Source organism: Pseudomonas sp., assembly GCF_049300855.1.
In the GTDB taxonomy this organism is placed as follows: Bacteria; Pseudomonadota; Gammaproteobacteria; order Pseudomonadales; family Pseudomonadaceae; genus Aquipseudomonas.
Window position 1 is genome coordinate 629,277 of the sequence record NZ_JBAQKH010000026.1, and the last position, 57,671, is coordinate 686,947.

Annotated in this window: 46 protein-coding genes and 1 pseudogene (2 of these 47 cut by a window edge); 19 read left to right on the forward strand and 28 right to left on the reverse strand. The window is 60.3% G+C overall.

The genetic code is table 11. The features are described 5' to 3' along the window. Positions 1-419, reverse strand: the 5' portion of a protein-coding gene (locus WA225_RS12490; RefSeq protein WP_422608134.1) for a DODA-type extradiol aromatic ring-opening family dioxygenase. It extends 349 nt beyond the left edge of the window; the window shows 419 of its 768 coding nt (coding positions 1-419); its start codon is at positions 417-419; its stop codon lies beyond the left edge, outside the window. A 102-nt stretch (positions 420-521) separates the two neighbouring features. On the opposite strand from WA225_RS12490, the gene WA225_RS12495 reads away from it, so the two are divergent. Continuing rightward, on the forward strand, positions 522-1,169 hold the full coding sequence (locus WA225_RS12495) for a thiopurine S-methyltransferase (RefSeq protein WP_422608135.1): 648 nt from the start codon (positions 522-524) through the stop codon (positions 1,167-1,169). 199 nt (positions 1,170-1,368) lie between these two features. Here the strand turns inward: WA225_RS12495 and htpX are convergent, their stop codons facing one another. Next, complete coding sequence (gene htpX / locus WA225_RS12500; RefSeq protein ID WP_007908619.1) at positions 1,369-2,256, reverse strand: protease HtpX; 888 nt, start codon at positions 2,254-2,256, stop codon at positions 1,369-1,371. Positions 2,257-2,559: 303 nt separating this feature from the next. Beyond that, complete coding sequence (locus WA225_RS12505) at positions 2,560-3,771, reverse strand: pyridoxal phosphate-dependent aminotransferase (RefSeq protein ID WP_322844313.1); 1,212 nt, start codon at positions 3,769-3,771, stop codon at positions 2,560-2,562. Positions 3,772-3,995: 224 nt separating this feature from the next. Here WA225_RS12505 and msrB point away from each other — a divergent pair, with 224 nt between their 5' ends. The 3 genes from msrB to WA225_RS12520 all read left to right on the forward strand — a co-directional run bounded on the left by msrB (position 3,996) and on the right by WA225_RS12520 (position 5,443). Further along, a complete protein-coding gene (gene msrB / locus WA225_RS12510; protein ID WP_422608136.1) occupies positions 3,996-4,391 on the forward strand; it encodes a peptide-methionine (R)-S-oxide reductase MsrB in 396 nt (131 codons plus the stop codon). Positions 4,392-4,499: 108 nt separating this feature from the next. Beyond that, complete coding sequence (locus WA225_RS12515) at positions 4,500-4,985, forward strand: glutathione peroxidase (protein WP_422608137.1); 486 nt, start codon at positions 4,500-4,502, stop codon at positions 4,983-4,985. Further along, complete coding sequence (locus WA225_RS12520; RefSeq protein ID WP_422608138.1) at positions 4,982-5,443, forward strand: MarR family winged helix-turn-helix transcriptional regulator; 462 nt, start codon at positions 4,982-4,984, stop codon at positions 5,441-5,443. Before WA225_RS12515 ends, WA225_RS12520 begins: the two co-directional genes overlap by 4 nt. Here WA225_RS12520 and WA225_RS12525 read toward each other — a convergent pair. Then, positions 5,427-7,748 carry a response regulator gene (locus WA225_RS12525; protein ID WP_422608139.1) on the reverse strand — a complete coding sequence of 774 codons (2,322 nt, stop codon included), beginning with the start codon at positions 7,746-7,748 and terminating at the stop codon, positions 5,427-5,429. The genes WA225_RS12520 and WA225_RS12525 overlap by 17 nt on opposite strands. A gap of 166 nt (positions 7,749-7,914) precedes the next feature. Here WA225_RS12525 and WA225_RS12530 point away from each other — a divergent pair, with 166 nt between their 5' ends. Together WA225_RS12530 and WA225_RS12535 are read left to right on the forward strand one after the other, a co-directional pair. Further along, positions 7,915-8,805, forward strand: coding sequence for an ATP-binding protein (locus WA225_RS12530; RefSeq protein ID WP_422608140.1), 891 nt, complete (start codon positions 7,915-7,917; stop codon positions 8,803-8,805). Further along, positions 8,802-9,284, forward strand: coding sequence for a GAF domain-containing protein (locus WA225_RS12535; RefSeq protein ID WP_422608141.1), 483 nt, complete (start codon positions 8,802-8,804; stop codon positions 9,282-9,284). The genes WA225_RS12530 and WA225_RS12535 overlap by 4 nt, the downstream gene beginning before the upstream one ends. Here WA225_RS12535 and WA225_RS12540 read toward each other — a convergent pair whose 3' ends face one another. The 8 genes and pseudogenes from WA225_RS12540 to WA225_RS12575 all read right to left on the reverse strand — a co-directional run bounded on the left by WA225_RS12540 (position 9,285) and on the right by WA225_RS12575 (position 20,641). Beyond that, complete coding sequence (locus WA225_RS12540; protein ID WP_422608142.1) at positions 9,285-12,230, reverse strand: HD domain-containing phosphohydrolase; 2,946 nt, start codon at positions 12,228-12,230, stop codon at positions 9,285-9,287. It abuts the gene before it with no gap. 48 nt (positions 12,231-12,278) lie between these two features. After that, positions 12,279-15,923, reverse strand: a pseudogene (locus WA225_RS12545) (transporter substrate-binding domain-containing protein). 8 nt (positions 15,924-15,931) lie between these two features. After that, positions 15,932-16,558 carry a response regulator gene (locus WA225_RS12550; protein ID WP_422608220.1) on the reverse strand — a complete coding sequence of 209 codons (627 nt, stop codon included), beginning with the start codon at positions 16,556-16,558 and terminating at the stop codon, positions 15,932-15,934. Positions 16,559-16,916: 358 nt separating this feature from the next. Continuing rightward, entirely contained in the window at positions 16,917-18,245 is a 1,329-nt protein-coding gene (locus tag WA225_RS12555) for a deoxyguanosinetriphosphate triphosphohydrolase (RefSeq protein WP_422608143.1), read from the reverse strand. A gap of 69 nt (positions 18,246-18,314) precedes the next feature. Beyond that, positions 18,315-19,478: an EAL domain-containing protein gene (locus WA225_RS12560; RefSeq protein ID WP_422608144.1), complete on the reverse strand. Its 1,164-nt coding sequence runs from the start codon at positions 19,476-19,478 to the stop codon at positions 18,315-18,317. A 124-nt stretch (positions 19,479-19,602) separates the two neighbouring features. Beyond that, positions 19,603-19,941, reverse strand: coding sequence for a hypothetical protein (locus WA225_RS12565; protein WP_422608145.1), 339 nt, complete (start codon positions 19,939-19,941; stop codon positions 19,603-19,605). After that, complete coding sequence (locus tag WA225_RS12570) at positions 19,938-20,324, reverse strand: phage holin family protein (RefSeq protein WP_422608146.1); 387 nt, start codon at positions 20,322-20,324, stop codon at positions 19,938-19,940. Before WA225_RS12570 ends, WA225_RS12565 begins: the two co-directional genes overlap by 4 nt. Positions 20,325-20,326: 2 nt before the next feature. Beyond that, a complete protein-coding gene (locus WA225_RS12575; RefSeq protein WP_016985473.1) occupies positions 20,327-20,641 on the reverse strand; it encodes a DUF883 family protein in 315 nt (104 codons plus the stop codon). 306 nt (positions 20,642-20,947) lie between these two features. Here WA225_RS12575 and WA225_RS12580 point away from each other — a divergent pair, with 306 nt between their 5' ends. Then, positions 20,948-22,156, forward strand: coding sequence for an ammonium transporter (locus tag WA225_RS12580; RefSeq protein ID WP_422608147.1), 1,209 nt, complete (start codon positions 20,948-20,950; stop codon positions 22,154-22,156). Here the strand turns inward: WA225_RS12580 and WA225_RS12585 are convergent. Then, positions 22,153-23,865 carry a cation:proton antiporter gene (locus WA225_RS12585; RefSeq protein ID WP_422608148.1) on the reverse strand — a complete coding sequence of 571 codons (1,713 nt, stop codon included), beginning with the start codon at positions 23,863-23,865 and terminating at the stop codon, positions 22,153-22,155. The genes WA225_RS12580 and WA225_RS12585 overlap by 4 nt on opposite strands. Before the next feature lie 208 nt (positions 23,866-24,073). On the opposite strand from WA225_RS12585, the gene WA225_RS12590 reads away from it, so the two are divergent. From WA225_RS12590 to WA225_RS12600, 3 genes are all read left to right on the forward strand, one after another. Beyond that, positions 24,074-24,310 carry a glutaredoxin family protein gene (locus WA225_RS12590; RefSeq protein ID WP_422608149.1) on the forward strand — a complete coding sequence of 79 codons (237 nt, stop codon included), beginning with the start codon at positions 24,074-24,076 and terminating at the stop codon, positions 24,308-24,310. Between the two features lie 113 nt (positions 24,311-24,423). Then, complete coding sequence (locus WA225_RS12595) at positions 24,424-24,741, forward strand: transcriptional regulator (RefSeq protein ID WP_422608150.1); 318 nt, start codon at positions 24,424-24,426, stop codon at positions 24,739-24,741. 71 nt (positions 24,742-24,812) lie between these two features. Then, positions 24,813-25,703 carry a pseudouridine synthase gene (locus WA225_RS12600; protein ID WP_422608151.1) on the forward strand — a complete coding sequence of 297 codons (891 nt, stop codon included), beginning with the start codon at positions 24,813-24,815 and terminating at the stop codon, positions 25,701-25,703. A gap of 78 nt (positions 25,704-25,781) precedes the next feature. Here WA225_RS12600 and WA225_RS12605 read toward each other — a convergent pair whose 3' ends face one another. Continuing rightward, positions 25,782-26,003, reverse strand: a complete 222-nt coding sequence (locus tag WA225_RS12605; RefSeq protein WP_007908660.1) for a YgdI/YgdR family lipoprotein — start codon at positions 26,001-26,003, stop codon at positions 25,782-25,784. A 78-nt stretch (positions 26,004-26,081) separates the two neighbouring features. Next, positions 26,082-26,684, reverse strand: coding sequence for a molybdenum cofactor guanylyltransferase MobA (mobA, locus tag WA225_RS12610; RefSeq protein ID WP_422608152.1), 603 nt, complete (start codon positions 26,682-26,684; stop codon positions 26,082-26,084). Positions 26,685-26,765: 81 nt separating this feature from the next. Here mobA and moaB point away from each other — a divergent pair, with 81 nt between their 5' ends. Both moaB and glp read left to right on the forward strand, forming a co-directional pair. Next, complete coding sequence (gene moaB / locus WA225_RS12615; protein WP_422608153.1) at positions 26,766-27,305, forward strand: molybdenum cofactor biosynthesis protein B; 540 nt, start codon at positions 26,766-26,768, stop codon at positions 27,303-27,305. After that, positions 27,289-28,515 (forward strand): gephyrin-like molybdotransferase Glp, encoded by a 1,227-nt coding sequence (gene glp / locus WA225_RS12620; RefSeq protein ID WP_422608154.1) that lies wholly within the window; start codon positions 27,289-27,291, stop codon positions 28,513-28,515. Before moaB ends, glp begins: the two co-directional genes overlap by 17 nt. Positions 28,516-28,575: 60 nt before the next feature. On the opposite strand, the gene WA225_RS12625 is transcribed toward glp, so the two are convergent. After that, complete coding sequence (locus WA225_RS12625; protein ID WP_422608221.1) at positions 28,576-28,884, reverse strand: hypothetical protein; 309 nt, start codon at positions 28,882-28,884, stop codon at positions 28,576-28,578. A gap of 315 nt (positions 28,885-29,199) precedes the next feature. On the opposite strand from WA225_RS12625, the gene yegS reads away from it, so the two are divergent. Then, complete coding sequence (gene yegS, locus WA225_RS12630; RefSeq protein WP_422608155.1) at positions 29,200-30,117, forward strand: lipid kinase YegS; 918 nt, start codon at positions 29,200-29,202, stop codon at positions 30,115-30,117. Here the strand turns inward: yegS and WA225_RS12635 are convergent. From WA225_RS12635 to WA225_RS12645, 3 genes are all read right to left on the reverse strand, one after another. Beyond that, complete coding sequence (locus tag WA225_RS12635) at positions 30,101-30,760, reverse strand: response regulator (RefSeq protein WP_422608156.1); 660 nt, start codon at positions 30,758-30,760, stop codon at positions 30,101-30,103. The two genes, yegS and WA225_RS12635, sit on opposite strands and share 17 nt — an antisense overlap. Further along, the gene (locus WA225_RS12640) at positions 30,757-31,650 is read right to left on the reverse strand and encodes a sensor histidine kinase (RefSeq protein WP_422608222.1); all 894 of its coding nucleotides are present in this window, start codon (positions 31,648-31,650) and stop codon (positions 30,757-30,759) included. The genes WA225_RS12635 and WA225_RS12640 overlap by 4 nt, the downstream gene beginning before the upstream one ends. Positions 31,651-32,140: 490 nt before the next feature. Then, positions 32,141-32,611 carry a hypothetical protein gene (locus WA225_RS12645; RefSeq protein ID WP_422608157.1) on the reverse strand — a complete coding sequence of 157 codons (471 nt, stop codon included), beginning with the start codon at positions 32,609-32,611 and terminating at the stop codon, positions 32,141-32,143. A 453-nt stretch (positions 32,612-33,064) separates the two neighbouring features. On the opposite strand from WA225_RS12645, the gene WA225_RS12650 reads away from it, so the two are divergent. Next, the gene (locus WA225_RS12650; protein ID WP_064391361.1) at positions 33,065-34,000 is read left to right on the forward strand and encodes a chemotaxis protein CheV; all 936 of its coding nucleotides are present in this window, start codon (positions 33,065-33,067) and stop codon (positions 33,998-34,000) included. A 112-nt stretch (positions 34,001-34,112) separates the two neighbouring features. After that, on the forward strand, positions 34,113-34,919 hold the full coding sequence (locus WA225_RS12655) for an MOSC domain-containing protein (RefSeq protein ID WP_422608158.1): 807 nt from the start codon (positions 34,113-34,115) through the stop codon (positions 34,917-34,919). A 70-nt stretch (positions 34,920-34,989) separates the two neighbouring features. On the opposite strand, the gene WA225_RS12660 is transcribed toward WA225_RS12655, so the two are convergent. The 8 genes from WA225_RS12660 to WA225_RS12695 all read right to left on the reverse strand — a co-directional run bounded on the left by WA225_RS12660 (position 34,990) and on the right by WA225_RS12695 (position 44,341). Continuing rightward, on the reverse strand, positions 34,990-35,274 hold the full coding sequence (locus tag WA225_RS12660; RefSeq protein ID WP_003226701.1) for a pyrimidine/purine nucleoside phosphorylase: 285 nt from the start codon (positions 35,272-35,274) through the stop codon (positions 34,990-34,992). 105 nt (positions 35,275-35,379) lie between these two features. After that, positions 35,380-35,922, reverse strand: a complete 543-nt coding sequence (locus tag WA225_RS12665) for an exonuclease domain-containing protein (protein ID WP_422608159.1) — start codon at positions 35,920-35,922, stop codon at positions 35,380-35,382. A gap of 70 nt (positions 35,923-35,992) precedes the next feature. Continuing rightward, positions 35,993-37,954, reverse strand: coding sequence for an acetyl-CoA carboxylase biotin carboxylase subunit (locus WA225_RS12670; protein WP_422608160.1), 1,962 nt, complete (start codon positions 37,952-37,954; stop codon positions 35,993-35,995). Between the two features lie 118 nt (positions 37,955-38,072). Beyond that, a complete protein-coding gene (locus WA225_RS12675) occupies positions 38,073-38,870 on the reverse strand; it encodes an enoyl-CoA hydratase/isomerase family protein (protein ID WP_422608161.1) in 798 nt (265 codons plus the stop codon). Then, on the reverse strand, positions 38,867-40,024 hold the full coding sequence (gene atuD / locus WA225_RS12680) for a citronellyl-CoA dehydrogenase (protein ID WP_422608162.1): 1,158 nt from the start codon (positions 40,022-40,024) through the stop codon (positions 38,867-38,869). Before atuD ends, WA225_RS12675 begins: the two co-directional genes overlap by 4 nt. 30 nt (positions 40,025-40,054) lie before the next feature. Then, the gene (gene atuC, locus WA225_RS12685) at positions 40,055-41,671 is read right to left on the reverse strand and encodes a geranyl-CoA carboxylase subunit beta (protein WP_422608163.1); all 1,617 of its coding nucleotides are present in this window, start codon (positions 41,669-41,671) and stop codon (positions 40,055-40,057) included. Positions 41,672-41,674: 3 nt separating this feature from the next. Continuing rightward, positions 41,675-42,544, reverse strand: a complete 870-nt coding sequence (locus WA225_RS12690) for an SDR family oxidoreductase (RefSeq protein ID WP_422608164.1) — start codon at positions 42,542-42,544, stop codon at positions 41,675-41,677. Positions 42,545-42,556: 12 nt separating this feature from the next. Beyond that, positions 42,557-44,341 (reverse strand): acyclic terpene utilization AtuA family protein, encoded by a 1,785-nt coding sequence (locus WA225_RS12695; protein WP_422608165.1) that lies wholly within the window; start codon positions 44,339-44,341, stop codon positions 42,557-42,559. A 184-nt stretch (positions 44,342-44,525) separates the two neighbouring features. Here WA225_RS12695 and WA225_RS12700 point away from each other — a divergent pair, with 184 nt between their 5' ends. From WA225_RS12700 to WA225_RS12710, 3 genes are all read left to right on the forward strand, one after another. Continuing rightward, positions 44,526-45,149, forward strand: a complete 624-nt coding sequence (locus tag WA225_RS12700; protein ID WP_422608166.1) for a TetR/AcrR family transcriptional regulator — start codon at positions 44,526-44,528, stop codon at positions 45,147-45,149. A gap of 92 nt (positions 45,150-45,241) precedes the next feature. Then, the gene (locus WA225_RS12705; RefSeq protein ID WP_422608167.1) at positions 45,242-46,039 is read left to right on the forward strand and encodes a substrate-binding periplasmic protein; all 798 of its coding nucleotides are present in this window, start codon (positions 45,242-45,244) and stop codon (positions 46,037-46,039) included. A gap of 86 nt (positions 46,040-46,125) precedes the next feature. Beyond that, the gene (locus WA225_RS12710) at positions 46,126-47,139 is read left to right on the forward strand and encodes a GNAT family N-acetyltransferase (RefSeq protein WP_422608168.1); all 1,014 of its coding nucleotides are present in this window, start codon (positions 46,126-46,128) and stop codon (positions 47,137-47,139) included. Between the two features lie 134 nt (positions 47,140-47,273). Here WA225_RS12710 and WA225_RS12715 read toward each other — a convergent pair whose 3' ends face one another. Next, entirely contained in the window at positions 47,274-47,828 is a 555-nt protein-coding gene (locus WA225_RS12715; protein ID WP_016985448.1) for an RNA polymerase factor sigma-70, read from the reverse strand. A gap of 367 nt (positions 47,829-48,195) precedes the next feature. Between WA225_RS12715 and WA225_RS12720 the strand changes: the two genes are divergently transcribed. Beyond that, positions 48,196-57,671 carry the 5' portion of a non-ribosomal peptide synthetase gene (locus WA225_RS12720; RefSeq protein ID WP_422608169.1) on the forward strand. It continues 3,523 nt past the right edge of the window, so 9,476 of the gene's 12,999 nt are visible here — the first part of the coding sequence; its start codon is at positions 48,196-48,198; the stop codon falls past the right edge of the window.

Consider the following 57,671-nt stretch of genomic DNA (forward strand, 5'->3'; position numbering starts at 1 on the left):
TGCAGGGCCGGGCCCGCGCGGCTCGGCAGCGAAACCTGCACCACTGGAATATCCGCCTGCGGGTACATCAGCGACAACGGCACCCAGACACCGTGATCGAATGGACGTTGCGGGTCGAGGCGGGCTGGCAGGTTGTTGGCTGTCAGCAAATCAGCCACTTCGCCAGCCAGTTGCGAATTGCCCGGCGCCGGGTATTGCACTTCAAACAGTGCGCGGGGAAAGCCGCCGAAGTCGTGCCAGGTTTCCGGTTGTGCATGGCTGCTGACCAGCAGTTCGTGGCTCTCCCAATGGGCGGAGACGATCACGATGGCTTTGGGTTTCGGCAATTCAGCGGCCAGACGCGCCAAGGCCGGGCCGCTGGCACCGGGTTCCAGCGCCAGCATGGGTGAGCCATGGGAAATAAACAGGCTGGGAAACATGATGGATTCCTGAGCGTTAAGATGGCCTCATCTTCAGTCAGGCATTGATCTAAATCTAATATAAGTTTTAAAGCTTTTTGATCGAATTATTCGGAGTGATGCATGCAACCTGAGTTTTGGCACAAGAAGTGGGCGTCCGGTCAGATCGGTTTTCACCTGCCGCAGGTGAATCCGTATTTGTCGCGGCACTGGGCGGTAGCGGCAACGGCGCGAGTGCTCGTGCCTTTGTGTGGGAAAAGTCTGGATCTGGCGTGGCTCGCCGGGCGCGGTCATCCGGTGCTTGGGATCGAACTGTCGGAAAAGGCTATCGAGGACTTTTTCCATGAGCATCAGGTGCAGCCGCAGATCAGCGAGAAGGGCGCGTTCAAGGTTTATCGTGGTGGCGCCATCGAACTGTGGTGCGGTGACTTCTTCGCGCTGACGGCGAACGATGTGGCCGATTGCACCGCTTTGTATGACCGCGCCGCGCTGATCGCCTTGCCGGCGCCGATGCGTGAGCGCTATGCGGCGCACCTTCAGCAGATCCTGGCACAGGGTGTGGAGGGGTTGCTGATCACGCTGGATTACGATCAGGCACAGATGCCCGGGCCACCGTTTGCCGTCGCGGATGATGAAGTGCAGCGCTTGCTCGGGGATGTCTGGCAGGTGCAGGTACTTGAGGAGCAGGATGTGCTGGCGGAGAGTGGAAGGTTTTTGCAGGCGGGCGTGACGCGGCTGGAGGAGCGGGTTTACCGGGTTTCCAGCCAATAGTTCTGTGCCGATAGCGCGCTGACGTCATCGCTGGCAAGCCAGCTCCCACAGGGTTGTGTTGTGTTCTCTCGATTTTCAATACACCGCAACCCACTGTGGGAGCTGGCTTGCCAGCGATGGGGCCATCAGGAACAGCCAATTAATCAAGGCAAAAAAAGGCCCGCATCACTGCGGGCCTCTTGTTTTTACGCCAATCTGATCAACCGCGACGACGCAGCGCGTCAATACGCTCTTCCAGCGGCGGGTGGCTCATGAACATACGGGCGAAGCCCTGCTTGATGCCACCGTTGATGCCGAAGGCGTTCAGGGTGTCGGGCATGTGCACCGGCAGGCCCTGTTCGGCGCGCAAGCGTTGCAGTGCGCCGATCATCGCGCTGGTGCCGGCCAGACGTGCGCCGGCTTCGTCGGCACGGAATTCGCGCTTGCGCGAGAACCACATGACGATTGCACTGGCGAGAATGCCCAGTACCAGTTCGGCGAAGATGGTCGCCACGTAGTAGGCGATGCCCTGGCCTTCTTCGTTCTTGAAGATCACCTTGTCGACGAAGTTGCCGATGATCCGCGCAAAGAACATCACGAAGGTGTTCACCACGCCCTGAATCAGCGCCAGCGTGACCATGTCACCGTTGGCGACGTGGCCGATTTCGTGGGCCAGTACGGCTTTCACTTCATCGGGCGAAAAACGCTCGAGCAAGCCCTGGCTGACCGCGACCAGCGCGTCGTTCTTGTTCCAGCCAGTGGCGAACGCGTTCGCTTCGTAGGCCGGGAAAATACCGACTTCGGGCATCTTGATCCCGGCTTCGCGGGACAGTTGCTCGACGGTTTGCAGCAGCCATTGCTCATGCCGGGTGCGTGGCTGGCTGATGATCTGGGTGCCGGTGCTCATCTTCGCCATCCACTTGGAGATGAACAGCGAGAACAACGAGCCGGCGAAACCAAAGACCGCACAGAAAACCAGCAGCTGACTGAGGTCGAGATCAACCCCGTTGGCCGCCATGAACCCGTTGAAGCCGAACAGGCTCAGGGTGATGCTGGCTATCAGCACGACCGCCAGGTTAGTGGCCAAAAACAGCAGGATGCGCATCATGGTTGTAGAAATCTCCTCAAGCTAAAGATGTAGCGTACTGCGGGGTATATAAGGTGCTGCACCGGGCTATTCAACTGAGTGACTATTTCAAACTGTGTCCTACAGCGGATTCTTCGGTGCTCGGCACATTTCCCACAACAGTTGCCGATAGGGATGACAGCCAGCCGCGACCCGTCGGCATTACCTCAGGCGCAGGTGACTGATACGAATCGCAAGTGTAGAAGGCGTGTGCAGACGCGGGACGCAGAAGTGTTGCTGAATCAGACAGTGCGCAACGTTTGGCCGTTGCGCACTGCTGGCCAGTTACTGGCGGTAGGACTTGAGGAAGTTACCGATACGGCCGATGGCCATTTCCAGATCATCGACGCGCGGCAGGGTGACGACGCGGAAGTGATCCGGCCACGGCCAGTTGAACGCCGTGCCTTGCACCACCAACAGCTTCTCGGAGAGCAGCAGGTCGAGGACGAATTTCTCGTCGTTGTGGATCGGGCAGACCTTCGGATCGATCTTCGGAAACGCGTACAGCGCACCCATCGGCTTGACGCAGCTCACGCCCGGAATGTCGTTGAGCAACTCCCAGGTGCGGTTGCGCTGCTCGAGCAGGCGGCCCTGCGGCAATACCAGATCGTTGATGCTCTGATAGCCACCCAGTGCGGTCTGGATCGCGTGCTGGCTCGGCACGTTGGCGCACAGGCGCATGTTGGCCAGCATGTCGATGCCTTCGATGTAGCTCTGGGCGTTGTGTTTCGGCCCGGAGATGGCAATCCAGCCGGAGCGGAAACCGGCCACGCGGTAGGACTTCGACAGACCGTTGAAGGTCAGGCAGAGCAGGTCCGGCGCCAGCGACGCAGTGCAAATGTGCACGGCATCGTCATACAGAATCTTGTCGTAGATCTCGTCGGAGAACACCACCAGGTTGTGCGCGCGGGCGATTTCCAGCATGCCCAGCAACACTTCCCTGGAATACACCGCGCCGGTCGGGTTGTTCGGGTTGATGATCACCATGGCCTTGGTGTTCGGGGTGATCTTGGCCTTGATGTCGGCCAGGTCCGGGAACCAGTCGGCGCCTTCGTCGCACAGATAGTGCACGGCGTTGCCACCGGCGAGGCTGACGGCGGCGGTCCACAGCGGATAATCCGGGGCCGGCACCAGTACTTCGTCACCGTTGTTGAGTAGCGCCTGCAGCGACATCACGATCAGTTCGGACACGCCGTTGCCCAGATAGATGTCTTCGATGCCGACACCTTCGACATTCTTCTGCTGGTAATACTGCATCACTGCTTTACGCGCGCTGAACAGGCCTTTGGAGTCGCTGTAGCCTTGCGCGGTCGGCAGGTTGCGGATCACATCCTGAAGGATTTCGTCCGGCGCCTCGAAACCAAACGGCGCCGGGTTGCCGATGTTCAGCTTGAGGATGCGCTGGCCTTCCTCTTCCAGTCGTTTGGCGTGCTTGAGCACCGGGCCGCGAATGTCGTAGCAGACGTTGGCGAGCTTGTTCGATTTGCTGAACTGCATGGCGATGTGATCCCGAAAATGAACGATCCAGACGGCGTGTGGACAACCGTACTGGGATTCCTGCGTCTTCGCACAGGCGGACGTCTTGAGCCGCGGCTCCCAGAATCCGTTTGAATGCGCCCGGTCTGGCTGCCAGACTGGTGCGTGACGAGGCGCAATCATACGTGCCGCCCGATCCGTGGAAAAGGTACAGATCGGGCTTTTTCAGCCGCTGAGGTGTGATGATGGAAAAGTTGGAAAAAACCCTGGAAGAATGGAAAGCCATGCTCGATCCACAGCAGTACGAGGTTTGCCGCCTCAGTGCCACCGAGCGACCGTTCTCCGGCAAATACAACGCGACCAAAACCGACGGCGTTTATCACTGTGTGTGCTGCAATGAGCCGCTGTTCGACTCCACGACCAAATTCGATTCCGGCTGCGGCTGGCCGAGCTTCTACGCGCCGATTGGCGAAAGCGCCATGACCGAAATCCGCGACATCAGCCACGGCATGATTCGCACCGAAGTGAAATGCGCCCGTTGCGATGCGCATCTGGGCCATGTGTTCCCGGACGGCCCGCCGCCGACCGGTCTGCGGTATTGCATCAATTCGGTGTGCCTGGATCTGGTACCACGCGAATAAACGAATGAAGGCGACCTGCGGGTCGCCTTGTTTTTCAATAATTAAATTGCACACAATTTAATTGCTCGCTATGTTTGGCCTTTCCCGACTATTTGCGGAGCCGTCCCCATGAGCGACAACCTGCTGAACATCCCGTGCACGACCATCACGGGTGAGCAAAAGACCCTGGCCGATTTCGCCGGCAAAGCCGTGTTGGTGGTCAACACTGCCAGCAAGTGCGGTTTTACCCCGCAATACAAAGGCCTTGAAGACCTGTGGCAGACCTACAAGGATCAAGGCCTGGTGGTGTTGGGCTTTCCGTGCAATCAGTTCGGCAAGCAGGAGCCGGGCAACGAAGGCGCGATCAGCGAGTTCTGTGAGCTGAATTTCGGCGTCAGCTTCCCGCTGTTCAAGAAGATCGAAGTCAACGGCGCGGGCGCCCATCCATTGTTCGTGCAGTTGAAAAAGCGCGCGCCGGGCATACTCGGTTCGCAAGGTATCAAGTGGAACTTCACCAAGTTCCTCATTGGCAAGGACGGCCAGTTGGTCAAGCGCTTCGCCCCGGCCACCAAGCCGCAGGACCTGAGCCGCGAGATCGAAGCCCTGCTCAAATGAACAGCGTGCCGGTCGATTCGCTGAAGCTCGACAGTCAGTTGTGCTTCAAGTTGTACGCGGCGTCGCGGGCGGTGATTCGCGCCTACAAACCGATGCTCGATCAGCTCGGCCTGACCTATCCGCAATACCTGGCGATGCTGGTGCTGTGGGAGTGGCAGGACAGCGCACCGGAGCAACCGACGGTCAAGGCACTGGGTGAACGGCTGGCGCTGGATTCGGGCACCTTGACGCCGTTGCTCAAGCGTCTGGAGCAATTGCAACTGGTGCAGCGGCAACGCTCGGCGCGTGATGAGCGCGAAGTGCACTTGAGCCTGACAGCCGCAGGTCAGGCATTACGTGGGCAGGTCGGGCCGCTGAAGGCGCGTCTGTTGTGCGACAGCGGGGTGGATCTGGACCGGCTCAATGACTTGCGCGACGGTCTCGATCATCTGCTTGGCCAGATCAACGCGCTGTCGTAGTCGGGATCCACTGATCGAGCAGCGCCGCGAGTTCTTCGCGGCGGAACGGTTTCGCCAGATAGTCGCTCATGCCCGCCGCCCGGCAGCGTTCGCGTTCTTCGGACATGGCGTTGGCAGTCAGCGCAACGATCGGCAGATGCGGCCAGCGCCCACTCTGTCGAATCTGCCGGCTCGCTTCGTAGCCGTCCATCACCGGCATGTTGCAGTCCATCAGCACCAGATCGAATTCGTGGTACTCCAACTGGTCCAGCGCTTCGGCACCATGGGCGGCAACGATGACGTCGCAGCCGAGTTTGCCGAGCATGCCTTTGGCCACCAGTTGATTGACCGGATTGTCCTCGACCAGCAGCACTCGCCCGCGCCGCTGGGTGGGCGCGGTTTCAAGCTGCGCATCGTTGATGGTGGCGATGTCCGGCTGCAGCGTGCGTCGCAGATTCTGATACAGCGCATTGCGCGCCAGCGGGCGTGCCTGTTGTTGCAAAGGGGCGAGGGCGGCCGCTTCTTCGCTGGGCAAAAAACTGCCGTAGGCGGTTACCAGCAGAATCGGCGCCACCAATGTCGGACGTAACCCGAACAGGCACTCGGGGCAGTCGGTGATCAACACGTCGGGCGTCAGGCCGAGCAGAGAATCATCGATGGTGCGCTGTTCGTATTCGAGACCCCACGCCGGCAGCAGACTCTTGAGCAACTCTGCCAGGCCACTGCTGCCTGCGGTGATGGCCAGTACTTTGCCCTGCAACGGCGCAGGCGCCAGCGCCCGCGTGTGGCAAGGCAGCGGCAGTTCGGCGCAGAACTGACTGCCAAAACCGGTCTCGGAACTGATGGTCAGGCGGCCCTGCATCGCTTCGCAGAGGTTGTAGGTCAGGGCCAGACCGAGCCCGGTGCCGCCGTATTGGCGGGTGATGCCGGCACCGGCCTGGGTGAATGGCTGGAAGATCTTCACCTGCGCGTCCTGAGCGATACCGATGCCGGTGTCGCAGACTTCGATGCGCACGCCTTCCTTGTAGGTCGACAGGCGCACGTCCACCCGACCGAAGCGGGTGAATTTCAGGGCGTTGGATAACAGGTTGCTGACGATTTGCCGGACCCGGGTCGGATCCCCCAGTACCAGCGCCGGGAAATGCGGGTCGATCAGGCAGGTCAGTTCAACGCTCGGCGCAGCGTTCTGCGACAGCAGGTTGGCCGTGTCTTCGATCAGCGAACCCAGATCGAACGGGATGTGCTCAAGCTCCAGCTGCCCGGCGTCGAATTTTGACAGGTCGAGAATATCGTTGAGCAACTCGACCAGCACCTTGCCCGAGTCATGGGCAATCGACAGTTGTTGCTGTTGTTCGGCATTCAACGGGCCGTCGAGGGACAGCGCGATCATGCCCAACAGGCCATTGAGCGGCGTGCGGATTTCATGGCTCATGTTGGCGAGGAACGCCGATCGTGCCTCGGCCATTTCCAGCGCGGTGCTGCGCGCGACTTCAAGCTCCTGATTGGACTGACTGAGTCGCGTGTTGATTGCCTTGAGTTCGGCGGTGCGGGCCGAAACGATGTTTTCCAATTGGCCAAGGTAGTCGGTCAGGCGATTTTCGGCATTGCGCCGCTGCTGGATCTCGGTGGCGATGTTCTCGAACTGCTGATTGGCGACTTTGACCAGTACGCCGATTTCATCGTTGCCATGCCCGGACGGGCATTCCAGCGTGGTCGGTTCGGCACTGCGCGGGTCGCGCCCGCTGAGTTCGCGGATGACCCGCACCAGCGGTTTGGTCAGCATCACGTAGAACAGCGCCAGCAGGATGCCGGTGAGGATCAGGCTGCGGGCGAAACCGTTGAGCAGAGTGATCTCGGCCCGGCGCAGGAAGCGGCTGCCGAACGCATAGGTATCGACTTCAAGGCTCAACACCCCCAGCGATTCATTGGGCAGATGATCGAGGTACAGGCGATCTTCGAACTGGCGTTTGGCGCCAAACAGAAAGTCGCTGATCACCCGATAGCCGCTTTGCAGCTCCGGGCGTTTGACGCTGGCGAGCACGGTATCGTTGTTGTCGGTCAGTTGCGCCGAAATGATCGCGGGCGAACGCAACAGGCCCAGGGTGAGTTCCTGCGCCAGTTCGGCGTCGATGTTGTAGGCAATGCGTGATGCCGGATTGTGGCTGATTTCCAGCAAAGACAGGATTTCACGGTTGATGGAGGCGTCTTCACTGGCATAATCGATGCCTATTTGCAGCAGACTGAGCAGCGTGCCCAGAATGAACCCGACCAGCACGGTAAGCCTGGCTTGCTTGTACGACAGCCGGTGGGTGAATTTGATATCCATGGGGTGTTGAACCACTTCCGTTTCCCTTCGCTGCTCAAGCATAGTCGATCATGTAGCGATTCCGAGGTTCCCGAATCGCCTTGTAACAAGGCGCGGCGTGGGAATATTGATCTGCTGGTTGTCGCTGGATCGTCATCATCACTGTGAACGTGCCCGAGGAGAAGACGTGGATTCCCGATTGAATGCTTTTCTTGAACGCGCCGAGTCGGTTCTGGCGCGAATCGAACCGCTGTTGCCGGCACCGCGTCCCGTTATTGACTGGAACACCTGCCTCGCCGCGCGCTGGCAGCGCGACGGGCGCAGCGGTTATCTGTTGCCACTGGAAGTCAGCCTCGACATGCGTCTGAGCGACCTGATCGGGGTTGATCGCCAGTTGGAGCAACTGGGCCGCAACACGCAGCAGTTTCTCGATGGCATGCCCGCCAACCATGCGTTGCTGTGGGGCTCGCGCGGCACCGGTAAATCGTCGCTGGTTCGCGCACTGCTCGCCGAACACGCTGGCGCAGGCCTGCGGCTGATCGAGATCGAGCGTGATCACTTGGCCGACCTGCCGCGCGTGGTCGAGCAGATCGCCAAATTGCCGCAACGCTTCGTGCTGTTCTGCGATGACTTGTCGTTCGAATCCGGTGAAGGCGATTACCGCGTGCTGAAAAGTGTCCTCGACGGCTCGCTGGAACAGGCGCCGGACAATGTCCTGTTGTACGCCACTTCGAACCGTCGCCACCTGGTGCCGGAAAAGGAAAGCGACAACGAAAACTGGAAGCGCGTCGACGGCGAATTGCACCCCAGCGAAGCGGTGGAAGACAAGATCGCGCTGTCGGACCGTTTCGGTCTGTGGCTGTCGTTTTACCCGTTTACTCAAGAACACTTCCTCAACGTCGTCGAGCACTGGATCGGCCAGTTGGCCACCAAGGCCGGGCTGAGCTGGCAACGCGACGAAGCACTGGACATCCTCGCCGTGCGCTGGGCCACCGGCCGCGGCAATCGCAACGGACGTTGCGCGTACCAATTCGCCCGTTACTGGGTGGGACTGAAATTGTTGGAGCACAAGGCATGATTGATTTGCAACAAGGCGGCCAGGGCCTCGAAGGCTATGGCATGTTGGCCGCGCAACTGGAATCGCTGCTGGCGGACGAGCGCGATTTCATCGCCAACGCCGCGCAGTTTTCGGCGTTCCTGTTCAACCAGCTCGATGATCTGAACTGGGCGGGCTTCTACCTCAATCGCAATGAAGAGTTGGTGCTCGGCCCGTTTCAGGGGCAGATCGCTTGCGTGCGCATTCCATTCGGTCGCGGTGTGTGTGGCGCCGCAGCGGCCACTCTGCAAACCCAGCGCGTCGAAGACGTTCACGCTTTTCCCGGCCATATTGCCTGCGACAGTGCGTCGAACAGTGAGTTGGTGGTGCCGTTGGTCAAGGACGGTCGCCTGATCGGTGTGCTGGATCTCGATAGCCCCAAGCTTGCGCGTTTCGGTGCTGACGACCAGGCTGGCATCGAGCAACTGGCAGCGATCTTCCTGCGCCTGACCGACTGCTGATCAGCCGCCAAGGCCAGCCTTGTGCAACAGGCTGGCCGCATCCACTGCGTCAATCTGCTGCGGATCGAGAAACCGCGTGGCGTACTGCAGGTACACGCCATCGTTGATGAACAGTGCGAACAGTTGCGCGTCAATGTGCGCTTCCCGGCACATGGTGGCCATGATCCCCAGCGCTTCACTGAGGGTCTTGGCCTTCTTGTAGGGCCGGTCGGCCGCGGTCAGCGCTTCGAAAATATCGGCAATCGCCATCATCCGTGCCGGCAGGCTCATTTGTTCGCGTTTCAGACGTTTCGGGTAACCGGTGCCGTCCATTTTCTCGTGATGGCCACCGGCGATTTCGGCGATGCTGTCGAGATGCCCGGGGAAGGGCAGGTGACTGAGCATCATGATGGTCTGCACCATGTGATGGTTGATGATGTAGCGCTCCTCACGGGTCAGCGTGCCGCGGGCGATGCTCAGGTTATAGAGTTCGCCGCGATTGTATTTGTAGCGCGGTACATCCAGTTTGAACCCCCACGGATTGTCTTCGGGGATCAACTCTTTGCGGTCTCGTTCGAGCAAGTGTTCGGGCTTGTCGGCCAGGAGTTTTTCGCTGACCGGCAAGGTCGGTGCAGGCGTTCGTGCCTGACGTTTGTTTTCTTCCCATGACACGCCCAGGCGATCATCCAGTGTGCGCAACCATGTCCGCTGTGCGAGGGCATCCAGGCGTTGCAGATCGGCTTCGGCCATCGCTTCGCCACCCAGATTGCAGCGTGCGACAAACGCAAAGTCGTCGTCCAGAGCGCCGAGCGTGGCGTCGCGCAAACGGGCCAGAGCCACTCCTTCACCGCCCAGCGCCAGTGCCTGCCAGTAGCTGATCCAGGCGTCGCGTTTGAGCACTTCGAAACGGGTGCGAATTTCGTGAATGCGGTCGTTGATGGTTTCCAGTTTGGTGGCTTTGTCGACCACGTATTCCGGCGTCGTGACCTTGCCGCAATCGTGCAGCCAGGCGGCGATGTGCAGGGCTTCCCATTCGTCCTCGGTGGGCTGATAGGCGCTGAATGCCGGCGCCTGGCTGGCCGCGGCAGCTTGCGCGAGCATCAGCGTCAGCTCGGGAACACGCTGGCAATGCCCGCCGGTGTACGGGCTCTTGGCGTCAATGGCCCCGGCAAGCAATTGAATGAAGGCATCCAGTAGCTGTTTTTGCCTGGCTTGCAAACGCTGGCTTTCGATACTCACCGCGGCGGCGCCCGACACGGCTTGCAGGAAGGCGATGCGGTCGGGCCGCAGTTTTTCCAGATCCGCCGCCGTGCCACTGTCGTTGACCAGCAGGATCAGCAGGCCGATGGTTTCGTTGTGGCGGTTGTGCAGGCGGATCCCGATCAGATGGATGCGTGGCGAGGCCATGGCCAGCAGGACTTTCTGCAGATCCCCGGCCTGCTCGAAACCCAGATCGCTGACCACACTGTCGGCGCTGATCAGTTGCTTGAACCACGCCGGACCATTGTTGTTCTGCAGGTCGTGGCCCTGAATGTCGAAGGTCTCCAGCGCCTGCGGCGTGCCGTTGACCACCAGCCCGTAAGGCGCCATGCGACTGTCATCGTTATCGCGCAGATAAATCAGCCCGGCCTGAGCCTGGGCGATCTCCACGGTTTCGAACAGCACCCGTTGCAGCAGCGGCGCGAAACGGGTTTCGGCACTCAGGCTGTCAGTGATCCGGAAGAAACTGGCGAGGGTGTTTTTCATCTGCGCCATCGACACGCTCAACTGATCGACTTCAAGTACCGGTGAACGTCGGCTCAGCGGGAAATTGAAATCGAAACTGCGGATCGCGTCGGCTTCCTTGACCAGCGCATGCAGGGGTTTGACCAGAATTCGCGAGATCAGCCAGCCCAGTGGCAAGCACAACAGCAAGGTGGCGAGGGTGACCAGCGCTCCCTGCCAGCGCATGCGATAAGCATCGACCAATAATTCGTCTTCCGGCACCAGCAGGGCCAATTGCAGACCTTTCGGCCCGCCTTCCTGCATGCTGCTGCGCGCGACGATCCATTGCCGGCCATCGGCCTGCAGGCGCCGGCCGAGGTTGTCGGTGGTGAGCAAGCCATGCAGGGCGGGGCTCAGGTCTGCCACCCGGGCCTGGCGCGCGGTTTGGTCGTCGACAATCAAACGACTGCTGTCGGGGTAAGCCACCGCATTGCCATCGGCGTCGAACAAGGCGATTTCGGTCGACGAGGTTACCCGATGTTTGTCCAGGGTTGCCGACAGCGCGGCCAGCGTCAGGTCAGCGCCGATGACTGCGTTTTCACCGCTACGCCGAGCCAGCGTAGTACCGACATTGTGGGTGGAGAAAAACACGTAGGGCTCGGTGGTGATCTGTTCCGATTGCTGGCGCGCGTCGGTAAACCAGGCGCGCGTGCGCGGGTCGTAGACGTCGTCGGGATTGTCCAGTCGACTGACAGGATTCAGCGCCAGATCGAAGAACAGCGATTGCGAGTGCGCCGCGCCATCAGCAGCGTGTTCGATGCTCCAGACCTGATAGCTCGCCGCGTCCGGGGCTTTGAGCAATGTTTTCAGCGGCGCATCGCGCAGCGGCCGGACCATGAAGAAATCGCCGTTGCTGTAGCCCAGATACAGCGAGGCCAGGTTGGGGTTGTCGCGCAGTGACTGCGCGAAAGGTTTGAGCAATGGCAGGCGTTGTTCAAGGTGCGCAGCCTGAGTGGCCGGGTTGTCCTCCAACAGGCTCAGCAGGTGGCGTATCGGCTGATACGTCGCGCGCAGGTCCAGACGAACGTCCTGTTCGATGCGGTTGAACAGTTTTTCACTGCTCGACAGGATGATCTTGGTGGTCTGGTGATAGTTGAACAGCCCCAGCACCACGCCGGTGAGCAACAGGAGAAAGGTGAACATGACGCTGATGTGCACGTGCAGCGGGAACCGGCGTTGTTCCGGGCGCAGTGGGCTGGGCATTTCAGGCTCTCCATGATGTTTAACTCACTGCTCAGCGTCCAAGCATAGTTAAGGCAAGCTCATTGTGCTTCGATCCGAGAGGGCAAGTTGCTGGCGCAAGGCTCGCTCCAGATCGAGCATGGCCTGGCTGCTCGCTTCGCAACGGCGGGCGATCTCGTCCGTTGCCAAGGTCTGCGCGCAGGCCTGCTCAAGGGCGTCGCAACATTTGATCACCTGTGATGCTTTGGCAATGCGCGCGGCGCCCTTGATCTTGTGCGCGACGATCGCCAGCGCGCCGAGGTCAACGGGCGGCAACAGCGCGAGCAATTCCTCGCGGTCAAGGCGACTGCTCTTGAGTAGCTCAACCAGGAGTCGCCGAGTCTGTGCCGGGTTGTCGCCGCAGAGCGCGTTCAGGCTTTGCAGGTTGAATGCCGGTGATTGTGCGGCCGGGGTGATGCCATCGACCCACTGACCGAGCAGGCTCAGACTCAACGGCTTGAACAGGCAATCATTCATGCCGGCCTGCTTGCAGCGCAGGATTTCCTCGGGTTGCGCATTGGCGGTGAAACCCAGCACGGTGCAGGGCGAGCTGCGCGCGTGCTGTTCATGCTGGCGAATCGCGCGGGTCAGTTCATAGCCGTTCATCAAGGGCATGTTGCAGTCGACGATCACCAGGTCGAAGTGCCCGGCTTTCCATAGTTCCAGCCCTGTGCAGCCGTTCTCGGCGATGCTGAAGTGATGGCCGAGGAATTCCAGTTGCTGGCACATCAGCAGGCGATTGGCGGGATGATCGTCTACCACCAGCACGCTCAGCGGCGTCAGCGAGGTTTGAACCGGCGGTACAGTTCTCGGCGCACTGGCCTGTGCCGGCAGGGTCTCCAGCGGCAAGGACACGCAGACCTGCGTACCAATCCCGGGCTGGCTGCTCAATTGCAATTGCCCGCCCATCATTTCGCACAGGTTGCGACTGATCACCAACCCCAGTCCGGCACCGCTGCGCACTTGCTGGCCGCTGTTCTGTACCTGGGCGAAAGGAGCGAACAAACGTTGTTGATCTTCAGCGCTGATGCCGACCCCGCTGTCCTGTACGGTCAATTGTATCAACGCACGTGCGGGAACCTCGCTCGGCATCAGGTCCAGGGTGATTCTGATCTGCCCTTGTTCAGTGAACTTGATCGCATTGCTGATCAGGTTGGACAGGACCTGCTTGAAGCGCAGGGGATCGAGGTGCACATCGACGGCCAGGTCCGGTGGATTGACGATCAGTTGCAGGGCGAGATGCTTCTGCCGGGCGAGGCCGTCGAAGATTCTCGCCACCGATGCCACCGTGTCGACCAGATTGACCCGTTCCGGACACAGACTCAGGCGTCCGGATTCGATTCGGGCGATATCGAGAATGTCGCCGATCAGCCCCAGCAGATCTTTGGCTGAGTGGTAGGCGGTATCGATCGAGGTGCGATCCGGATGTTGTTGATCCATGCGCCTGAGTGTCAGTTCGAGCATGCCGATCACCGCATTCATCGGCGTACGGATTTCGTGGCTCATGGTCGCCAGGAACGTGCTCTTGGCCCGGTTGGCCTCATCGGCCTGTTCCTTGGCTGCACGCAACTCCTCGAACAACTGACGGCGCTCACTGATATCGATCCAGCCACCAATCACACCTTGCACGGCGCCGCTGGAGTCACGGTACGGGAGGATCCAGTGATAGATCGTCAGACGTCGATTGCCGATATGCAGCGGGCGGTCGAGTATCAACGGTGTGCCTTCAGCCACCACGCGCTGGTAATCGGCTTGAAAGGCCTGCGCCTCGAAAGCGTTGCTCAGCGTGCCTTCGATCACGCTTTTGCCGATAACGTCTTCGCGCCTGGCGTTGAATGCCTCAAGGTAGCTGTCATTGCAGCTTTGCAGCAGACCTTCGCGGTCGCGGACATAGATCGGGTGCGGTGTGCCGTTGACCAGTGAGCGCATGAACTCGAACTGATCATTCAGAGCGCGCTCGGCGGCCTGACGCTGTTTGATCTGGTGGCGCATGTAGGCGTTCCAGACCAGTAGCAACAGAAGCACCAGGCCGGCGGCGCTGATCACTTGGTAAAACAGGCGCTGGTAATTGCGCCAGATATTCTGTGAAGCGGTGGAATAGCCGCGCCAGCGACCGTTGATCACGCCCAATTCTTCGGGAGCAATGCTCAGTAACGCCTTGTTGATGATCGAAGCGAGTTCCGTGCTGTCCCTGGCGGTGGCCAGAGAAAATGCCGCCTGGCCAGTGCCGATGGTGGTGGTGATTTGCAGCGGCTGGTCAAAGATCCGCGAGGAAATGAAGTAGTTGGCGATCACCAGCGAGTTCACGGCGCCGTCGACATGGTTCTCGGCGAGCAGCGAGACGGCGCTGAACGTGTCCGGGGTTTCGATCAGGTGGATCTGGGGAAACTCCCGGCGCAGGTACTCGACCATCGGGTTGCCCTGGGCGATCGCCAGTTGCTTGCCTTTGAGTTGGCCGAGGTTGGTCGGACCGTCGGCGCTCTTGCGGGTCAGCAAGACATAGGAGTTTTCCAGATAAGGGCGGCTGAAGTTGAGCTTTTGTTCGCGCTCGGCAGTCGGCAGCAGTGCGGCAATCAGATCGGCTTGATGGTTGTCTATCTGTCGGATCATTTCCGCGTCGTTACGGCTGCGCCGGACCTCGAAACGCAGCCCGGTGCGCAAGCGGATGAGTTCGAGCAAGTCGGCACTGATGCCGCGCAAGTTACCGTCACCGTCGAAGAACGTCAGCGGCGCGAACGCCTCATTCACCACCACGCTCACGACCGGATGCTGTTTCAGCCAGGTTTCTTCCCGGTCGGTCAATTGCAGCTTCTGGTCGGTGAGCAACAGGTCACTGCCGGCACTCCAGCGTTTGGCGATGTTGTCGCGCTCGCTTCTCGGCACGGCACTGAGCACGGTGTCGATGATGGCCAACAGATGCGGATTGTTGCGACGCACGGCGAAGCTGAAGCCCTGGGCTTCCTGCTTGCCGAAATTGGCCATGCGTACGTTGTTGAGGTAACCCTTGTTGATCATGTAGTGGGTAGAGAGGGTGTCGCCGAGAAATACATCGGCTTGATCGAAAGCAACGGCGTTGATCGCGTTCAGGTAGGAGGGTTAGCAGGTAATCAGCGCCTTGGGGTAAAGCGCCTTGACCTCGTGCACGGGCAGATAGTGATAGACCATGCTCAGTCGCAGTCCGGCCAGGCCTGCGGTCAGCGAACGGGTTTCGTCTTCGCGGGTGACCAGCACTGGCTGGTCTTTGGCATACGGGACGCTCAGCGCGAGGTTGGCATTGCCGGCTTCAAAGCCGTTGGCCGTGCCAAGCAAATCGACTTGCCCGTCGACCAGCGCGCGGATCGCGGCGTCGCGCGAAGGGAAGCGCTTGACCCTGATCGGCAAACCGCTGGCCTGACTGAGGAGCCCGGCATAGTCGGCGGTCAGGCCTTCGTAATCCTTGCCGCTGACGGTCATGTCAAAGGGCGGGTAATCGGGGGCGGAGGTGCCCAGGATGAGTTCGTTGCGCTCAAGCAGCCATTGTCGCTGGGACAGTTCGAAAGTGACCGGTACCGATTCGCTGGCCGAGCGGCTGAGCAGGACCAGATCCGGTGAGGTGGCGGCCATGGCAAACGCGCTGGCGCTCAAGTACAGAGCGGCGCTCAAAGCAATTAAATAATCCTGCAAACGACTGGGCATGTGGACTCTCACACGAGTGCGTTTCGTTTGGCCATTTCGATAAGTTCTACAAGGGATTTGGCTTTGAGCTTTTGCATTAATCGTTTTTTGTAAGTGCTGACGGTCTTGTTACTCAAAAACATGCCTTTGGCTATTTCCTTGTTGGTCCGGCCCTGGGCAAATAGTTGCAGTACCATCAACTCCCGATCATTCACGGCTTTGAACAGTTCAAGTTCGGTATAGCGAATGTCGTCGCTGCGAACCGGGTTCAGTGCCTGGCTGGGAAAGTAGTTATAACCGGACAGCACAGCCTTGATCGCACTGACCAGTTCGCTTAATTCTTCCTGTTTACAGACGTATCCCGATGCGCCGGATTGCATGCAGCGGATGCCGAATAAAGTCGGGCATTGCGCCGTCAGTACCAGGGTTTTCAGTGGGGAACTCATGGCGTTGAATCGTGCCAGCACTTCCAGGCCGTCAAGCTTGGGAATGCTGATGTCGAGAATGATCAGGTCCGGCATGCATTCGCGGACCATTTGCATGGCATCAACCCCGTTATCGGTTTCACCGACGACCTTGTAACCTTCATGTTCCAGCAACATTCGAACGGCAAGGCGGATGACCGGGTGATCGTCGACAATAAAAACGGAGTTCATAATCAAATCCCATACAAGCACGAATAAAGCGCGCACCTTAGCTCAGATGAATGAGCACTCGCATGAGCTGACTTGACCTCAGTCGTCTTATCAGATTAATCCTACAACTAATGAAGAAAGGGACTACGTACAAGCAAGGTCTGGCGTAAGCAGGTCAAGTTTTTGTATGGGCTTATAGTTTGCATTTGTTGTTTTGCAACTATGGGCTGGCAATGGTTTTTATAAGTGGACGAATTGCGTTGAATAATTGTTTATTACAGGCCGTTCAATAACTGCTTGGGCCGTTGGAAAAGGCGTAGCTGGCTTGTTGCACGGGAGGTGTTCAACCGGCTGACAGCGCCGGCTGAACAGGCATCGATCAGTGACTGGAGCGCCCGGTCATTTCCAGGGCCATGTCGCTGGCATAGCTGTCGGTCATGCCGGCAATGAAGTCGATCATGCGCAGAAATGACGCGTGCAATGACCCGTGTGGGTCCGGTGCATTATTGCCCAGCAGATCGAGGATGCGTCGGCTCTTGAACGACGGCGTCCGGCCGTTGTGTTGTTCAAGGGCAGCGCCGCAGAAGGCATTCAGGAGGATTTCCAGTGTGGTGTAGGCGCCAATTTCGTGCAGGGTTTTGCGCTTGTCCTGGAAAATCTTCTTGCGCGCAATGTCCTTGGCGTTCAACACGCAGCGTTTAGCCGGACCGTGCATGTGCTCCACCAGATCGCCATGCAGCGTTCCGGCGAGCAGAGCATCCTGTTGCTCGACGAAAGCGCGCGCTGCCGCGTTGGTCAAATGTTCGATGGCCTTGCCACGCAGAATCGCCAGTTTGCGTCGACGCGAATCCTGCGGGCCGAGTTGCCGATAGGTTTCCGGCAGATCGTCGCCCACCAGTCCCAGCAGCAGCGACTCGACTTCGGCGTAGTCGAGCAACTCCATCTCCAGACCGTCTTCCAGATCAATCAGCGCGTAGCAGATGTCGTCAGCGGCTTCCATCAAATACACCAATGGATGCCGGGCCCAGCGCTGGTCTTCCAGCTGCGGCAGGCCCAGCTTGTTGGCGATCTGCTCCAGCAACGGCAACTCGCTCTGATAGCAGCCGAACTTGTGCTTTTTGTAGCCGAGGGAGTCAGCGTGACGTGCGGTCCACGGGTACTTCAAATACGTGCCCAAGGTGGCATAGGTCAGTCGCGTGCCGCCGTCGAACTGATGGTATTCAAGCTGTGTCAGTACACGGAAACCCTGCGCGTTGCCTTCGAAGTTGAGGAAGTCACCGCGCTCGGCTTCGCTCATGCCATCGAGCCAGCCGCGCCCGGCAGCCTGTTGAAACCAGTGGCGAATGGCGTCTTCACCGGAGTGGCCGAAGGGCGGATTGCCGATGTCGTGGGCAAGGCAAGCCGATTGCACGACCATCCCCAGATCACTCGGGTCGCACCACTCGGGCAGGGCACTGCGCAGGGTTTCGCCGACGCGCATGCCCAGTGACCGGCCGACGCAACTGACTTCCAGGGAATGGGTCAGGCGCGTGTGGATATGGTCGTTGCTCGTCACCGGATGCACTTGGGTCTTGCGCCCGAGACGGCGGAAGGCTCCGGAGAAAATGATACGGTCATGGTCTTTGTGAAAAGGGCTGCGACCCAGCTCTTGCGGGCTGTGCAGCGGCTTTCCGAGGCGTTCGCGGTTGAGCAGGGTTTGCCAATCCAAGGCTGGTTCTCTCCGTCAAAGTGACTGTTGCCCTAGCTTCCCGGTTCATGCCGATGCCTGCAAGCGGAACTACAGTCCCGCGGCATCTATATCGATCAGCAGCAACCGCTCGCCGTTATCGAAAAACTGCCCGGCAGTCAGGCAATACTGATTACTGGTGGCATCGCGGTAGGTGTTGGACAGGGTCAGGCGTCGCTCCTCCCAACCTTCGGCGAGCAGATGATAGAAGTAGGGACGCCACGACCAGTTGTGCCCCAGATAACGGTTATCGGCGACCCAGGCGTTGTGGCGCCACTCCAGATTCGGCGTCAGTTGCGTGCCGTGGCGATCACATTGATAAAACCGCAACAGCCATGGAAAGGCCGGCAAATGTGGCAGGGCACTGAGCGGTGCATGGGCCTGCGCCCAGCTTTGCAGGATCGCCATCAATTCGGCCAGTTGCTGGCGCATCTGCATCAACCGCCCGCGTTCGGCGAGTTTCTGCTGAACGTAGCGCTGGCGCAGTTCGGCGAAGCGCGGCACGAACGCGTCAGTGGCAAAGAACGCTTCTTGCGCCCGGGCGAACAGAAAGCCCTGTACGTAACGCGAGCCGCATTCGAGGGCGAAATTCAACTGCGCTTCTGTCTCGACGCCTTCGGCAATGATCCAGCAACCGGTCTTCTCGGCCATCTGCGCCAGTGCCTTGACCACGTCACTGCTCGGGCCACCCAATGCCGCCGCCTGGAACAGGCGCATGTCGAGTTTGAGGATGTCCGGTTGCAGCGCCAGCACGCGATCCAGTTGCGAATAGCCGGCACCAAAGTCATCGATCGCAATCCTCGCGCCGGCTTCGCGATAACGCGCGACCACCTCGGCCAGGCGCTGAATGTTGCCGCCCAACTCGGTGATCTCGAAAACAATGCGCTGCGCATCGACGCCGTTTCGCGCCAGTTGCTTGAGGCTGGGCAGGGCCTGATCGGCGCGCAGTCGGCTGATCCAGCGCGGCGACATGTTCAGGCTGAGAAACCAGTCTGCCGGGGCTTCGTGCAGACGGCTCAGGGCGTTGTCGCGGATCTGCCGGTCAAGACGCCGCAGAGCGATCGCCGGTGTACGCGGGTCGGCAAATAATGGCCCGACCGAGGTCAACTGGCCGTCATGCTGGCGCAGGCGACCGAGTGCTTCGACGCCTGCGATGCGTCCGGTGGCGGTATCGATGAAGGGCTGAAAGCAGGCGAGCGGTTGCCCGTCGATCACGGGGCCTCCTTAGTCGTTCTTGTTCTGGTTGAACCCCGCCGACCGGGTAGGCGTGCAGGATTGAACCTCTGGATACAGAGGTTCATCCCGCCGTCATTGCAAGAATGTAGCCAGATGCTTCGGTTCAGCGTTTAGTCGAGCTTTGCATCACCAGTTTAATCAGCGGCCCGAGGCTGGTGCCGAGACGGACCAACCGGGTCAAGCCACCGACGCCGCCGCTTTTCGCGCCTTTGCCGGTGAGAAAGCCCAACAGCGTGACCGCCGCCACGCCCCACAAGGGCGCGTGTTTGATGCCGAGGCCGTTATGCAGGTTTTGCGTCATGCCGCGCACCCGTTGCAAGGGTTGCAGGACTTGCCCGACTTCCTGACGGATTTCCTGACGATGCATTTCCATGCGCAGGCGAATCAACGCCTTGCGCATTTCCCGACGCGAGCTGTTGTGTGGCAGTTCAGGCAGGCTCATGGCAGCAGGCGCTCCCGATCATTGGCCAGCTCTTGGAGCGTGCCGTGGAAAGGCGAGGATTCATCGAAGATCGCTGCCTTGAGGCGTACCGCGCAGAAGATCGAGGCCAGGGTATAGAAAACGCACAGGCCGATGATCGCGGCCAGGCGATACGTGTCCCAGAACACGATCATGACCAAGGTCGATAACCCCACCAGCAATAGCAGGGCAAAGACCAGGGCCAGGCCTGCGAACAGTAACAGGCTGACGGTTCGTGATTTCTGCTCCTGCAACTCGATGCCGAACAACTCGACATGGCTGTGCAGCAGACCCAGAACGGCAGCGCCCAAACGCCGCGTGGAGGAGGCGGTGCCCGCAGTCGGGCCGGATTCACCGATCGACATAATCAGCGCCGAGTGGCCAGCAGGCCAATCAGGAAACCGACGCCGGCAGCGATACCGACGGCCTGCCAGGGATTTGCCGAAACGTAATCTTCAGTGGCAGTGACCGCTGCCTGACCGCGCTCGCGCAGGGTGTCTTCGGTCAGCTTCAGGGTTTCGCGGGCACGCAGCAGGCTGTCGTGAATCTGTTCACGCAGCTCATCTGCCTGGTCGCCGGCCAGAGTGGCGGTGTGCTCGAGCAACCGTTCGGTATCGGCGACCAGGGTCTGGAAGTCGTTCATGAGGATTTCTTGAGCAGTCTTTGCCTTGATGCTGGCCATGGTGGATCTCCGTAAGTGGCGTCTGATGCGTTCGAGTATGAGCCTTGCGCGAAGGTTCAGTACAAATGACTGGTACAACTTTTGCTGTGTCGTGGTGCGTCGCTCGGCAGCCGTGCGCTGTTGCCGGGCGTGTACGCCGCAAAACCTTAACTCAAATAATCCCGGTTCGTGTCAGGACATCGACCTCGTGCGCCAAAGCGGTTCATCGGACATCAGTCTCGGTGACTGCCGGGTCGCAACTTGGTGCATGAAGTGCCCGCATGAACCGCTTTGGTGCCTTTTTCGCCCCCCCAGGTCTGCCTATCCATGGAAAATCTGCAAAGCGCTGTGGACACGCTGGTTCACAGCTCCAATACGTTGTTCATTCTGATCGGCGCGGTGATGGTACTGGCGATGCACGCCGGTTTCGCTTTTCTGGAAGTCGGTACCGTGCGCCAGAAAAACCAGGTCAATGCGCTGTCGAAAATTCTCAGTGATTTTGCCGTCTCGACCCTGGCCTATTTCTTTATAGGCTATTGGATCTCTTACGGCGTGACGTTCATGCAACCGGCGGCGGTACTCAGTGCCGATCATGGCTATGGGCTGGTGAAGTTTTTCTTCCTGCTGACCTTTGCCGCGGCAATCCCGGCGATCATTTCCGGCGGCATTGCCGAGCGCGCGCGTTTCGTTCCGCAGTTGTGCGCCACGGCGCTGATCGTCGCGTTTATCTATCCGTTTTTCGAAGGGATGATCTGGAACGGCAACTATGGTCTGCAAGCCTGGCTGACGGCGCAGTTCGGCGCCGCTTTCCATGATTTCGCCGGTTCCGTGGTGGTGCATGCCATGGGCGGCTGGCTGGCACTGGCGGCGGTGTTGCTGCTCGGTCCGCGCAATGGTCGTTATCGCGACGGCCGTCTGGTGGCGTTTGCGCCGTCGAGCATTCCGTTTCTGGCGCTGGGTTCGTGGATCCTGATCGTCGGCTGGTTCGGCTTCAACGTGATGAGCGCGCAGACCCTGCAAGGTGTCAGCGGGCTGGTGGCCGTCAACTCGTTGATGGCGATGGTCGGCGGCACCGTGGCGGCGTTGATCGTCGGGCGCAATGACCCGGGCTTCCTGCACAACGGCCCGTTGGCCGGGTTGGTGGCGATCTGCGCCGGTTCCGATTTGATGCATCCGGTCGGTGCGTTGGTGACCGGTGCAATCGCCGGGGCATTGTTTGTCTGGTGCTTTACTGCCGCCCAGGTGAAATGGCGCATCGATGATGTGCTGGGTGTGTGGCCGTTGCACGGTTTGTGCGGGGTGTGGGGCGGCATCGCTTGTGGCATCTTCGGTCAGACCGCACTTGGCGGCCTCGGCGGCGTCAGCCTGATCAGCCAGTTGCTCGGCACCGCGCTCGGTGTCGTCGTTGCGCTGCTCGGTGGCTTCGTGGTTTACGGTGCGATCAAGGCGCTGCATGGTCTGCGCCTGAGCCAGGAACAGGAGTATTACGGCGCCGACCTGTCGCTGCACAAGATCGGCGCCGTGAGTCAGGATTAGGTTTCCTCATCGTCAGCCCCCGGGTAAAAGCCGTGCAGCAGGCGATAGCGGTCGATGCGCACCTGATCGACTTGCTCCTGCACCTGATGCGCCGGCAAGCCGAGCATGATCAAGGCGTGGGAAGCGAGCATCAGGCTCGACTCCAACAACTCCGGCACCACTTCATTGGCGCCGGCAGCTTTGAGTTCCGCCCATTGGCTGTCGTCGCGGGTGCGCACCAGAATCGGCACGTGGGCATTGAGCCGGCGCGCCTCCTTGAGGATGCGCAGGGCGACGTCACTCTGGTCGACGGCAATCACCAGTAGCCGGGCGCGCAGCAAGCCGACGGCGGTCAGCAGATCGCCGCGTGCCGAGTCGCCGTAGTGCACGTCACTTTCGCCACTGGCGGCTTCCTGGACCCGCACCGGATCGTTGTCCAGCGCAATGAAGGGCTGTCGCGCATTGCGCATGAAACGGCCAATGGATTGGCCGACCCGTCCGTACCCACAAATCACCACGTGCTTGTCGAGGTCGGCGTTGAGCGCGCTGATCTCCTCGATCTGCGCTTCCTGATTGGGTTTACGGTGCAGGGCGGCGGCAATCCGTGGGGCGGCGCGCAACAGCAGGGGGGTCAGCAGCATCGAGCAGAAGGTCGCCGCCAGGAGCAGCGCGCCCAACTCATCTGGCAGCAGGCTGTTTTGTTGCATCTGCGCCATCAGCGCAAAGCAGAATTCGCCACCCTGGGCCAAGGCCAGACCACTGCGCCAGGCGGTTTCGCTATCGCTGCCGCGCCACTTCACCAGCAGGCTGACGACAAGGCCTTTGATCACCATCAATCCGAGGGTCAGGCCGATAATCAGCACGCTGTGACTGACGAACAGTTGCAGGTCGATGAGCATGCCGATACTGACGAAAAATACCCCGAGCAGAATGTCGCGGAAGGGGCGGATGTCCGCCTCGATCTGATGGCGATAATGGCTTTCGCCCAGCAGCATGCCGGCGAGGAATGCGCCGAGGGCGGGGGACAGGCCGAGCAGGTGAGTCAGCCACGCGGTGAGCAGGACAATCACCAGCGCCAACAACACGAACAATTCTGCCGAGCGCGACGCCGCCACTTCATGGAACAGCCGCGGCAGCAAACAGCGACTGGCCAGCAACAGGCCGACAAACAGCACCACGGTTTTCGCCAGTGTCAGCGGCAGGGCCCAATACCAGGCCTGATCGCTACTGCCGGCGAACACCGGCACCAGGGTCAGCAACAAAACAGCGACCACGTCCTGAAACAGCAACACCCCGACCGCGTTCTGGCCATGACTGCTGAACACCTCACCGAGACTGCCCAGCTCTTTGGTCACGATCGCCGTGGATGACAGCGATAGCCCGGCGCCGAGCAACAGCGCAGGCGTCATCGGCATGCCCAACAACATCAGCAGCAGTCCCAGCACGGCGGTGCTGATCAAGACTTGCTGACTGCCCAGGCGGAACACCACCTGACGCAGGGCAATCATCTTCGACAGGGAGAATTCCAGCCCCAGCGAAAACAGCAGGAACACCACGCCAAGTTCAGCCACATCGGGCAGGTGCTCACTCTCGTTGACCCAATCGAATGCACTCGGCCCGACCAGTAATCCCACGCACAGATAACCCAGCACCGGTGGCAGCCGCAGGCGACGGAACAGGGCTATCACCACCAGGGACGAAGCGAGGATGATCAACAGATTGGCAAACACGAGACACTCCGATGTCAGGGCTTTGGCCTCTCAAGCGTAGAGGCAAAAAGCGCGGAAGCATCGCCTGATTGGCTTTTATGTGGACTGATTTGCGTCAGGATTTTGCGCATGAGCGGTTGTGGAGACACTGCAGCCTTTGAGCGGCGGTGGCTCGACGGGTTTTCGGCAGCGGCCTAGAATAGGCGCACTTATTGTCGGTGGAATGCCCATGCCTCCCGAATGTCAGCTGTTCGGCACTTTGGGGTGTCATTTGTGTGAAGTGGCTGAAGCCGAGCTGATGCCTTTTGTCGAGCATGGTCTGCTGGTGGAACTGGTGGATATCGCTGACGACGAAAGCTGGTTCGAGGCTTACAGCCTGCGCATCCCGGTGTTGCGCCGCGTCGACACCGGGGCGGAATTGGGCTGGCCGTTCAATGCCGATGAAGTCGTGGCGTTTTTGCGTTAATTCGTTGCGCCAGCGTCATCCCGCCGGTCGTCACCACACATCGATCCCTTGGCACTTCACGGTTTATTCGGTTACTGTATGTTCATACAGTAATTGGGTCAGAGGGACGAACCGTGGTCAATGTCGAACAGTTGAAGAACAGCGTGAACCGCATGTCGGTTGACGTGGTGCGCGAGGCCGTCCTCGAATTGCGCCTGGACGGGTTGGTCACGGAAGGCAAGACGCCCTTCAACAAGCTGCATTTCAACACCTGCTTTGCCGAGATCGAGGCCTTGTTCCAGCGTGCCGGGTATCACAGGCAACTGGATGTGGTCGGTTATCAGGGCCTGATGTACGCCTTGTATGACCCGGGCCGTTGGGAAGCGGTTGACGTGCTGCGCTGGCTCAAGGAGTTCACCGACGCAGCGGCGCTCAAGTCGATACCGGCCTGAGGAATCTGCGCTAGGTTCGTTGCCTTCTGTGTTGGATAATGCCGGCCTGCATTGAGGGTTCGAATCTCCGTATGTCCGCATCTACATTCTCTGCTGCGCAGAATCAGGCCAGCACGCTTTATCTGCCACCGGGCCACTGGCTGACCGTACTCGATTGTCTGTGCGAGCACTTCAGCGCCATTGGCCGCGAGCAATGGCTGGACCGCATCGCGCGCGGTCGTGTGCTGGATGGTCAGGGGCAACCGATCACGGTGGATTTGCCTTACAAGGAAGGCCTGCGGATTCATTACTTTCGCGAAGTGCCGGACGAAAAACCGATTCCCGTACTGGAGTCGATTCTGTATGCCGATGAGCATCTGGTGGTCGCCGACAAGCCGCATTTCCTGCCGGTGACGCCTGCGGGCGAATATGTCGAGCAAACACTGCTGCGCCGTTTGATCCGCCGCCTGGACAATCCCCACTTGGTGCCGCTGCACAGGATTGACCGCCACACGGCTGGGCTGGTGATCTTCTCGGCCAACCCACAAACGCGCTCTGCCTATCAGTCATTGTTCCCGACGCGGCAGATCGACAAGCGCTATGAAGCCATCGCGCCGGCATTGCCGCAGCTGAATTTTCCGCTGGTGCACAAAAGCCGCCTGGTCGATGGCGAACCGTTTTTCCGCATGCAGGAAGGACCGGGCGCCAGCAATACCGAAACGGCAGTGGAGGTTCGCGAGAAGAACGGCGATCTTTGGCGGTATGGCCTGTTTCCGGTGACCGGCAAAAAGCATCAACTGCGTGTGCACATGACCGCGCTGGGAGCGAGCATCTGTAACGATCCGTTTTATCCGCACGTGTTGAAAGACGTTGAAGATGACTACGCCAACCCGTTGAAGCTGCTGGCGCAAGGGTTGCGATTCATTGACCCGGTGACTGGCGAGGTGCGCGAATTCGAAAGTCGCATCACCCTGCAATGGTGACATCCCGTGTACTTTTCGAACGCCCATGAAAAAGCCCGCATTAATGCGGGCTTTTTGTATCGGGTGTCGACCCAGAGCTTACAGCTCTTTAACGGTACGAACCTGATCCTTGTTGATGCGAGTTTCTTTGCCGTCGAGCTGTTTGAACTCGTAGAAACCCGAATCGTCATCGTATTTCGGGGTGTCGACGGCCTGGATTTCGCGACCGTCATTCAAGGTGATCACTGTAGGCGACGAGCAACCGGCGAGGGTAGCCAGGCCCAGTGCGAGCATGAAAGTGGCGAGGGTCCGTTGAGTCATGGGTGTGTCTCCGAATGGGAATTCTTTTGGTTACTGAGCTTGAGACGTATACAAGGCGTGAGAGTTCCTTGAATGGTGTCAGTCTGACACAGTGTTGTGCGAATTTAACAGTTCGGGGGTGTTCAGGTTGGCCAGACGCGGATCGTTGTCCGGGCATTCCAGCGCCGTCGCGCCCAGACTGCGCATGACCCGGCCGGGGCTGCGTTCACCGGCGTTCCAGGCGGTTTCGAATGCCGGCAGCAGGTCGACCGGAATCACGCATAACAGCGGTTCCCAATGCTCGTCGTGGCGCAACATTAAAGGTTTGTCAGGATTCAAATGGGCGGCTTCGCGCATGCTGTGCAGCAAGGCTGCGTCAATTCGCGGGACATCACAGGGCAAGACCAACAGATGCCTGTGGTGCGCGGCTTTCAGGCCGGCACGAATACCGGCCAAGGGCCCTGGAAAGTCGCCCTCGTCATCGACCACCAATTGATCGGCGAATGGCGCATATCGCTCACGATTGCGATTGCAGGAGATGATCAGGTCGTCAGTCAGCCCACGTGCCTTGCGCTGCACATGCGCAATCAACGGCTCGCCCAGCCACTCGACCAAGCCCTTGTCCTGACCGCCCATGCGTTGGCCGCGGCCACCGGCCAGCAGCAGAATGGAGCAGGGCGGCAGTTGAGTATTCAAAGTCATGGCAGCTCTGCGGCGGGTCGGCGGAAAATGGGGGCGCTGTGATATAACACCGGGCTGTTTCTCCTATAACTGGACGAGCCTATGAAAGCTAAGGCTGATGTACCTTTCGTGCCGCTCAATATAGCGGTGCTGACTGTCAGCGATACCCGAACGCTGGAAACCGACACTTCAGGCCAGGTCTTCGTCGACCGTTTGACGGCGGCCGGCCACCATCTGGCGGCGCGGGTTCTGCTTAAAGATGACCTCTACAAAATTCGCGCGCAAGTCGCCAACTGGATTGCCGACGATGTCGTGCAGGTTGTGCTGATCACCGGCGGCACCGGTTTCACCGGACGCGACAGTACGCCGGAAGCGGTGGCTTGTCTGCTCGACAAACAGGTTGATGGATTTGGTGAGTTGTTCCGCCAGATTTCCGTGGCAGATATTGGCACCTCGACCGTGCAATCGCGAGCATTGGCCGGCTTGGCCAATGGCACTCTGGTGTGCTGCCTGCCGGGTTCGACCAATGCGGTACGCACCGGTTGGGACGGCATACTCGGTGAGCAACTGGATGCGCGTCATCGTCCGTGCAATTTCGTTGCCCATTTGAAACAGGCAGCGCCTTGTGAATCCCGTGGGTAAGCCGGGCAAGACCGGCAGTTTGATGCCCGTCGAGGTGGCGTTGGCGCGCCTGCTGGAAATGGCTGAAGCCTCGCCCATTGTCGAGCATGAAATTTTGCCACTGGCTCAAGCCGAGGGGCGCGTGCTCGGTGAAAATCTGCTGTCGACGCTGGATCTGCCGCCCTGGCCCAATAGCGCCATGGATGGCTATGCGCTGAACCTGGCCGACTGGACGGGTGAACCGCTGCCGGTCAGCCAGAAAGTGTTCGCCGGGCAGGCCCCCGAACCACTGAAGCCAGGCACCTGTGCGCGGATCTTCACCGGGGCACCGGTGCCTGCGGGCGCCGATTGCGTAGAGATGCAGGAAAACGCTGAGGTGCAGGCCGATGGCCGGGTGCGCTTTATCGAAGCGATGAGCATCGGGCAGAACATCCGTGCGCAGGGCCAGGAAACAACCGTCGGTGAGCTGGTCCTTACTGGGGGGACCCGGCTGGGACCGATTGAGCTGGGTCTGTGCGCCTCGCTGGGCTGCGCCACGCTGCAGGTTGTGCGCAAGGTCCGTGTTGCGGTGATTTCCACCGGCGACGAACTGGTCGAGCCGGGCCAGGCATTAGGGCCTGGGCAGATATACAACAGCAACCGGGTCGTCCTGTGCAGTTGGTTGCAGCGTCTGGGTTGTGAAGTGGTCGACGCCGGTATTCTCCCCGATGATCTGGCCGCCACTCGTGCCCGTCTGGGGGAGTTGCAGGACGTTGATCTGATCCTTTCCACCGGCGGTGTGTCCGTGGGCGAAGCGGATTTCCTCGGTATCGCCTTGAGAGAGGAGGGGGAACTGACCCTCTGGAAACTCGCCATCAAACCGGGAAAACCCCTGACGTTCGGCCATTTCCGCAACGTTCCGGTGATCGGCCTGCCGGGTAACCCGGCTTCGACGCTGGTGACTTTTGCGCTGCTGACTCGACCGTATCTGTTGCGACGTCAGGGTGTGCAGGATGTCGAGCCGCTGAAGTTCAGCGTGCCGGCGGGCTTCGCCTGGCCGGTGGCCGGTAACCGGCGTGAGTACCTCAGAGGCCGCCTCGAGCAGGGGCGGGCGATTATCTATCGTAACCAGAGCTCCGGTGTGCTGCGCAGTGCTGCCTGGGCAGACGGTTTGGTGGAGGTGCTGGAAGGCCACACGTTGAATGAAGGTGACGCGGTGGTTTTCATTCCGCTGAGTGACCTTCTGGGTTAAGCCCTGTCTGGCGGGGGCAGGCGTCGGTCATAGCACCGGCGCCTGCCGATACTCGGCCGATCAATGACTGATCAGGGTCACGAGCTGGTCAAACCGGCTATTGGCGACCCAGCCGAGCAAACACAGGACGACTGCTGTTGCACCTGCCGAATAGGCCAGGCGGTGTTTGATCGTTCTGACGTCACTGCGAACCTCGTCCATGTCCCGCCGAATGTATTTGAGGTGGGTTTCCAGCTCGGTCACACGAGGTTCCATCGCAATTTCTCCAGCGGTTCTGGCGCTTTTTCTAAAATCGGATTTGCTATCCGCGTGGCTGTCGTCGAGTGGCCCGACCGGGCTCACCGAAATTCTGGCTTCATGGCTGCGCATGGAAAAATCCGCCAGCCGCTTCAACGGTACGCCTGTGACCTTGTCCATCTGTCGAGCGGTAAAAGCTCTTCGGGGTGTATCCACTCATTACCTGCACATCCGTGTGTTGTTGAATTGAAGAGGGGGTGTCGCCAGCACACGGTGAAGCAATGGTTGAGGCGGGTCAATTGAGCCAATTCCTCAAATTCTGTATGAAAAAATACCGGTGTGTAGGACGCGGCGATCCGTTTCGCGAATTAATTGAAATGATTGCGGCTTTTTTGCGTGTTGCAGCGGTCAAGATGTTTCAACGAATTCAATTCAGGGAGTGACGTTATGAGTGAGCGCCGGGCGCTGTTGATCCTGCATGGCAAGCAAGCGCTGAACGAGGCGGTTCGCAGCGCAGTCGAGAAAAAGCGCCAACAAGGCTGGGAACTGGCGGTGCGCCTGACGTGGGAGGCGGGCGATGCCCAGCGTTGGGTCGAGCAGGCTTTGGCTGACGGTTACCGAAAAATCATTGCCGGAGGCGGAGACGGCACATTGCGTGATATCGCCGAAGCGCTCGCGGCGCGCCCGGGTGAGGCCAGTCTGGTGCTGTTGCCACTGGGCACGGCCAACGATTTTTCCCGCGCCGCCGGAATCCCGCTCGAGCCGGACGAGGCGCTTGAACTGTTGGATGTCCCGCCGCGGGATATCGATCTGGGTCGAGTCGGCGAGCAGATTTTCCTCAATATGGCCACCGGTGGTTTCGGCAGTCAGGTCACCGCCAATACCTCAGAGGACTTGAAAAAGGTTCTGGGCGGCGCGGCCTATCTGTTTACCGGTCTGTCGCGCTTCAGCGAGCTGCATGCCGCTTACGGGGAGTTGCAGGGCCCCGATTTCCATTGGAGCGGCGAGTTGCTGGCACTGGGTATCGGCAACGGCCGTCAGGCTGGGGGCGGGCATGTCTTGTGCCCGCAGGCGCTGGTCGACGATGGGTTACTGGATATCAGCATCTTGCCGGCGCCACAGGAGTTGGTTGGCACATTGAAGACGCTGCTCAGCGATGGATTCGGTATCGACAACATGTTTGTCCGGACCCGTTTGCCATGGGTCGAGATCAAGCTCGCCGAAGGGTTGTGCATCAATCTCGATGGCGAACCGCTGGAGGGTGACAGCCTGCGGTTCGAGGCGCGACCAGCGGCGCTGCGGGTGCATTTGCCGGAGCATTCTCCCTTGCTCGGTGGCCAGCGTGCGGTCAGTCGTCCAGACTGATGATCTGTTCGCGCACGGCGAACAGCACCAGACCCGCCACATCGTAGATCTGCAGGCGCTTCATGATCTGCGAGCGGTGGGTTTCGACGGTCTTGATACTCAAACCCAGACCATTGGCGATTTCCCGGGTGGATTTGCCACGGACAATCAGACGCAATATTTCCAGTTGGCGGGCGGTCAGATTGTGCGAATCGGTGGTGTCCGGTTGCTGCTTCTGATTGCGCGTCAGCGCCTGATTGATCACGGTGTGGGCAATGGCCGGGCTCAAGTAGCGCTCGTTGTTGCGCAAGGCTTCCAGCGCGTGTTCGAGTTCGGTGGCCGTGGTGTCCTTGAGCAGGTAGCCGTGAGCTCCGGATTCCAGTGCCTGCATGATCAGCGCCGGATCGGTGTGCATCGACAGGATCAACACTTTGCTCTGCGGGCGTACGCGCTTGAGCCTTTGCAGGGCTTCGAGGCCGCCGGTTTCTTTCATCGAGATATCCAGCAACACGATATCGGGACTCAGCTGCTCGACCATTTCGAGCAACTGCGAGCCGTCATTGGCTTCGCCAATCACCGCATAGCCAGGAATATCCAGCACCAGAGCGCGCACGCCGGCCCTGATCAGCGAGTGGTCATCCACCAGAAGTAAGTTACAAGTCAACGCATAACCTTATTCGTACTGGCCCGCTCGAGAGCTCGGGGCGCCCAGGGGAAAAGTGCTTCGATTCGAGTGCCTTTGCCCGGCTCGCTGCTGACGCTCAGGGTGCCACCCAATTGCTCGATCCGTTCGGCCATCCCGGCCATGCCTCGCTGTCCTTCTCGCCCCGGATCAACGGCCGGTGCGAATCCCAGGCCGTCATCGCTGATCAGTAACGTCAGGCCTTGCGGCAACCGTTGTACCCGAATCAGCAGATTTTTTGCCTGGGCGTGACGCAGAATATTGGTAACGGCTTCCTGGGTGATCCGGAAAGCGGCCACGGCCATTTCTTCCGGAATCCCGTTCAGGCGTTGCTGACAATCGAGGCTCCAGTGCACGTTGGTGTTGGTCATGGTCTTGAGCAGGTGCGCCCGCAGACTGGCTTCAAGACCCAGACTGGTCAATTGGCGCGGATTGAGAATGGCCGATACGTCACGCACTTTGTTCAGGGTTTCTTCAAGGGTGTCGCAAAGTACCGTGCATTGTTCCTGCAATTCTTCCGGCATCCGCCGCTTGAGCCATTCGCTCTGCAGCTTGGCGGCGGTCAGCAACTGACCGATATCGTCGTGCAGTTCACGACTGAGGCGGTGGCGTTCGTTTTCCTGAACTTCCAGCAAACGGTCGGCGAGTTCCTGCGGCTGAAACTTGATCGATTTGCGTGACAGTCGGTATTGCACCCACACGCATGCGGTTGCGGCAAGATTGAGCAGTAGCAGGCCCAGGCACAATGGCGCGGAAAAGCCATAGGTCAGCAGGCTGCCGAGGGCTGCCGCGATACACAGTATGAGTGTGAACCGGCGTGCATTTTCGCGCGAGGGTGGCCATGTGATGATTGACTTGAGGCTGGCGTACATAACGGATGGAGCCAATGGATGTTCGCTGCGGGTAGATCGACCGGTGGCGGGCGGATCTCTGTCTGGAAATACTGTCAATTATGTTATGGCTTTCAAGGCTGGGCAGTAATGGACAGTTGACGGCCAACTTGGAATTACGCCGATCACTGGAGTCACTGTGCCATTAATTGAAAGCAACTAATCGGCGGCATAATACCACTTAAGATACCGTTGGTCGCGTTTGCTATATATGTCCATTGGGTCAGGAAATACACCACGTTGGACGCAAGTTCCATAATGGAAAAGGTGTTTTATTGTGTTCCCTGAATAGCGCCTGAGCTAAAGTTGAGTTGATTACTCAGACACAGGTAAACCCTGAGGTCGGCGGACATTATTCGCATGGGGCAGGTGAAATTATTTAGTTCGGTTTGTCGCTGGCAGGTATGAACTATTCAATTGCGACATTCGTGGGTGCTGGCTTTTCGCATCGCCCGATGCAGGCTCGTGTCGTTCAGGCCTGCCGTTCCGAGTAGCTGAGAGGCGGCAAACGTTTGCTCGTCATCGACGGCTTGAACGGGCTTTGGCTGACCTGGAGGGCGAACGCTTCGATCAGGGCGGCCTGTTCGCTTTCATCAAGGCTGAGTTGTCCGGTGCGCGGGTCGACCAGTTCCAGTTGCCAGGCGATCAAGGTAAAGCAGTCTTGCAATGCTTGCAGCGCCTGTTCATGCAGGTTGACATGAGCCTGTGCGCCATTGAGCAGGTCGTGGAGGTGCAGGGAGAACTCCGAAACAGCCTCCAGTGCCAGAGCCTGAGCCCTGTTCGCCAGTTTCAGCAGCGTGCTGAGCATGCAGTCGATGGCGTCCTTGTCATTGCTGATCAATTGCAGATGACTGAGGCATTCTTCGGACTTGGCCAGGAGCGTTTCGGCCTCGACGAGAAATTCGGGGAACCGCTGGGTCCACTCTTTACGGTCGATCGGCATGTTTATCTCCACAACGTCATGTCTGATGAGGGAATGCCGTGTGTGCCGACGGTCATGAACCGACGCGAGATCGCGCCCCGCTGCGCAGGTGCACAGATCCGGGGTTTCGAGAGGATGTGTTTCCACTGACCTGCGATCGCACACAATAGCCTGACTCCGTTCATGCAATGAGAATGGCGTCACATTAATGGCTATTGGATATTGCGAACATCAGGTTAGGCCTGATTGTTACTAGGGGATTCCCTTAGGCGCGGGAACCTAACGTGCGAACTGAGGTCGCGCCGTAAAGAATGTAGCAGATGAAAATCACCGGTCCAGTAAACCATGATGTTAATGTGACATCAATGCCCGGATATGGCATTTTGCTGGCGAATTTTGCAGGAATCAAGATTCGCCATTCGCAGCCGATAACCCCTCATAGTGAATTCATCAGTACAAGCCCAGGAGTCATTGATGGCCGGCATTCTCGACACGGTAGACCAACGCACGCAACTAGTGGGTGAGAATCGCCTGGAAATTCTCATGTTTCGACTGGCCGGGCGGCAATTGTTCGCGATCAACGTGTTCAAGGTGCAGGAAGTGCTGCAGCTGCCCAAGCTGACCCTGATGCCACAGCGCCACCCGTTCGTCTGCGGCGTGGTCAATCTGCGTGGCCAGACGCTGCCGGTGATCGACCTGTCGCAGGCGATCGGCATGCGCCCACTGGTGCCGGGTCCGAACAGCACGATCATCGTCACCGAGTACAACCGTTCGGTACAGGCCTTCCTGGTCGGTGGCGTGGACCGCATCGTCAACATGAACTGGGAAGCGATCCTGCCACCGCCGACCAGCGCCGGCCGCCAGCATTATCTGACCGCCATCAGCAAGGTCGACGATCAATTGGTGGAGATCATCGACGTCGAGAAAGTCCTCGCGGAGATCGTCCCGTACAACGCCAAAGTGTCGCGTGAAAAGCTTGATGATCCCGTGCTGGAGCGCGCGCGTGGCCGTGAAGTGCTGCTGGTGGACGACTCCAACGTGGCCCTTTCGCAATTGCGTGACACCCTCGGCCAGCTCGGCGTGAAGATGCACATTGCCAGCGATGGTCTGAAGGCGCTGAACATGCTCAAGGCTTGGGCCGATACCGGCGTGAACATGACCGACAAGCTGCTGATGATTTTCACCGACGCGGAAATGCCGGAGATGGACGGCTATCGTCTGACCACTGAAATCCGTAACGACCCGCGCCTGCGTGGCCTGTACGTGGTACTGCACACCTCGCTGTCCGGCAGCTTCAACGACTCGATGGTGAAGAAGGTCGGCTGCGACAACTTCCTCTCCAAATTTCAGCCGGACAAACTGGTCGACGTGGTGCGCCAGCGCTTGATGCTCGACGAGGTGCCAGCCTGATAAAGGCTGAACAAGGTTGTATTGCTGGCGGGATTGAAGTGCGCGAATTCAAGCTTTGATTCGCGGATAAAGCTCGTATAGGGTGGCGTTTTTATCCTCCAGGGAGCTGGCCATGCTGCGTCTGAGCGCGCTTTATCGTTACCCGTTGAAATCCGGCAAAGTCGATGTTCTGCAAAGCGTCGACCTCGACAAGCTGGGGCTCGACGGCGACCGACGCTGGATGCTCGTGGATGAAGCCAGTGGCCGCTTCCTGACCCAGCGCGCCGAAGCGAAGATGAGTCAGCTGTCGGCATTGTGGAACGCGCAGGGCGGTCTGACCCTCAGTGCGCCAGAACAATCGTCCATCGAAATCGCTTTGCCGGGCAACGACGCCGAACTGCGCGGCGTGACCATCTGGCGCGACACCTTGCGTGTGCCGGATGCTGGCGACGAGGCGGCGCGCTGGGTCAGCGATTTCATTGGTAAGCCGACGCGTCTGGTGCAGGTGCCGCTGGATCGCGCCCGCACCACGCAAGCCGGCTACGGCAACGAGGATGACCAGGTCGCGTTCGCCGACGGATTTCCTTTGTTGTTGATCGGCGAGGCATCCCTGCAGGATCTGTCGAAAAAGGTCGGACGACCTTTGGAAATGCTGCGTTTTCGGCCGAATCTGGTCATTGAAGGCAGTGAGGCCTATGCCGAAGACAGTTGGAAGCGCATCCGCATCGGCGATGTCGAGTTGCGCGTGGTCAAGCCGTGTTCGCGCTGCATCCTCACCACCATCGACCCGCAAACCGGTGAGCGCAGTGCCGACCGCGAGCCGCTGGCCACCTTGCAGAAGTATCGCGCCGAAGCCGATGGCGCGATGTTCGGGCAGAATCTGGTGAATGACGGTAATGGTCGACTCGAAGTCGGCATGCCGGTGGAGATTCTCGAGTAATCCGCCACTGAAACGAAAATGCCCGTGTCTTTGGACACGGGCATTTTTTTATCGCCGTGAAACCGTGGCGTTAGCCGCGGTATTCGCACAGGTAAGCGGTGTCGACCGCCACCTTCAGCTGGAACTTGCTGTTGGCCGGGACATTGAACTGGCTGCCGGCGGCGAAGGTTTCCCAGTCGCTGCTGTCTGGCAGTTTGACGGTCAGTGCACCGGAGACCACGTGCATGATTTCACGCTGAGCGGTGCCGAATTCATATTCGCCCGGAGCCATGACGCCGATGGTCGCCGGACCTTCAGCGGTGCCAAAGGCGATCGACTTGACGGTACCGTCGAAGTACTCGTTGACTTTAAACATGGGCGATTCCTCGAAAAGGGTTAAAAAATGGAGGCGGCCAGTATGCACAAGGCGTTTGGCGCCGTCACCTGCCCGGCGTCTGTCCAGTGAGTTCTCGAATTGACCTTAGAGTGGCAATACCAGTGGCAATAGTCGCGCGGTATTGCGCGCATCTTCCAGCGCCCGGTGTTGCTGGCCACTGAACTGCATGCCGGCCAGTTGCAGTGCGCCGTTGAGCCCCAGCGGCCGCTCCAGGCGTCGGGCCTTGGCGAAGCGTTGTTTGAGGTTCATGTGCGGCACCCGGCTCAAGCCGCTGTCGATTTGCAGGCGCTGCCATTCCTGGAGCAATTGCTTGCGGTCGTAATCGCCCCAACTGGCCCAGCCCTCGAGGCGGGGCTGATGCTGGGCGAGCCAGCGTTCGAACGTCGGCCAGACCTCGTTCAGGGGCTGCGCCGCATCGATATTGGCTTGAGTGATGTGCGTGAGTTCGCGGCAAAATGGCGTCAGCAACGGCCGTCGTGTCGGTTTGACGAAGCGTTGAAAATGGTCCTGTTCGCGCCCGGCACGATCGACCAGCGTGGCGCCGATCTCGATAATTTCCATTTCGGTGACCGGCCAGCCCCCCTCATCGGTGGTGGCTTCCAGATCTATGACCAGCCAGTGTGGCATCGCAGGGTTCCTGATTTCCGCGTCCTGATTATTCAGAGCGTAGTCAAACCCTGCGTTTGCGCCTGGCTGACTACTCGACCTGCAACAGAACCTGACGATTTTTTACCTGATCGCCGACCTTGACCTGCACCCGCTTGAGCACGCCGTCGATGCCGGCCTTGAGCGGGTGCTCCATTTTCATTGCCTCCAGTACCACCAGCAACTGACCTTTGCTGACCGGGCTGCCTTCGCTGACCAGTACGTCGACAATGGCGCCGTCCATCGGTGCTTTCAAGGTGCCGGAACTGACGCTGCTCTGACTGTCGATCACGGCGTGAGTTCGATCCTCCAGGCGCAGGCTGCCGGGGTGGGTGAACAGCCAGAGTTGCTCGCCTTCCAGGCGATAGGCGTGACGTTGGCGCAAGCCGTCGATTTCCAGTGTCACCGAGTGGGCGTCGTGATCGATGAGTGTCAATTTCAGCGTGCGCTCGGCTATTTGCACGTTGAACACGCCTTGTCGCTCAGCAAGCAGTTGCACTGCCCAATGTTGTTCGTCGAGGCCGAGGCGATAATGCAGCGGCACACTGGCGTTATTGCGCCAGCCGCTCAGCGGCGCGCGATGACTGGCGGCGCAGGTTTGATAGAACAACACGGCAGCGATGGCCAGTTCCTCGGCATCGGGGGCGTAGCGTCGCAGGCAGGAGTGATCGCTGAAGTGCCGGGTGATAAACGCCGTGCTGAAGTCGCCACTGACGAACTGCGGATGTTGCAACAGGCTGACCAGCAGGCGCTGATTACTCTGCACGCCCAGCAACACCGTGTCCTGCACCGCGCGCAACAGTTTGCGCCGGGCCTCTTCACGGGTGGCACCATGGGCGATCAACTTGCCCAGCATCGGGTCATAGAACGGGCTGATCGACTGGCCTTCGCGCAAACCGTGATCAATGCGTGCGCCGTGTTGCTGTGCCGGTTCCCAGGCGGTGATGCGACCGGTTTGCGGCAGAAAATCCTGCGCAGGATCTTCGGCGTAAAGACGAACCTCCATCGCATGACCATCGAGCTGGACTTGCGCCTGAGTCAGCGGCAATGGCTGCCCTTCGGCAACTCGCAATTGCCACGCGACCAGATCCAGTCCGGTGATCAATTCGGTCACCGGGTGCTCGACTTGCAGGCGGGTATTCATCTCGAGAAAGTAGAACTGCCCGCGCGCGTCGAGCAGAAACTCCACGGTGCCGGCACCGACATAGTTCACCGCACGCCCGGCCTTGAGCGCGGCTTCGCCCATGGCCTGGCGCAGTTCGGCGGTCATCACCGGGCAGGGCGCCTCTTCGATGACTTTCTGATGACGGCGCTGCACTGAGCAATCGCGCTCGCCGAGATAGATCAGGTTACCGAACTGATCGCCGAACAGCTGCACTTCGACGTGTCGCGGTTCGATCAAGGCCTGTTCGAGAATCAGTTCGTCGCTGCCAAAACCGTTGAGTGCTTCAGAGCGGGCGGTGCGCAGTTGCGCGCTCAGATCCGCGGCGTTGTGGACCAGGCGCATGCCGCGGCCACCGCCGCCGGCGCTGGCCTTGATCATCAACGGATAGCCGATGCGTTCGGCCTCGTGCGACAGCGTTGCGTCGTCTTGTTCGGCACCCTGATAACCGGCAATGCATGGCACCCCGGCTTCGAGCATGGCGATTTTCGACCGGCGTTTGCTGCCCATCAGCTCGATGGCTTCGACGCTGGGACCGATGAACGTCAGGCCTGCCTGTTGGCAGGCGCGGGCGAATTCGGCGTTTTCCGAAAGAAAGCCGTAACCGGGGTGGATCGCATCGGCGCCGCTGCGGCGGGCGGCGTCGAGGATTGCCGGGATGCCGAGATAGGATTGTTGAACAGGAGACGGGCCGATGTGTACAGCTTGATCGGCCATTTGAACGTGCAGGGCATCGGTGTCGGCATCGCTGTAAACGGCGACGGTGCGATAACCCAAGGCCTGGGCGGTGCGCTGGATGCGGCAGGCGATTTCACCGCGGTTGGCGATCAGGATTTTCTGGATGGCAGGCATGGGCTGTTTCCTCGGAAGTTGCGTTGCATGTGCTGGCCTCATCGCGAGCAAGCTCGCTCCCACAGGTTTTGTTAACGACGCAAATTCCCTGTGGGAGCGGGCTTGCCAGCGATGCTTTTCAGGTAGCCCACCGCGGTTTCCGCTTCTGCACAAAAGCCATGGTGCCCTCGACACCTTCTTCGCCAGTCACTGCCTCGCTGAACCACCGAGCCGCCTCATCCAACAATTCACTCGACGGCTGGCCGGCACTGGCCAACAACAATTGCTTGGTCATGGCATTCGCCTCCGGCGCGCAACACAGCACGTGTTGCAGCACCTCATCGAGCCGCTCGGCCAATGCCTGTGCATCCTGCTCGACAAAATGCACCAGTCCCAGACGCCGTGCCTGATGGCCGTCAAAACGCGCAGCGGTCAGCGCCAGACGGCGGGTTTCGGTCAGGCCGATGCGCTGCACCACAAACGGCGCGATTTGCGCCGGCAGCAAACCGAGGCTGGTTTCCGGCAGGCCGAATTGCGCCTGATGATCGGCAATCGCGATATCGCTGACACACGCCAAACCGAAACCACCGCCCAGCACCGCGCCCTGCAGCACGGTGATCAGCACTTGCGGCGTGTGCTGTGCTTCTTGCAGCAGAGCGCCGAATGCGCGATTCAAATCACGGTAAGCCTCGACGCCCTGAGCGCGCGCATTGGCCATGTCCTTGATATCGCCGCCGGCACAGAAGTGCCCGCCGCTGCCGCTGAGCACCAAAGCCCGAACACTGCGCTCGTCGCGCACCGATGCCAGTACGGTGCGCAATTCACTGACCATTTGCAGGCTCATCGCATTACGGCTGTCTGGCCGATTGAGGGTGATGTGCAGCACGCCGCCATGCAGTTCCAGCAATAGCGTGTGGCATTCCGGCAGGCTGCTCATTTTTTTTTCCCCGGCAGGATGCCCATCAGTTTGCAGATGATCCCCAACATGATTTCGTCGGCGCCGCCGCCAATCGACACCAGTCGCACATCGCGATAGGCGCGGGCCACCGGGTTGTCCCACATGAAACCCATGCCGCCCCAATATTGCAGGCAACTGTCGCTGACTTCGCGGCCGAGGCGCCCGGCCTTGAGCTTGGCCATCGACGCCAGCCGCGTGACGTCCTGGCCTTTCACGTACTGCTCGGTGGCCTGGTAGACCAGCGCGCGCAGGCATTCGATTTCGGTTTGCAACTCGGCGAGGCGGAAGTGGATGACCTGATTGTCGATCAGCGCATTGCCGAAGGTCTTGCGCTCCTTGCAGTACTCGATGGTGCTGTCGACGCAGTATTCGAGGCCTTTGATCATGTTCGCCGCGCCGAACAGACGTTCTTCCTGAAACTGCAGCATCTGCATCATGAAACCGGCGCCTTCGTGGCCGATGCGGTTGCGCTGCGGTACGCGCACGTTGTCGAAAAACACCTGCGCAGTTTCAGAACTGCGCATGCCGAGCTTGTCCAGATGCGAACTGAGGCTGATCCCCGGCGTGTTCATCGGCACCATGATCAGCGACTTGTTGATGTGCGGTTTGTCGTCCGAGGTGTTGGCCAGCAGGCAGATGAAATCGGCGCTCGGCGAGTTGGTGATCCACATCTTGCTGCCATTGATCACGTAGTCGTCGCCGTCCTTGCGCGCGGTGGTCTTCAGCCCGGCAACATCGGAACCGGCGCCGACTTCGGATACACCGATGCAGCCGACCTGCTCACCGCTGATCGCCGGGCGCAGGAACTCTTCGCGCAATTCGTCGGAGCCGAAGCGGGCGAGGGCGGGGGTGCACATGTCGGTCTGCACGCCGATCGACATCGGAATGCCGCCGCAGTGAATGGTGCCGAACTCCTCGGCAGCGACAATCGAATAGCTGTAGTCGAGACCCATGCCGCCGAATTTTTCCGGTTTGGAAATCCCCAGTAAACCGAGGTCGCCGGCCTTGCGGAAAATCTCGTGGATGGGAAACCGCCCGGCCTTTTCCCAGTCGTCGACGTGTGGATTGATCTCATGTTCGACGAACTGACGGACAGTGCGGCGCAGCGCTTCATGTTCCGGGGTGAAGATCATTGTTATTGTTCTCCGTAAGGTCCGTGGTGGTCAGAACCGGCTGACGCCGAAGCTGTTGGGTTGCAGCGCGCGAATCTCGGCTTCGTGGCAAATGTCCAGCAAGTAGCCGAGCAGGGTGCGGGTGTCGCGCGGGTCAATCAGTCCGTCATCCCACAGGTTGGCGCTGCCGTAAAGCGCGGTGGACTGGCTGTCGAGTTTCTGCGCGGTGACCTGTTCGAGCATGTCGAGCATCTTCGGGTCCGGCGTCAAACCGTCCTTGAGCTGCTTGGCTTCGGTGACGATGCGCAGCACTTTGCCAGCCTGGGCGCCACCCATCACCGCGGTGCGGCTGTTCGGCCAGGCGAAGATGAAGCGCGGATCGAGACCGCGCCCGCACATCGCATAGTTGCCGGCACCGTAAGAGCCGCCGACGACAATCGTGAGTTTAGGCACCCGCGCGTTGGCCACCGCTTGAATCAGTTTCGAACCGTGTTTGATCACACCTTGCTGTTCCGATTCGGTGCCGACCATGAACCCTGTGGTGTTGTGGAAAAACAGCAGCGGCGTCTGGCTCTGATCGCACAACTGGATGAACTGCGCGGCTTTGCTTGCGCCGTTCGGGGTGATCGGACCGTTGTTGCCGATGAAGCCGCAGGCGCGGCCCTGAATCTTCAATTGGCCGCAAATGGTTTGCTGATCGAACTCGCCCTTGAATTCGAGAAAGCACGATTCGTCGGCAATGCGCGCGATGATTTCGCGCACGTCGTAAGGCTTTTTCGGATCGTCGGGGATCAACCCGAGCAGGTCTTCGATCGGGTAGAGCGGCTCTTTGTATTGTGGCTCCGGCAGCCACGGCAGTTGCTCGTTCCACGGCAGCATACGGAGAATTTCGCGCACCTGACGCACGCCATCGGCATCGTTTTCCGCCAGGTACTCGGCCGTTCCAGCGACCTGCGCGTGCATCTCGGCACCGCCGAGTTCTTCATCGGTGGCGACTTCACCGGTGGCGGCTTTGAGCAGCGGCGGGCCTGCGAGAAACAGCTTGGCCTTGCCGCGCACGACCACCACGTAATCCGACAGCCCCGGTTGATACGCGCCGCCCGCCGTGGCCGAGCCATGCACCACTGTGATCTGCGGCAAGCCCATTGCCGACATGCGTGCCTGATTGGCAAAACTGCGCGCGCCTTCGACGAAGATTTCCGCCGCGTAATTGAGGTTGGCGCCGCCGCTCTCCGCCAGGGTAATCACCGGGAGTTTGTTTTCCTGGGCGATCTGTTGCAGGCGCAGGGATTTCTTCAAGCCGCTTGGCGAGATGGTGCCGCCCTTGATGGCGCTGTTGTTCGCCACCACCAGCGCGCGAATGCCGGACACATAACCGATACCGGCGATCAGCCCGCCACCGGCGGCACTGCCGTCCTTATCGTCGTGCAGTTTGTAGCCGGCAAGGCTGGCCAGTTCGAGAAACGGCGCGCCGGGATCTAGTAGGAGGTTGAGGCGTTCGCGGGGCAACAGTTGCCCGCGTTTGTCGAATTTGGCTTTGGCTTCGGCAGCCTTGTTCAGCAGGTTCTGTTCGAGTTGCTGCACCTGCTCGATGGCCGCAAGCATCGCTGCACGATTGCGAGCAAACGCTTCGTTGTGCGGGTCGAGTTGGGAGTGGATCTGCGGCATGGCTTACTCCTTGTCCTTGAGGACATCTGGCAGGTAGGCCCGGTGAAAACCATTGAACGACTCGCTGTGAGTCGCCTTGTGCAACGGCCACGCACGATTGCCGAGGCTGGCCGCGCCATCGATTTTCAATGTGCTGCCGCTGATAAATGCCGCCGCCGGACTGAGCAGAAATACAATCGCTGCGCTGACTTCCGATTCGGTACCGATGCGCTTCAGAGGCACGTGTTCACGCAAAGTCGGAATCACTGCCTTGAACGCGCCTTCGTAAGTGTCCATGCCGCTGGAAGCAATCCAGCCCGGCGCCACGGCATTGACTCGCACCCCGGCGTAACCCCATTCGAACGCGGCGGTCTTGGTGAAGTTGTCCATGCCCGCACGCGCCGCGCCCGAGTGGCCCATGCCGGGCATGCCGCCCCACATGTCGGCGAGCATGTTGACGATGTTGCCGCCGTGTTTGCTCATCGACTGATTGAACACTTCGCGCGCCATCAGGAAACCGCCGACCAGATTGGTGCGCAACACGGTTTCGAAGCCTTTCTGATTGATTGCGGCCAATGGCGACGGGTACTGGCCGCCGGCGTTGTTGACCAGACCGTGAATCGGCCCGTGCTCCGCGATCAGCGCCTTGACCAGTTGCTTCACCGCTTCTTCATCGCGGATATCGCAGGCCTGCCAGTGCGCGCGGCCACCGTCCTCGGCGATTTCAGCGGCGACCTTTTGAAGTTTCTCCGGCTTGCGCCCGACCAGCAGTACATTGGCGCCGAGCGCTGCCAGTTCATGCGCGGTGCAACGGCCAATGCCGCTGCCACCACCGGTGACGATGATGGTCTGGCCGCTGAACAGATCGGCGTTGAAAATCGACGCGTAAGCCATGCAAACAATCCTCTAGTCGAGCTGTTCGGCGATGCTTTGTGGCACCGGGATCTGGATTTCCAGCAGTTGCTGGGCGAAGGCCTTGCCTTGCGGATCAATGCGCAGACTGGCGACACCGCCGCCGCCGAGGGCGTTTTCCAGGAGAAAATTCAGGCTGTGGGTGCCTGGCAGATACCAGCGCTCGACCCGGCCATGGATTGGATCGAGCACATGACGCATCCAGTCGACGATCACCGCCGGGGTCAGCGCTTCGGCGATCCATGGCAGGTATTCGGGCTTGCGCGGCAGCACGCCGATGTTGCTGTGGTTGCCTTTGTCGCCGGAGCGCGCCACGGCCAGTTTCACCAATGCCACACTGGCATCGGCACGACCTTGGGGTTTGGGCGGTTGCCGGGCAATCGGTAAGTCTTCGCTGTCGAGCGCTGCCGATGAGGGCAGGGCGCAAGGATGGCTTTCACCGGCCAGATCAACCTGCAAGGTGCAGGCGCTTTTATCGATCAGGAACGAGAACAGGCGAATCAGCGGATACACGGTTGGCCGGCCACCGACGATGCCGGTCAAGCCCGGCGCCATGCCGGTCGCGGCCTGGGCGATTTCCCGGGAGAACAGCACCAGCGCCTGTTTGCTCGGATGACGCACGGCGAGTTTGATCACCACTTCACGGCTGTCGCGACGCTGCCCGTGTGGACCGTAGGTGGCTTCGCTGCCGAGCAGTTCGATGTCGGTTTCGCTGTAGGGCGCCCAGCCACGCTGGCTGAACATTTCCGCCGTTTTGGCGATGATTGCCTGACTGACGCGTCGCGCCTTGTCCACCGCATCAATACCGGCGATCAGGCAACTGGCGGTGCAGCGAAAACCGTCCGGATACGTAGCGCTGACCTTGTATTTGTCGCTGGGTGGCAGGCCTCTGGCGCCGTGCACGTGCACCGCGTTTTTGCCTTGCTGCTGAAGTTTGACCTGAGTGAAATCGCAAACCACGTCGGGCAACAGATAGGCTTGTGGATCGCCGATTTCGTAAAGCATTTGCTCGCCGACGGTCAGTGGTGTGACCAGTCCGCCGCTGCCTTCAGGTTTGCTGACGATGAATTGGCCGTCGGCGCTGACTTCCACGATCGGAAAGCCGATGTGTTCGTAGTCCGGCACGTCGCGCCAATCGGTGAAATTGCCGCCGGTGCATTGTGCGCCGCATTCGATGATGTGCCCGGCCAGCGCGGCCTGGGCGAGTTTGTCGTAGTCGTGCCACGACCAGCCGAATTCATGCACCAGCGCGGCGCTGACCACGGCGCTGTCGACCACGCGCCCGGTGATGACAATGTCGGCGCCCAGGCGCAAGGCTTCGACGATGCCGGGCGCGCCGAGATAGGCGTTGGTCGACACGCACATCGGCGGCAGCGGGGCGCCGCTGAACATCTCGGTGATGCCGCTGAGTCGTTTGAATTGTGGTTGCAGGTCATCGCCCAGCAGTACGGCGATGTTCAGCTCGACGCCGGCCTTGTCGCAGGCTGCCTGCAACGCGGCAGCGCAGGCTTGCGGGTTGATCCCGCCGGCATTGCTGATCACGCGGATTTTTTGTTCGGACAACTGCGGCAGCAGCGGTGCCAGCACGTCGATGAAGTCGCTGGCGTATCCGGCCTGCGGATCCTTCATGCGGGCGCCGGCCATGATCGACATGGTGATTTCGGCGAGGTAATCGAACACCAGGTAATCCAGCGCACCGCCGTCCACTAACTGCGCGGCGGCGGTCGAGGTGTCTCCCCAGAATGCGCTGGCGCATCCGATGCGGACGGTGGTTGGCATTTTTATCTCCGACTCAGCAACCTGCGACAGAAGTGTCTGGAGGCTACCAAGCAAGCGCTTGGTTTGTAAACAGCTGAAATTATCTTCTGCCCAAGCGCTTGCTTGGTCGTCGTTGGCGGCTTAAATTGCGCGCAACCCTGTGGTTTCAGGGGGCAACAGACTGATCGACTGTAGGAGAGAACGGGTGGACGAGCAAAAAGCCCTGAGGGTCATGCGCGAATTGGTCGATCAAGGCCAATTGACCGACCCGGACAGCGCCCGCGGCAAACTGCTGCAAGTGGCGGCTCACTTGTTCCGCAACAAAGGCTATGAACGCACCACGGTGCGCGATTTGGCCGGCGCGGTCGGCATCCAGTCGGGGAGCATTTTTCATCACTTCAAAAGCAAGGATGAAATTCTCCGTGCGGTGATGGAAGAAACCATCCGCTACAACACGGCATTGATGCGGGCGGCGCTCGCCGACGCCAGTAATGTGCGCGAGCGCGTGCTGGCGCTGATCCGTTGCGAGTTGCAATCGATCATGGGTGGCAGCGGGGAGGCGATGGCGGTGCTGGTCTACGAGTGGCGCTCGTTGTCCGAAGACGGTCAGGCCAAGGTGCTCGCCTTGCGCGATGTCTACGAAGACCTCTGGCTGCAAGTGCTGGGTGAAGCGAAGGACGCCGGATTTATCCGCGGTGATGTATTTATTACTCGACGTTTCCTGACCGGTGCACTGTCCTGGACCACCACCTGGTTCCGTGCGGGCGGCAGTTTGAGTCTCGATCAGTTGGCGGACGAGGCGTTGATTCTGGTCCTCGAAGAGCGCTGAGCGACTTTCTATCCGGCCGGGAAACTGGCTAACTGGGCGAAACCGCCTAGCTTGAATGCATTGAACGGTATTTTTTCGGGGAGTGGGGTGTTTTGAAGTCTTTGCCAATCCGGACGGCCGCGGGGCTTGTGCTCGCAGCGCTGGCTGCATTTTGGGTATTGCCCGCTCAGGCAGCGCAATTGGTTCGGGTCGGCGCGGCGCATTTTCCGCCCTACACCATTCGCCCGGAAAACGGTGCCGACACCGGCCTGTTGCCGCAATTGGTCGAAGCCTTGAACCAACTGCAAAACGACTATCAATTCGTCCTTGTGCCGACCTCGATTCCCCGGCGTTTCGGTGATTTCAAACAAGGCCGGATCGACATGGCGATCTTCGAGAACCCGGAGTGGGGCTGGAAGGATATCCCGCACACGGATGTCGACATGGGTCTTGAGGACGCGGAGATTTTCGTCGCGCAGCGCGAAGACGGTCGCCAGCAAAACTATTTCGCCGATCTCACCGGCAAGCGTCTGGCGCTGTTCAGCGGTTATCACTATGAATTCGCCAACTTCAATGCCGACCCGAAATTCCTCGCCCAGAACTTCAGCGCGACCCTGACCTATTCCCACGACAGCAACCTGCTGATGGTCCTGCGCGGGCGCGCCGATATTGCCTTGGTGACCCGCTCCTATCTGTTCGATTACCTGCTGCGTAACGAGAAAGTGCGTGGCGAGTTGCTGGTATCGCAACGCATCGATCAGGTTTATCACCACTACGCGATTCTGCGTCCGACTGCACCGATCAGCGGCGAAGCGTTCGGCAAGTTGCTGCGGGGTTTGCGTGACAATGGCCAGATGCTGAAGATTTTCGATCCGTACAAGATTGCGGTGGTGCCGGTGCCTCACCACTGAGGCATTGATTTGCGCCAAACGTTAAATTTTCCCTCCCGGATCACGTCACTTCGTTGAACTGTCGACGATTATCGTGAGCCCGACCCATGTCCAATCTGAATGACCTGACTGCCCTGGCATTGCCTTCGGGCCGTCAACTGATCGCTGATGCGACTGAAAGCCGTCTGAGCCTGAGCCTGGACGGCCAACCGCTGATCCGCCTGCGCCTTGATCGAGAAGCCGAGGGGGCGATTCAGCTCGATGAGCGTTTTGCCCTGCCGCCGGGACAAGCGCTGTGGGCGGCCTGTTATTGGCTGTTCGCGCGCGATCCTGCGTGTCAGCAACTGACCTGGCAACTGGATCAGCCGCCGACCGAAGCCTTGCTCAGTGGTTTGTTGGTGAACACTGAGGTGGCCGGCGAATATCGTTGTGAACGCACGCTGTTCTGGCAACTGCCACAACCGTGGCTGGGCACTTCGCTGACCGGCAGCTACCCGCAGCAAATGGTCATCAGCCAAGGCAAGCGCCATCCGCTGCGTCCGGTGAAACCACGGGGTGAGGTCTATCGACGTTTTGATGCGCGCCTTGGCGCGTGGATTTCCCTGCGCACGTTAGAGATCGAAGAAGACCTGCCGCGCTTCAACCGTTGGCAGAACAGCCCGCGCGTGGCCAGTTTCTGGCAGGAGGAGGGCAGCCTCGAGCAGCACCGCGAGTACCTGAGCAAGCTCGATGCCGATCCGCACACGCTGACGTTGATTGGCTGTTTCGATGATCAGCCGTTTGCCTACTTCGAGGCCTATTGGGCCAAGGAAGATCGTATCGCGCCGTTTTACGATGCCGACAATTACGACCGTGGCATTCACATGCTGGTCGGCGAGGAGGATCACCGCGGGCCACACAAAGTGGCGAGCTGGTTATCGGCGCTGGTGCATTACCTGTTTCTCGATGATCCGCGCACTCAGCGCGTAGTCGCCGAGCCGCGTGCCGACAACGCGAAGATGATTGGCCATATGCACAATCAGTGCTTCCACTGCGAGAAGGAATTCGACTTCCCGCACAAGCGCGCGGCGCTGATGATTCTGGGGCGTGAGCGGTTTTTTGATCGATGCAGGTTGGCGTGAGCTGATCGGGCTCAGGATCTTTGTGATTTTGAGTCCGTCTTCGCGAGCAAGCTCGCTCCCACATGGTTTCTGCATACACAGATCCAATGTGGGGGCGAGCTTGCTCGCGAATGGCTTTGCGCCGAATTCAGAGCTTAGCGACGACCGGCAATCACCGCATCCCGACGACTGCCCGAGACCTTGCGGCAGTGCACCAGCGCATCACGAATCATGAAGTTGACCAGGGTCGGCGAGACGCCCAGTTCCTTGGCGATGTCCTTTTGCGGCACGCCGTGCAGGCGGTACATCTCGAACGCATAGCGAGTGCGGCTGGGCAGCTCGGTCAGTGCGTCGGCGATGTTTTCCAGAGTCGAAAAGTTGATGTGCGAGGTTTCCGGCGAAGCACCCTGGATGACCACATTCAGCCCTTCCTCTTCAGGGCCGGAGTACTTCTGTTCCAGCGCCTGTTTGCGGTAGTGATCGATGGCGAGGTTGCGCACGATCTGAAACAGATAACTCAGTTGGGCCTTGATCGACGACGTGATCGGTGGCGCCGATTGCAGGCGGAAAAACGCATCCTGCACCACATCTTCGGCGCGCGACCGGCAGCCGGTAATACGGGCTGCGATTTTGACCAGAATCAGTCGATTGTCGACGAATGCCTGAAGTAGCGGTGAATCGCACCTGCTTGTGGATACTTGTTCCGTCATGGAAATCACCTTGCTGCCAATAGGTTAGTGGGACGCCTGGGGGACGGGGCCGTCCTACACATCGAGCGACAAATTATGTTGAATGATAATGATTGTCAATTGAGAAAGAGAACTAATGATCCAAATCGGTGCGATGTGAGAACTGCGACACGCCGTCACACCCCGGCCCCATTGGCGATCCAGCCTGCCGACTAATTATTTCAAGACGTCATCCGTTCTCATTGGTGAATGGTTCCGGGTAACACCCGCGGCCAGACAGCATTCCGAAGCCTTGCGCGGTCGGCACAGACCGCGCCCTGCACGCCCTCGACGGGCGTGACACAGCAACCCGATTCCACTCGCAAGCCGAATTCAGGCAGGAAACCTCATGACCGACGCGTTCGAACTCCCCAGCACCCTGGTCCAAGCCCTTCAGCGCCGGGCGGCGCTGACGCCGGATCAACTGGCCTTGCGTTTTCTTGCCGAAAACCCGGAGCAGGCTGTGGTACTCAGTTATCGCGAGCTGGATCGACGCGCGCGCACCATTGCGACGGCGTTGCAGGCCGAGGCCGAGTTCGGTGATCGCGCGGTGCTGCTGTTTCCCAGCGGCCCGGATTACGTCGCGGCGTTCTTTGGTTGCCTGTACGCCGGGGTCATCGCGGTGCCGGCTTACCCGCCGGAGTCGGCGCGTCGTCACCATCAGGAACGTTTGCTGTCGATCATCGCCGACGCCGAACCGCGCTTGCTGCTGACCAGCGCCGATCTGCGCGACACCTTGCAGCAGATCGAAGGCGCGCCGCCGCTGCTATGTGTCGATACCCTCGACAGCGCGCTGGCCGTCAACTGGCAAGAACCGACCTTGCCGCCCGACCACATCGCCTTCCTGCAATACACCTCCGGCTCGACTGCGCTGCCCAAAGGCGTGCAAGTCAGCCACGGCAACCTGGTCGCCAACGAATTGTTGATCCGTCACGGTTTCGGCATCGACGTAAACCCGGACGATGTCATCGTCAGCTGGCTGCCGCTGTACCACGACATGGGGTTGATCGGTGGCTTGCTGCAGCCGATCTTCAGCGGCGTGCCGTGCATTCTGATGTCACCGGCGTACTTCCTCGGCCGACCATTGCGCTGGCTCGAAGCGATCAGCCAATACGGCGGGACGATCAGCGGCGGGCCGGACTTCGCCTATCGCTTGTGCAGCGAACGGGTCAGTGAGTCGGCGCTTGAGCGTCTCGACCTGAGCCGCTGGCGCGTGGCCTATTCCGGCTCCGAGCCGATTCGCCTCGACACACTGGAGCGCTTCGCCGAAAAGTTCGTGACGTGTGGCTTCAGCGAAGGCAGTTTCATGGCCTCGTACGGTCTGGCCGAAGCGACGTTGTTCGTCGCCGGCACCCCACGCGGCACCGGCATTCCGGCATTGCGTGTGGATGATCAGGCCCTGGCGCAAAACCGTGCCGAGCCTGGCGATGGCAGCCCGATCATGAGCTGCGGCATCAGCCAGCCGGAACACGCGGTGCTCATCGTCGAGCCGAACACGCTCGTAGAACTGGCCGACAACGCTGTCGGTGAAGTCTGGGCCGCCGGCCCGAGCATTGCCCTCGGTTACTGGCGCAACCCCGAAGCCAGCGCCAAGACTTTCGTTCAGCACGCTGGCCGCACCTGGCTGCGCACTGGCGATCTGGGGTTTATCCGCGACGGTGAGCTGTTCATCACCGGGCGCCTGAAAGATATGCTGATCGTGCGTGGGCATAACCTCTATCCGCAGGACATCGAGAAGACCGTCGAGAACGAAGTGGAAGTGGTGCGCAAGGGCCGCGTTGCTGCATTCGCCGTCACTCAGGACGGCGAAGAGGGCATCGGCATCGCCGCGGAAATCAGCCGCAGCGTGCAGAAAATCCTGCCGCCGGAAGCGTTGATCAAAGCCATTCGTCAAGCCGTGGCCGAGGCTTATCAGGAAGCCCCGAGCGTGGTGGTGCTGCTCAATCCGGGCGCGCTGCCGAAAACCTCCAGCGGCAAATTGCAACGCTCGGCGTGCCGCAATCGACTGGCCGATGGCAGCCTCGACAGCTACGCGGTGTTCCCGACGACGGCAGCCGAAACCGCAGAGTCGGGCACCAACGCATCTGAGCTCGAAGCGCTGATCGGCAAAATCTGGGCCGAGCAACTCCACGTCAAACAGGTCAACGCCGACGATCACTTCTTCCTGCTTGGCGGCAACTCGATCGCCGCCACGCAAGTCATCGCCCGAGTCCGCGAAGAACTCGCGCTTGAGCTGAACCTGCGCCTGCTGTTCGAAGCGCCGACGCTGGCCGCGTTCGCCGCCGCCGTGGCGCAACAGCAACAGGACGGCGGCAGCGCCCAAGGCGCAATCACCGCGCTGTCGCGTAGCGAGCCGATGCCGCAATCGCTGGCGCAAAACCGCTTGTGGATCACCTGGCAACTCGACCCGCAAAGCAGCGCCTACAACATTCCCGGCGCACTGCGCCTGCGCGGCGAACTCGACGAAGACGCCTTGCGCGCCAGCTTCCAGCAACTGATTGAACGCCACGAATCGCTGCGCACGCGCTTCTTTGAACGCGACGGCGTCGCCCTGCAACAAGTCGATGGCGCCGCCGAATTCAATTTGCAACTGATCGACATCAGCGACCTGCCGGCGCATGAGCGCGAAGCTCGCGCTCAGCAAATCCGCGAGGACGAAGCGCGCACTCAGTTCGCCCTGGAAAAAGGTCCGTTGCTGTGGGTGACGCTGGTGCGCCTTGATGAAGAAGATCATCAACTGCTGGTAACCCTGCACCACATCATCGCCGACGGCTGGTCGCTGAACGTGCTGATCGACGAATTCTCACGCCTGTATGCCGCCGCTTCGCAAGGCGCAACCGCCAACCTTGCGCCGCTGCCAGCCCAGTACGCCGACTATGGCAGTTGGCAGCGCCAATGGCTGGCGCAAGGCGAGGGTGAGCGCCAACTGGGCTACTGGAAAAATCAGTTGGGCGACGAGCATCCAACCCTGGAACTGGCCACCGATCATCCGCGTTCGGCTCAACAAATCCACAGCGCCGCACGCCACACCGTGCGTCTGGGCGCCAGCCTCAGCGACGCGATCCGCAACACGGCGCAAGCGCACCAGTCGACGCCTTTCATGTTGCTGCTCTCGGCATTCCAGAGCTTGCTGCATCGCTACAGCGGTCAGCGCGACATCCGCATCGGCGTGCCGAATGCCAACCGTCCGCGCCTGGAAACCCAAGGCTTGATCGGTTTCTTCATCAACACCCAGGTGCTGCGCGCCGAGATCGATTCGCGCCTGTCGTTCGTCGAGCTGCTGGCGCACACCCGCCAGGCCGCACTCGGTGCCCAGGCGAATCAGGATCTGCCGTTCGAACAACTGCTCGAAGCCTTCCCGCAGGCTCGTGAACAAGGCTTGTTCCAGGTCATGTTCAACCATCAGCAACGCGATCTGAGTGTGCTCAAACGTCTGCCGGGTCTGCTCGCCGAAGAGCTGCCGTGGCACAGCCGCGAGGCCAAGTTCGACCTGCAACTGCACAGCGAAGAAGACCGTAACGGTCGCCTGACTTTGTCCTTCGACTACGCCAGCGAATTGTTTGACGCCGCGACCGTCGAACGTCTGGCCGAGCACTTCAGCAACCTGCTCCGCGACGTCTGCGAACACCCGCAACAAGCCATCGGCGATCTGCAACTGCTGACCTCCAGCGAGCACGAACAGCAAAAAAACTGGAGCGTCGCACCGTGCACCCCGGCGCAACAATGGCTGCCGGAACTGCTCAACGAACAGGCGCGTCTGACCCCGGAGCGCACCGCGCTGGTATGGGACGGTGGCAGGCTCGACTTCGCCGAACTGCACGCTCAGGCCCATCGCCTTGCGCACTATCTGCGCGACAAAGGCGTCGGCCCCGACGTTTGCGTGGCCATCGCTGCCGAGCGCTCGCCGCAACTGTTGATCGGCCTGCTGGCGATCATCAAGGCCGGCGGCGCTTATGTGCCGCTCGACCCGGATTACCCGGCTGATCGCCTGGCCTACATGCTCAGCGACAGCGGCGTCGAATTGCTCCTGACCCAGACCGAATTGCTCGAGCGCTTGCCGGCCAGCGACGGCGTCAGTGTGATCGCCATGGACGCCTTGCACCTGGAAAACTGGCCGAGCCAGGCACCGGGCCTGCACTTGCACGGCGACAACCTCGCTTACGTGATTTACACCTCGGGTTCCACCGGCCAACCGAAAGGCGTCGGCAATACGCATGCGGCATTGGCCGAACGTCTGCAATGGATGCAGAGCACTTACGGCCTCGATGAAACGGATGTGCTGATGCAAAAGGCGCCGATCAGTTTCGACGTCTCGGTGTGGGAGTGCTTCTGGCCGTTGATCACTGGCGCGCGCTTGCTGATTGCCGGCCCCGGCGAACACCGTGATCCGCATCGCATCGCGCAATTGGTGCAAGAACATGGCGTGACCACGCTGCATTTTGTGCCGCCGCTGCTCTCGCTGTTCATCGACGAACCGCTGAGCGCCGAATGCACCAGCCTGCGCCGGGTGTTTTCCGGCGGCGAAGCGCTGCCCGCCGAACTGCGTAACCGTGTGCTCGCGCAACTGCCAGCGGTGCAACTGCACAACCGTTATGGCCCGACCGAAACCGCGATCAACGTCACCCACTGGCATTGCACCACTGCCGATGGCGAACGTTCTCCGATTGGCCGTCCGCTGGGTAACGTGATCTGCCGCGTACTAGACGCCGATCTCAATGCCGTGCCGGCCGGTGTGCCGGGTGAGCTGTGCCTCAGCGGCATCGGTCTGGCTCGCGGTTACCTCGGTCGTCCAGCGTTGACCGCTGAACGCTTTGTCGTCGATCCATTGGGCGAGCAGGGCGCGCGTTTGTACCGCACTGGCGACCGCGCGCGCTGGACCGCCGATGGCGTCATCGAATACCTCGGCCGCCTCGATCAGCAGGTCAAACTGCGTGGCTTCCGTGTCGAACCGGAAGAAATCGAAGCACGTCTGCTCGCCCAGGACGGCGTCGCCCAAGCCGTGGTGCTGGTGCGCGAAACCGCTGCCGGTGCGCAACTGATCGGCTACTTCACCGCAACCGATGCCAGCGAAAATCCTGACGAGCAAATCACCCGGCTGAAAACCGCTCTGGCCGCCGAACTGCCGGAATACATGGTCCCGGCGCAACTGATGCGTCTCGACGCAATGCCGCTCAGCCCCAGCGGCAAACTCGACCGCCGTGCCTTGCCCGAGCCGCAATGGCAAGTACGTGAACACGTTGAACCGGTGACTGAGCTGGAACAGCAGATCGCCGCGATCTGGCGCGAAGTGCTGGGTCTGGCGCAAATCGGTCTGCGCGACGACTTCTTCGCCCTCGGCGGTCACTCGCTGCTGGCCACGCAAATCATTTCGCGTACCCGTCAGGCCTGTGACGTCGAGTTGCCGTTGCGCGCGTTGTTCGAGCACAGCGAACTCGGTGATTTCGCCGAACAGATCCGGTTGATCCAGGCCAGCGGCCGCACCAACAAACAGCCGCCGATCGACAAGGTCGACCGCAGCCAACCGGTGCCGTTGTCATACTCGCAACAGCGCATGTGGTTTCTCTGGCAGATGGAACCGGACAGCCCGGCGTACAACGTTGGCGGCATGGCACGCCTGCGTGGCGTGTTGCATGTCGAGCGTTTCGAGTCGGCGTTGCAAGCGCTGATTTTGCGTCACGAAACCCTGCGCACCACGTTCCCGAGTGTCGACGGCGTTGCGCGTCAGCAGGTGCATGCCGAAACCGGCGTGCGCATGGGCTGGAAGGATTTCTCCAAATTCGCCGCCGACGTGCGCGAGCAAAAGGTTCAGCAACTGGCCGATGAAGAAGCGCATCTGCCGTTCGACCTGGAAACCGGCCCGCTGCTGCGTGCCTGTCTGGTCAAGACTGCCGAGCACGAGCATTACTTTGTTCTGACCCTGCACCATATCGTCACCGAAGGCTGGGCGATGGACATCTTCGCCCGCGAACTCAGCGCGTTGTACGAAGCGTTTGTCGATGACCGCGATTCGCCGCTCGAACCGTTGCCGGTGCAGTACCTCGACTACAGCGTCTGGCAGCGTAACTGGCTGGAATCCGGCGAGCGTCAGCGTCAGCTCGACTACTGGACCGCGCAACTCGGTCGTGAACATCCATTGCTGGAATTGCCGGGCGATCGTCCGCGTCCGCCGGTGCAAAGCCATCAGGGCGAACTGTTCCGTTTCGACCTCAGTGACGACCTCGCCGCGCGGGTTCGCGCGTTCAATGCGCAACACGGTCTGACCCTGTTCATGACCATGACCGCCGCACTCGCCACGCTGCTTTACCGCTACAGCGGCCAGACCGATCTGCGCATCGGCGCGCCGGTGGCCAACCGTATTCGCCCGGAAAGTGAAGGGCTGATCGGGGCGTTCCTCAACACCCAAGTGCTGCGTTGCCAGCTCGACGGCATGATGTCGGTCGGCGAATTGTTCGAGCAGGTGCGTCACACCGTCATCGAAGGTCAGTCGCATCAGGACCTGCCGTTCGATCATCTGGTTGAAGCCTTGCAACCGCCGCGCAGCGCCGCGTACAACCCGCTGTTCCAGGTGATGTGCAACGTGCAGCGCTGGGAATTCCAGCAGAGCCGCATGCTCGCCGGCATGACTGTCGAGTACCTGGCCAACGATGCGCGGGCGACCAAGTTCGACCTCAACCTGGAAGTCACCGACCTCGACCATCGCCTCGGTTGCTGCCTGACGTACAGCACCGATTTGTTCGATGAGCCGACCATCGCGCGCATGGCCAAACATTGGCGCAATCTGCTCGAAGCGCTGATCGCCGATCCGCAACAGCGTCTCAGTGAACTGCCGCTGCTCGATGGGCCGGAGCAACAGCAGTTGCTCGACAGCCTCGGTATCGAACCCGGCGAGCATCGTCTCGACCAGTGCATTCATCACCTGTTCGCCGAACAGGCGCTGGCCCGCAAAGACGCGCCGGCCCTGACCTTCGCCGGGCAGAACCTGAGCTACGCCGAACTCGACGCCCGCGCCAATCGCTTGGCCTGGGCCTTGCGTGAGCGTGGCGTTGGTCCGCAAGTGCGGGTCGGTCTAGCGCTGGAGCGTTCGCTGGAAATGGTCATCGGCTTGCTGGCGATTCTCAAGGCCGGCGGCGCTTATGTGCCGCTGGACCCGGAATACCCGCTCGACCGTCTGCACTACATGATCGAAGACAGCCGCATCGGCTTGCTGCTCAGTGATCGCGCCATGTTCCAGGCCCTCGGCGATCTGCCGCCAAGCGTGGCGCGTTGGTGCCTCGAAGATGACAGCGCAGCACTCGCCGCTTACCCGGCCACTGAGCTGCCATTTATCAGTCTGCCGCAGCATCAGGCTTATTTGATTTACACCTCGGGTTCGACCGGCAAACCGAAAGGCGTGGTGGTCTCCCACGGCGAAATCGCCATGCACTGCCAAGCGGTAATCGAGCGATTTGGTATGCGCCCGGACGACTGCGAACTGCACTTCTACTCAATCAACTTCGACGCCGCGACCGAGCGTCTGCTGGTGCCGCTGCTCAGCGGCGCGCAGGTGGTGTTGCGTGCACAAGGTCAGTGGGACGCGGAAGAAATCTGCGGCTTGATCCGCACGCATAAAATCAACGTGCTCGGTTTCACCCCGAGCTACGGCAGCCAGTTGGCGCAGTTCCTCTCGACGCAAAACCAGATTCTGCCGGTGCGGATGATCATCACCGGTGGCGAAGCATTGACTGGTGAACACCTGCAAAGGATTCGTGCGGCGTTCAAACCGTCGATGTTCTTCAACGCCTATGGCCCGACGGAAACCGTGGTCATGCCGCTGGCCAGTCTCGCGCCAGAGGTGCTGGAGGAGGGCGCCGGCAGTGTGCCGATCGGCAGCGTGATTGGTGCGCGTGTGGCGTACATTCTCGACGCCGATCTGGCGCTGGTGCCGCAAGGTGCGACCGGTGAATTGTTCGTCGGCGGCGCCGGTCTGGCGCAGGCCTATCACGATCGCCCGGGCATCACCGCCGAACGTTTTGTCGCTGACCCGTTCGCCACCGATGGCGGGCGCATGTACCGCACCGGCGACCTGGTGCGCCAGCGTGCCGATGGTCTGGTGGAATACCTGGGGCGGATCGACCATCAGGTGAAGATCCGTGGTTTCCGTATCGAACTGGGCGAAATCGAAACGCGTCTGCTCGATCACGCTTCGATCCGCGAAGCCGTAGTGCTGGCATTGGATGCGCCGAGCGGCAAACAACTCGTCGGCTATCTGGTCACCGAAGTCGCTGAGCAGAGCGAAGCCAAGCAGGCCGAACTGCGCGATGCCCTCAAATCGCACCTCAAGGCGCAACTGCCGGATTACATGGTGCCGACGCACTTGATTCTGCTGGCGAGCATGCCGCTGACCGCCAACGGCAAACTCGACCGCCGCGCTCTGCCGGCGCCGGATCCTGAGTTGAATCGTCAGGACTACGTTGCCCCAAGTAATGAGCTGGAACAGACCCTGGCACAGATCTGGTGTGAGGTGCTCAACGTCGAGCAGGTCGGCCTCAACGACAACTTCTTTGAGCTGGGCGGCGACTCGATTCTGTCGATTCAAGTGGTCAGCCGTGCGCGTCAACAGGGCATTCATTTCAGCCCGCGCGATCTGTTCCAGCACCAGACTGTGCAGACCCTCGCCGCTGTGGCCAGCCGCACCGAGCAGGTGACGGCCGAGCAAGGTCTGGTGGTTGGTGAATCGGCGTTGACGCCGATTCAGCACTGGTTCTTCGATACGGCAATCCCTGAGCGTCAGCACTGGAACCAGGCGTTGTTGCTGGAGCCGACCGTGACCCTCCAACCGCAGCGTCTGGAGCAGGCGCTGCTGGCGGTGATCGAGCAGCATGACGCCTTGCGTCTGCGCTTCAGCGAAGTCAACGGCGAGTGGCAAGCGACGCACCAACCGGTGTCCGACGCGGCGGTGTTGTGGCAAGTGCGCGTGACCTCGATGGACAAGTGCGAAGCGCTGTTCGCCGATGCCCAGCGCAGCCTCGATCTGGAAAACGGCCCGTTGGTTCGCGCCTTGCTGGTCGATGGCCCTGAAGGTCAGCAACGCCTGTTTATCGCGATCCATCACTTGGTGGTCGATGGCGTGTCGTGGCGTGTCCTGCTCGACGATGTGCAGACCGTTTACCGTCAACTCGACGCCGACCAAGCGGTGAAATTGCCGGCGAAAACCAGTGCCTTCAAAGACTGGGCGGCGCGTTTGCAGGCTTACGCCGGCAGCGAATCCCTGCGTGAAGAACTTAACTGGTGGCAAACCCAACTGGCCGGCCAGAACGCTGATCTACCTTGCGAAAATCCGCAGGGCGGCCAGCAGAATCGCCACGCGCAAACCGTCAGCGTGCGCCTTGATGCCGAGCACACCAAACAGCTGCTGCAACAGGCTCCGGCGGCCTATCGCACGCAAGTCAATGACCTGCTGCTGACGGCATTGGCCCGCGTGCTGTGCCGCTGGAGCGGGCAACCGTCGGCGCTGATTCAACTGGAAGGCCACGGCCGCGAAACCCTGTTCGACGAGATCGACCTGACCCGCACTGTCGGCTGGTTCACCAGCGCTTACCCGTTGCGCCTGACTCCGCAGAACATCGAAGAAGCCGCAGGGCAGGGCGCTTCGATCAAAGCAATCAAGGAGCAACTGCGCGCGGTGCCGCACAAAGGCCTCGGTTATGGCGTGTTGCGTTATCTCGCCGACGATCTCAGCCAGCGCAGCATGGCCGCGCTGCCGAACGCGCCGGTCACCTTCAACTACCTCGGCCAGTTCGACCAGAGCTTCGGCAGCGATGCGCTGTTCCGTCCGCTGGATGAGCC

Bases quoted from the DNA above. Each gene is read 5' to 3' on its own strand.
- WA225_RS12495 (WP_422608135.1), top strand. From the start codon at position 522: ATGCAACCTGAGTTTTGGCACAAGAAGTGGGCGTCCGGTCAGATCGGT.
- htpX (WP_007908619.1), bottom strand. From the start codon at position 2,256: ATGATGCGCATCCTGCTGTTTTTGGCCACTAACCTGGCGGTCGTGCTG.
- WA225_RS12505 (WP_322844313.1), bottom strand. From the start codon at position 3,771: ATGCAGTTCAGCAAATCGAACAAGCTCGCCAACGTCTGCTACGACATT.
- msrB (WP_422608136.1), top strand. From the start codon at position 3,996: ATGGAAAAGTTGGAAAAAACCCTGGAAGAATGGAAAGCCATGCTCGAT.
- WA225_RS12515 (WP_422608137.1), top strand. From the start codon at position 4,500: ATGAGCGACAACCTGCTGAACATCCCGTGCACGACCATCACGGGTGAG.
- WA225_RS12520 (WP_422608138.1), top strand. From the start codon at position 4,982: ATGAACAGCGTGCCGGTCGATTCGCTGAAGCTCGACAGTCAGTTGTGC.
- WA225_RS12525 (WP_422608139.1), bottom strand. From the start codon at position 7,748: ATGGATATCAAATTCACCCACCGGCTGTCGTACAAGCAAGCCAGGCTT.
- WA225_RS12535 (WP_422608141.1), top strand. From the start codon at position 8,802: ATGATTGATTTGCAACAAGGCGGCCAGGGCCTCGAAGGCTATGGCATG.
- WA225_RS12540 (WP_422608142.1), bottom strand. From the start codon at position 12,230: ATGCCCAGCCCACTGCGCCCGGAACAACGCCGGTTCCCGCTGCACGTG.
- WA225_RS12550 (WP_422608220.1), bottom strand. From the start codon at position 16,558: ATGAACTCCGTTTTTATTGTCGACGATCACCCGGTCATCCGCCTTGCC.
- WA225_RS12565 (WP_422608145.1), bottom strand. From the start codon at position 19,941: ATGAGCCTGCCTGAACTGCCACACAACAGCTCGCGTCGGGAAATGCGC.
- WA225_RS12570 (WP_422608146.1), bottom strand. From the start codon at position 20,324: ATGTCGATCGGTGAATCCGGCCCGACTGCGGGCACCGCCTCCTCCACG.
- WA225_RS12575 (WP_016985473.1), bottom strand. From the start codon at position 20,641: ATGGCCAGCATCAAGGCAAAGACTGCTCAAGAAATCCTCATGAACGAC.
- WA225_RS12580 (WP_422608147.1), top strand. From the start codon at position 20,948: ATGGAAAATCTGCAAAGCGCTGTGGACACGCTGGTTCACAGCTCCAAT.
- WA225_RS12590 (WP_422608149.1), top strand. From the start codon at position 24,074: ATGCCTCCCGAATGTCAGCTGTTCGGCACTTTGGGGTGTCATTTGTGT.
- WA225_RS12600 (WP_422608151.1), top strand. From the start codon at position 24,813: ATGTCCGCATCTACATTCTCTGCTGCGCAGAATCAGGCCAGCACGCTT.
- WA225_RS12605 (WP_007908660.1), bottom strand. From the start codon at position 26,003: ATGACTCAACGGACCCTCGCCACTTTCATGCTCGCACTGGGCCTGGCT.
- mobA (WP_422608152.1), bottom strand. From the start codon at position 26,684: ATGACTTTGAATACTCAACTGCCGCCCTGCTCCATTCTGCTGCTGGCC.
- moaB (WP_422608153.1), top strand. From the start codon at position 26,766: ATGAAAGCTAAGGCTGATGTACCTTTCGTGCCGCTCAATATAGCGGTG.
- WA225_RS12625 (WP_422608221.1), bottom strand. From the start codon at position 28,884: ATGCGCAGCCATGAAGCCAGAATTTCGGTGAGCCCGGTCGGGCCACTC.
- yegS (WP_422608155.1), top strand. From the start codon at position 29,200: ATGAGTGAGCGCCGGGCGCTGTTGATCCTGCATGGCAAGCAAGCGCTG.
- WA225_RS12640 (WP_422608222.1), bottom strand. From the start codon at position 31,650: ATGTACGCCAGCCTCAAGTCAATCATCACATGGCCACCCTCGCGCGAA.
- WA225_RS12645 (WP_422608157.1), bottom strand. From the start codon at position 32,611: ATGCCGATCGACCGTAAAGAGTGGACCCAGCGGTTCCCCGAATTTCTC.
- WA225_RS12650 (WP_064391361.1), top strand. From the start codon at position 33,065: ATGGCCGGCATTCTCGACACGGTAGACCAACGCACGCAACTAGTGGGT.
- WA225_RS12655 (WP_422608158.1), top strand. From the start codon at position 34,113: ATGCTGCGTCTGAGCGCGCTTTATCGTTACCCGTTGAAATCCGGCAAA.
- WA225_RS12660 (WP_003226701.1), bottom strand. From the start codon at position 35,274: ATGTTTAAAGTCAACGAGTACTTCGACGGTACCGTCAAGTCGATCGCC.
- WA225_RS12665 (WP_422608159.1), bottom strand. From the start codon at position 35,922: ATGCCACACTGGCTGGTCATAGATCTGGAAGCCACCACCGATGAGGGG.
- WA225_RS12670 (WP_422608160.1), bottom strand. From the start codon at position 37,954: ATGCCTGCCATCCAGAAAATCCTGATCGCCAACCGCGGTGAAATCGCC.
- WA225_RS12675 (WP_422608161.1), bottom strand. From the start codon at position 38,870: ATGAGCAGCCTGCCGGAATGCCACACGCTATTGCTGGAACTGCATGGC.
- atuD (WP_422608162.1), bottom strand. From the start codon at position 40,024: ATGATCTTCACCCCGGAACATGAAGCGCTGCGCCGCACTGTCCGTCAG.
- atuC (WP_422608163.1), bottom strand. From the start codon at position 41,671: ATGCCGCAGATCCACTCCCAACTCGACCCGCACAACGAAGCGTTTGCT.
- WA225_RS12690 (WP_422608164.1), bottom strand. From the start codon at position 42,544: ATGGCTTACGCGTCGATTTTCAACGCCGATCTGTTCAGCGGCCAGACC.
- WA225_RS12695 (WP_422608165.1), bottom strand. From the start codon at position 44,341: ATGCCAACCACCGTCCGCATCGGATGCGCCAGCGCATTCTGGGGAGAC.
- WA225_RS12710 (WP_422608168.1), top strand. From the start codon at position 46,126: ATGTCCAATCTGAATGACCTGACTGCCCTGGCATTGCCTTCGGGCCGT.
- WA225_RS12715 (WP_016985448.1), bottom strand. From the start codon at position 47,828: ATGACGGAACAAGTATCCACAAGCAGGTGCGATTCACCGCTACTTCAG.